Source organism: Arthrobacter ulcerisalmonis, assembly GCF_900609065.1.
Taxonomy (GTDB): Bacteria; Actinomycetota; Actinomycetes; order Actinomycetales; family Micrococcaceae; genus Arthrobacter; species Arthrobacter ulcerisalmonis.
Window position 1 is genome coordinate 1 of sequence record NZ_UXAU01000017.1, and the last position, 57671, is coordinate 57671.

The following is a 57671-nucleotide window of genomic DNA, read 5'->3' on the forward strand; positions in this document are numbered from 1 at the left end:
CCACGCGCCCCTCGTCCCATGCCGCTGGCGACCATAATCATGCACAAACTCACGGATCTGCTCCCGCGTATACCCCGGCGTCCCAGTCATCACCAGGCCCCCTCACTAATCAGCGAATGACTCACAACCAGCCTGGCAAAGAGGGTTAGCGCTACCTGGATGTGCGGGTGCCTAGGTGAGTCGGATCTGCCGGTTCATGTCCTTGTACAGCAGGTACCGGAACTCGCCCGGTCCACCGGCGTAGCAGGCCTGCGGGCAGAACGCGCGCAGCCACATGAAGTCGCCGGCTTCCACTTCAACCCAGTCGTTGTTGAGCAGGTACATGGCCTTGCCCTCGAGCACGTAGAGGCCGTGCTCCATGACATGGGTTTCCGGGAAGGGGATCACACCGCCAGGCTGGAACGTGACGATGTTGACCTGCATATCGTGGGCCAGATCGCTGGAATCCGTGAAGCGGGTGGTCTTCCAGACGTCATCGGTATCCGGCATGGACGTTGGTGCAACGTCCTTTTCGTTGGTGACGAAGGACGTGGCCTCATAGCCCTCGAGGCGTTCGTAGGCCTTGCGGATCCAGTGGAAGGACACGATGTCGTCGGAGACGTTCGCCAGGCCCCAGGTGGAGCCGGCGGCCAGGTAGGCGTAGCCGCCTTCTTCCATGTGGTGCACCTCGCCTTCGAGGGTGAGGTCCACCTTGCCCTTGGTCACGAAGATGACGCCTTCGACGCCGGCTTCGAATTCGGCCTTGGGTGCGCCGCCGCCGGCCGCAATCTCAACGATGAGCTGCGAGAACGTGGTGGCGAAGCCGGAGATGGGGCGGGCCAGGATCCAGGAGCGGGTCTTGTTGAAACCCGGCAGGGTGCTGGTCACAATGTCGGTCATGACGCCCTTGGGGATGACCGTGTAGGCCTCCTTGACGATGGCCCGTTCGGTGGTGAGGTGCGTCTGCGGCGGCAGTCCGCCCTGTGGGTAGTAATAGTTGCCCATGAGGGATCCTTACTTCGAAGTGGACTGCGCCAGCCGCGGGTGTGCGAGGGCAGTCAGGTCAGGGAGTTCGACGCCGGTCAGGGCCAGCACTTCATCGGCACCAACGGCGCCACACTGGACGCCGCGCAACACGAACGCTGCCAGCGCGCGGGCGGTGGCGGGCTCGTCCATGACGGCACCTTCGGTGCGGGCGATGTAGTTCCGCAGCCGGATGGCGGCGGCCGGCAGGCCTTCGCGGTAGAAGGCGTAGGTGGCGGCGTAGCGGCTGGGCAGTTGCGCGGCGTGCAGGTCCCAGCCCTGGTAGTAGCCACGTTCCAACGAGCGGCGGACCAGGCGGCCGTGCAACTGCCAGGCCGCTTCCACGCCATCGCCCACCGGGATGATGTTGGTGGACCCATCGGAAAGCCGAATGCCGGTACCGGCCACGGCGAGCTGCATGACTTCCTTGGCGTAGTCAGCGACCGGGTGCTCCATGGACTGGTATTCCGCGGAGATCTGCAGTGATGCGGAGTAGTCGTAGGTCCCGTAGTGCAGGGCGCTGATCCGGCCCGGTACGACGTGCGGGAGCTGGGCGACGGGGGAGGTGCCCTCGGGTCCAAGGATGAGCTGCGGTGTTTCCACCTGCACCTCGAACCGCAGGCGTCCGGCCGGGAGGGAGTGGATCTCTTCCAAACGTGAAACCGCGAAGTCCATGGCCTGCACCTGGGCCACCGTGGTGACCTTGGGCAGGGTCAGGATCAAACCTTCGGGCAGCTCGCCCGTGGACGCCAGTGTGGAGACGAACAGGTCAAGGGTTTTCAGGCCGCGTGCCCTGGTGGGGGCTTCAAAGCACTTGAACCGGATACCGATGAACGGCGGGGCGGACCCTGCCGAGACGGCTTCGCTGACCGCCTGGGCCGCGGCAACAGCTGCCACGTCCTCGGCAGCGTCGCCACGATCTCCGAAGCCGTCCTCGAAGTCCAGGCGCAGGTCCTCGATGGGTTCGGTCCGCAGCTTGGCCGCGACGCGGGGTGCCACGCTGGCCGCAAGCTCGGGGTCCTGGCCCAGGAGCGCGCCCAGCTTTTCAAGACCGCCGTGCGCTTCTACTGCCGCGAGGGCGCGAGCGCCAAAGTCGGCCGCGAGCGACGGCGTGAACTGGTCCGCCGGCACATACAGGGTGTGGATGGGCTGGCGAGTGCCGTCGTCGCCCGGGTAGTTCCGTTCCAGGAGCTGATCCGTGGCGGCGAGCTGGGACTCGATGGCTGCCAGGTCCGCAGAGTTCAGGGAGTGAGCAGTCATATTTACACCAACTCGTATGCGGGCGTGGTGAGGAAGTCCGTGTAGTCCTCCGACAAGCAGATGTCGGCGATCAGGCGGCTGGCCGGCTCGTAGAACTTGGTGAACGCCTCAGCGTCGACTTCGCTGCGGAGCCGTTCGGTTTCCTCGGCCAGGATCTGGGTTACCAGTTCGCGGGTCACGGTGTTGCCGGTGTCGGCCAGGATGGACTTGTTGCGGATCTGCTGCCATACCTGGGAGCGGGAGATTTCGGCGGTGGCGGCATCTTCCATCAGGTTGTGAATGGCAACGGCGCCGCTGCCCGAAATCCATACGGCCGTGTACGCCACAGCCACGTAGAGGTTCAGGTGCATGCCCGCTTCGGTGACGGTGCCGCCAGCCGACGCGATATCCAGCAACTGGTCAGCGGTCACCGAGACCTCTGGACGCTGCTTGTCGAGCTGGTTCGGCCTGTCGCCCAAGACGGCGTCGAACACCTCAACGCAGGTGGAGACCAGGTCCGGGTGCGCTACCCAGGAGCCGTCGAATCCGTCGTTGGCTTCGCGGGTCTTGTCGGCGCGGACCTTCTCGAACGCCTGGGCGGTGACCTCGGGTTCGCGACGGTTCGGGATGACGGCTGCCATGCCGCCCATGGCGAAGGCGCCGCGCTTGTGGCAGGTCTTGACCAACAGTTCGGTGTAGGCGCGCATGAACGGTGAGGTCATGGAGACGGTGGCGCGGTCCGGCAGAATGAAGGACTCGCCGGCGTCGCGGAAGTACTTCACGATGCTGAACAGGTAGTCCCAGCGGCCAGCGTTCAGGCCGGCGGCGTGATCGCGCAGCTCGTAGAGGATCTCGTCCATCTCGAACGCTGCCGGGATGGTCTCGATCAACATGGTGGCGCGGACGGAGCCCTGCGCAACCCCGAGGCGGTCCTGGGCGAACACGAAAACGTCGTTCCAGAGGCGCGCCTCGAGGTGGCTTTCCATCTTGGGCAGGTAGTAGTACGGACCGTGCCCGTTTTCAAGGAGTTGCTTGGCGGTGTGGAAGAAGTGCAGGCCAAAGTCCACCAGCGCACCCACTGCGGGTTCGCCGTCGAGCAGGACGTTCCGCTCGCTCATGTGCCAGCCACGGGGACGGGCGACGACGACGGCCAACGGCGCGTCGGTCCGCAGCCTGTACTCCTTGCCCTCCGGAGAGGTGAAGGCCAGGGTGCCACGCGCAGCGTCGCGCAGGTTCAGGATCGCGTCGACGACGTTGGCCCAGGTGGGGGTGCTGGCGTCCTCGAGGTCTGCGAGCCATACCTTGGCGCCGGAGTTCAAGGCGTTGATGGCCATCTTGGCCGGCGACGCCGGGCCGGTCATTTCAACGCGACGGTCCTGCAAAGCTGCAGGCGCGGGCGCGACTTTCCAGTCGCCGTCGCGCACGTCCTGCGTCTCCGGTAGGAAGTCGAGGCGGCCCGTGCGAGCCACCTGCTCGCGCTTGGCAACCCGCGCAGCAAGCAGGTCGCTGCGCGTACCGGCGAAACGTTCGTGCAGCTCAGCGACGAAAGCCAACGCCTCAGGCGTCAGGATTTCCTCGGCACGTTCGATCGGCTTGGGGTCAGTGACTGTGATGGCCATGAGAGGTCCTTTCCTAGAGAGCGCTGGTGGCTTTGGCTGCCGCAGCGGCATGCGCGGCGTTGGCAACAGCCGTTGCAACGTCGGCGGCAACGTGGGGGTCGAAGACGCTGGGGATGATGTAGCTGGCATTGAGCTCAGCATCGGCTACCCGGTTGGCGATCGCGTCGGCGGCGGCCACCAGCATTTCCGGCGTGATGTCCGATGCGCCGGCATCCAACAGGCCGCGGAAGAAACCGGGGAACGCCAGCACGTTGTTGATCTGGTTGGGGAAGTCGCTGCGGCCGGTGGCCACCACGGCTGCGTGCTTGGACGCCACCAGGGGATCGATTTCCGGGGTGGGGTTGGCCATGGCGAAAACGATTGCCTTGTCCGCCATTGCCGCAACCTGCTCTTCACCGATGACGTGCGGTGCACTGACGCCGATGAAGACGTCGGCGCCCGTCATGGCCTCGTGCAGTGAACCAGCGAAACCTTCTTCGTTGGTGTTGGCCGCGATCCAGGAGCGGTGCTCGTCGTCGTACTTCTGGCCTGAGTGGATGGCACCTGAGCGGCCCGCGGCGACAATGTGCTGCGCACCCTGGGCCTTGAGGAGCTGGATGATCGCGGAGCCGGCGGCGCCGACGCCCGAGACGACGATCTTGACCTCGGAGAGCTTCTTGTCCACCACGCGCAGGGCGTTGTGGAGGGCGGCCAGGGTGACGATGGCGGTGCCGTGCTGGTCATCGTGGAAGACGGGGATATCGAGTTCTTCGCGGAGGCGGTTCTCGATTTCGAAGCAGCGGGGTGCTGCGATGTCTTCGAGGTTGATGCCGCCGTAGACGGGAGCCATGGCCTTGGCGATCATGATGATCTCCTCGGTGTCCTGGGTATCCAGGCAGACCGGCCAGGCATCAACGTTGGCAAACTGCTTGAAGAGGGCGGCCTTGCCTTCCATGACGGGCAGCGCAGCGGCGGGGCCGATGTTGCCCAGGCCGAGCACTGCCGAGCCGTCGGTGAGGACGGCGATGGTGTTGCGCTTGACCGTCAGGTTGCGGGCAGCGGCGGGGTCCTCGGCGATGGCCATGCAGACGCGGGCGACGCCGGGGGTGTAGGCGCGGGACAGGTCGTCACGGTTGCGCAGGGCTACCTTGGGGACCACCTCGAGCTTGCCGCCGAGGTGCATCAGGAAGGTGCGGTCCGAGACGTGCTGGACCGTGACGCCGTCGAGCGCGTTCAGGGCTGCCTTAATGCGGTCTGCGTGCTCTTCGTCGGTGGTGTTGCAGGTGACGTCGACGACGATCGTGTCGTGGTGGGATTCCGTCACGTCCAGTGCTGTCACTGCTGCGCCGGCAGCACTGACTGCTGCAGCCAGTTCGCTGGTGGCGGTGAAGCTGGACGGTGCTTCTACGCGAAGGGTGATCGAGTTACCGGGACTGGGGTTCGCCATTGAATTTCCTCCTGTTGGGCCTGACCTGGATCGCGAACATCCGCGATTTTTTTCGTATTATGGATATTATTATCTACTTTGTGGAAATACAAGCTCAGGCGTGGTTGGGATCACCACGGACCCGAAGTGCGGTATCTTGGGATCGAGTAGGACTCATCTTTCCGCTATGTGGATAAGGTTTGTCGGAATCCGATCCACGGGAGCTGGTCATATGGCTGAGAAAGCCACCGGAGGCGTTCAATCTGTTGAGCGCGTGTTCGAGTTGCTGGAACTGATCACTGATGCTGGCGGCGACGTTACCCTCAGTGAGCTGTCCTCGTCTACGGACCTGCCGCTCCCCACCATCCACCGGCTTCTCCGCACGCTGGTGGCCCTGGGCTACATCCGCCAGCTGCCCAACCGGCGGTACGCCCTGGGCCCGCGGTTGATTCGCCTGGGCGAAGGCGCCAACAAGCAGCTGGGTGCTGTGGCCCGCCCCGAACTCAAGGGGCTGGTAGACCGGCTGGGGGAGACGTCCAACATGGCCGTGCTGGACTCCGACATGGTCATCTACGTGGCGCAGGTACCGTCCCTGCACTCCATGCGGATGTTCACCGAGGTTGGCCGCCGCGCCCATACCCACGCCACCGGTGTTGGCAAGGCCATCCTGGCGCAGCTCGACGACGACGTTGTGCGCGGCATCGTGACGCGCTCGGGCATGCCCACGCCCACCGTCAAGAGCATTGGCGATATTGACGAACTGCTGGCCGACCTGGCCCGCATCCGCGACCGCGGCTACTCCATTGACGAGGAAGAGCAGGAAATGGGCGTGCGCTGCTTCGCCATGGCCGTCCCCAATGCGCCAACTCCCACCGCCATCTCCGTCTCCGGGCCAATCTCCCGGGTAGATTTTGCTTTCGGTGACAGGGCTGTGCCCATGCTCCGCGCCGCCGCACAGGCCATCGCGGACGAACTCAACCGCAACTAGGGGAGTTCCGCCGCAGGCACGGTCCGCGCCGGAACCTTTCCGCAAACAAAACGCCGCGGCGGCAGTTGAATTCAACTGCCGCCGCGGCGTTTTGGTGTGGGTGTAGGTCGGGGTTGTCTGGTTAGTGCTCGTCCGCCTTGTTGCTGGACTTGACCGGGACTTCCTTGCCATCGCTGTCGATCAGCTTGCCGCCTTCGTAGCGGTCGCCGTCGGCCAGGCATTTCAGGTCATCCTCGGTGACGATCCGCTCCGTGCCGGCAACAAACACCGACTGGTTCTCCGTGTTGCCGGCGCGCAGGTGGTTGAAGAGCAGGTTCAGCAGGATGGCCATCACGGCGGCGGAGCTGATGCCGGAGTGGAAGATGGTGCCGAACCAGGATGGGAACTGGTCGTAGAAGGACGGTGCGGCGATCGGGATCATGCCGAAGCCGATCGAGGCTGCCACGATGATCAGGTTCATGTTGTTCTTGTATTCGACCTTGGCGAGGGTGCGGATGCCGCTGGCTGCCACGGTTCCGAACAGTACGACGCCGGCTCCGCCGAGGACGGGTGTGGGTACCGCTGCGACCACTCGGCCAAGGATGGGCAGCAGACCGAGCACCACCAGGATCAGGCCGCCGGCGCTCACCACGAACCGGCTCTTGACGCCGGTGATGGCAACCAGCCCGACGTTCTGGGCGAACGCGCTCTGGGTGAACGAGTTGAAGAGCGGGGAGATGGCGCTGGAGAGCATGTCGGCGCGCAGTCCGTCGCCGATCCGACGCGAATCCACCTTGGTGTCGACGATCTCGCCCACGGCAATGATGTCCGCGGAGGTTTCAGTCAGGGTCACCAGGATGACGATGAGCATGGAGATGATGGCTGCTACTTCGAAGACGGGTGGGCCGAAAGCGAACGGGGTGGGGAACGCGACGATCTCGCCCTGGCCCACCTTGGAGAAGTCGGCCATGCCGAAGATCACGGCGATGACGGTGCCCAGCACCATGGCCAACAGGATGGACAGCCGCGAGATGGCGGCGCTGCCCACCTTGCTGAGGAGCAGGACAATGGCCATGGTGGCTGCCGCAAGGCCGATGTTGGCCACGCTGCCGTAGTTGGGGGCCTTGTTATTGCCGCCCATGGCCCAGTTGGCTGCGACCGGCATCAGGGTGAGGCCAATGGTGGTGATCACTGTGCCGGTGACCACCGGCGGGAAGAACCTGATGATTTTGGAGAACAGGGGAGTGATCAGAAGGCCAATGACGGACGCAACAATCACCGATCCGAAGACCGCCTGGATGCCGCCGCCGCCGTGCACGATTGCCACCATGGTGGAGACGCCGGCAAAGGAAACGCCCTGCACCAGCGGGAGTTGCGATCCAAAGAACGGGATGCCAACGGTCTGCAGAATCGTGGCAAGGCCGCCAACAAAGAGGCAGGCCGCGATCAGCAGGCCGATGTCCTGGGAGTTCATTCCTGCGGCGGCGCCAATGATCAGAGGCGGCGCGATGATTCCGCCGTACATGGTGAGGACGTGCTGGAAGCCGTAGGCGAAGGTGCTTCCAATGGACAGCCGGGTATCTTCCGGCCGGTTGGATGAAGTGCGTTTGGCGGTGGTGGCCGCAGATTTCTTCTTGAGGTTCATGGCAGACTTTCTTGGTTCATGGCAGACGGCATTGTCTGGCTAACGTTGTCTGGCTGACGTCGAGCTGAGCGACGATTTTGTGGGTCGCTGGAGGCGACTGGCGCTGTGTCGAGTGGGCGGAGGTCCCGCCGCCCCAGCTGTGGGCGGTTGCGACGGGACTTCCGTAAAGTGCGGAGCCTGGACTCAGCAGAATCCGGAGATGCCGGACCATGCGCCCGGTGCCTGGGTGGCGTCGTCGCGCAGTACCGTTGCTTCGATCAAGCCGTAGGGGCGGTCGGCGGCGAAGAAAACCTCGTTGGGGTTGTCGAGGCCGAACGGCGACAGGTCCACCAAGAAGTGGTGCTTGTTGGGCATCGAGAACTTGATCTCATCGATCTCGCTGTGGGCTTCGAGGACTTTGGTGCCCATGTCGAACAGGGTCTGCTGGAGAGCGTTGGAGTATTTTTCCGTAAAGCCTTCGAGTAGGAGGCCCTTGACGTCCTCGTAGCCCTTGTTGAAGTCGATCGAGGTGAAGTCCGTGCCGGTCTTGTAGCGCCAGCGGGCGGAAACGTCCGTGGCCAGGATGCGGTCGGTGGTTTCCGGCAGGGTGGTGTAGCGGTCCCGCGGGTAGCCGGTGAATCCGGACTGGGTGGACTTCAGGACGGTCAGGTCCTTGAGGCCGGAGATCAGGTGATTGGTGTTGCCGTCCCGGACCAAGACGGCGGTGCGGACTTCCTGGCCGTTGCGGACGAACGAGTGATCGTGTTCGGCGCCGTGGGCCTGGATGCGGTCCCAGCTGTAGGACTCGGCTTCCCAGCGTCCGCCGGTGACCCAGTCGAAGCTGGAAGTGAAGTGCTCGCCGAGCCGCAGGATGAAGGCTTCGGGTGAGCCGACGCCGTCGCGGGCCAAGGCGTAGATGGTGTTTTTCTGGGTGTCGGTGGCCACCACGTGGGCGTTGTCGCCTTCGAGGTGAGCCGCAGCGAAATCGCCGCGCAGCTGCGAGGTGACGTTGAGGTCTTCGATTTCGTGGCGGTCGGTGTCGCGGGTGATCTTCACGACCCGGACCTCTGCTTTGCCGTACTGGTTGTCGCCGAGGACGATCTTGCTGCTCATGGTCTGTTCCCAACTTCCGGTGGTGGAACAAGGTTCCACCACTGAAATTAAGCGCGCATTTCGAGCGCGTTTCCGGAGGTGCCGACCCCACAAAAAAGAGCCGGCATCTATTGACGCCAGCTCATTACGACCCTGCCTGCTGCTCCCAGGTTACATGACCTGAGCCACGAATTGAGATAGAGCGTACCCCTCAATGGCGGTGGTGTAAATCACATCGGGAAAAACTCTTCTGTGACCGACCGGCGAGTGGGTGTGGCCTGCGAGGCATTGACGCCCCGCAGGCCATCTCGTATGATTTTCATCAAGCAATAAATAAATTCCACATTGCGAAAATAAATCAAGCAAGTATCGAGGAGGATCAGATGTACCAGCAGGAAACGACGCCGGTGGCACCGAAGCCAGCCAACGCCCAGTCCACCCAGGAGTTCTACCTCCCCCGTGGCGAAGGCATCGACCCCGACTTTTACGTGCCCCTGGACCGCGAGCACACCCCAGGGCGGATTTCCCGATGGGTTTCAGCGCTCGGGTTCCGCCGTAACTAAACAGCGTCCAGCGGGGTTCAGCTAGCCTGCGATGAGGCGGCGGGCGGCCGCCGAGTGTTCCGCGATCAGCCCTGAGATGTCCAGGCCGGGGATCTGCCCGTCCACCACCCGCCATTGCCCACCGACCATCACGCGGTCGGCGCGGTCTGCGGCGCACAGCAGCAGTGCGGCAATCGGATCATGGCTGCCGGAAAAGCGCAGGTCATCGAGCCGGAAGAGTGCCAGGTCTGCCTGCATTCCGGGCGCCAACTGGCCCAGTTCCGGCCTGCCCAGGACTGCTGCCGAGCCGCGGGTTGCCCAGCCGAGCGCCCGCTCCACCGGCACGTCTGCACCGTAGCGGAGCCGCTGGAGGTACAGGGCCTGGCGTGCCTCCAGGATCATGTTCGAGGCATCGTTCGACGCCGATCCATCCACGCCCAGCCCCACCGGAACCCCCGCGGCCTCCAACTCCAGGACCCGCGCGGTTCCGGACGCGAGCCGCATGTTGGAGGTAGGGCAGTGCGCCACCGCCGTTCCGGCAGCGCCCAGTCGGCGGATTTCGTCGTCGCTGAAGTGGATTCCGTGGCCCAGCCAGGTGCGGTCCGTCAGCCAACCCACACTGTCCAGGTAGTCGACGGTGCGCAGGCCAAACCGTTCCCGGCAGAAGTCCTCCTCATCCAGGGTCTCGGCCAGGTGGGTGTGCAGCCGGACATCGAGCCGTTCGGCCAAGAGGGCACTCTCGGTCATGATTTCCTTGGTCACGGAGAACGGCGAGCAGGGTGCGAACGCGATCTGGATCTCCGCGTCAGCACCGGGTTGGTGGTACTGGCGCACCAGCCGTTCGCTGTCTGCCAGCACCATCTCCGGCGCCTGGACCGTTGACTGCGGCGGGAGGCCGCCGTCGTCCGTTCCGAGCGTCATGGAACCGCGGGTCAACGTGGCGCGCATGCCGAGGGCGCGAACGGCGGCCACCTCAATGTCGATGGCGTCCTCGAGTCCGCCGGGGAAGAGGTAGTGATGGTCCGCAGCGGTGGTGCAGCCGGAGAGCAGCAGCTCGGCGAGGGCCACCGTGGCGGCGAGTTCAAGGTCGCGCGGGGTCAGCCGGGCCCAGACCGGGTAGAGGTTCTGCAGCCACGGGAAGAGTGGCGCATTGGCCACCGGCCCCCAGGCCCGGGTGAGGGTCTGGTAGAAGTGGTGGTGGGTGTTGATCAGGCCCGGCATTAGCACGTGGTTGCTGGCATCGAACGTTGCCTGGCATGGTGCAGCGGGCTGCTGACCTGCGGCAAGAACCTCGGCGATCACTCCATCGGCCACGACGATGCCGCCGGATGCGTCGAGCTGGTTGGCGGTGAAGGCGGCCTGCGGATTCTTGATCCAGAGGCGCTGGCTGGTGGCAGGTGTCATGGGACTGTTCCTTGTCTGAGGTGGGTACATCCAGCTCAGTGAGTCCCTGTCTGCTGATCCAGGTATCCGGCGGCGCGATTGCCTGCGGGTGGAAATAGAGTATGCGGCACCGTGACGGCCGTCAATGCGAGGGGATGTGACTGCGGGAGGGGCAAACCTGCGTCCCACTGACGTGAGCTTCTCGAAACAAGAATTTCACAGAGTGAAATCAATCTTCCAAAAACTATGGCGCTCATCACAACTTCGGTGCTACGCTCATTCCTGTCAAAGGCGGGCACCCGGATCTCGGGAAGCTATCTACCAGGCGCAACTTAACCTTCACAGCACATGCTGAAGCCTGGTAACCGTCGCACTGGCTCCCTTTGGATCCGTCACGGGCAACCGGCTTCCCAGCAAAGGGAGTCGCATCATGAGTATCACCGTCACGGCCGAGCAATTTTTGGCCAGATCCATCCGGCTGGCAACAGCCAACGTCCTCAACAGCGGCGGCCCGTTCGGCGCCATGATCGTCACCGCGGACGGAAAAACGTTCGACGGCGTCAATCGCGTCACCGCGGACAACGACCCCACGGCACACGCCGAGGTCACCGCCATCCGCACCGCCTGCCGCGAACTGGGCACCTTCGACCTCAGCGGCTCGGTCCTCTACACCAGCTGCGAGCCGTGCCCCATGTGCCTGGCCTCGGCCTTGTGGGCACGTGTTGACCGGGTCGTTTTTGCCGCTGGCCGGCACGACGCCGCAGCCGTAGGCTTCGATGACGCAGTCTTCTACGAGTTCTTCGAGAACCAGGACCGGGACGCGCTTTTGCCGGTGTCCCAGCTGGTGCTCGAGGACCCGTCGGCCCCCGCGCCGCTGGAGCCCTTCACCACCTGGAACACGCTCGAATCCCGGATCGATTACTAGGCCAGGCGGCTGACATGACCATCCTGGACAACTCCCACGAGGAGCATTCGGCTCCGCAGTCCCGCGCCACCGCCCAGGCTTCAGGCCAGGCCACGACCGCCAGCAAGTCCACCGCCGGCAAAGGTTCCACCCCGCCGTCGGCACCGGAGAACTTCTTGGACCGCTTCTTTCAGATCACCAAACGAGGTTCCACGCTGGCCCGCGAATTCCGCGGCGGCCTGGTCACCTTCTTCACCATGGCGTACATCGTCATCCTGAACCCGCTGATCCTCGGCGGTTTCAGCGCCGACAACGCCCCCACCGACGTGGCCGGCGGCTGGCTCTCCGCCGCGCAGGTAGGCGCCGTCACCGGACTCACCGCCGGCGTCATGACCATCCTGTTCGGCTTGATCGCCAACCTGCCCTTCGGCCTGGCCGCGGGACTCGGGATCAACTCCTTCCTGGCAGTCTCCGTCATCCAGGAAGTCACCTGGCCCGAGGCCATGGGCCTGGTGGTCATCAACGGCATCCTGATCGTGCTGTTTGGCGCCACCGGGGCCCGGACCGCGATTTTCCGGGCAGTTCCCAAGGAACTCAAGGCCGCCATCACGGTGGGCATCGGCCTGTTCATCGCCTTTATCGGTTTCGTCGACTCGGGCTTCGTGCGCCCCACAGCCGGCGGTCCGCCCGTTCAACTGGGAGACGGCGGATCCATCACCTCCATCCCCACGCTCGTCTTCATCGTGGGCCTGCTTGCCATGGGGATCCTCGTGGCACGGAAGGTCCAGGGCGGCCTGCTGATCGGCATCGTCGCCACCACGGCACTGGCCGCGGTTGTCGAAGCCGTCTTCAAGATCGGCCCGTCCAGCGCCACCAACCCCGGCGGCTGGCACCTCAACACCCCCGTCCTGTCAGGCCAACTGGTGGCCGCGCCGGACCTGAGCCTGGTGGGTCAGTTCGACCTGTTCGGCGCCTTCGGCCGGATTGGCGGCCTCGCAGCCACCATGCTGGTCTTCACCCTGGTGTTCACCAACTTCTTTGACGCCATGGGCACCATGACCGGCCTAGCCAAGAGCGCCGGCGTCGCCCACAAGGACGGCACGTTCCCGCGCCTCAAGTCAGCCTTCATCGTGGAAGGCTTCGGCGCTGTTGCCGGCGGCGCAACGTCCGGCTCATCCAACACCGTGTACATCGACTCGGCAGCAGGAATTGGCGAAGGCGCCCGTACCGGCCTGGCCTCGGTGGTCACCGGGCTGCTGTTCCTGGGCTCCATGTTCCTCACCCCGCTCACCAGTGTGGTCCCGCTCGAGGTGGCAGCCGCAGCACTGGTAGTGGTGGGCGCCATGATGATGGCCCAGATCCGCGAGATCAAGTTCACCAAGTTCTCTGTGGCGCTGCCGGCCTTCCTCACCATCGTGACCATGCCACTGAGCTACTCGATCGCCAACGGCATCGGCGTGGGCTTCATCAGCTGGGCCATCATCGGCGCGGCATCGGGCAAGGCCAAGAAGGTCCATCCGCTGATGTGGGTTGTCAGCGTGGGCTTCCTGATCTACTTCGCCCGGGGTCCCATCAACACCCTCCTGGGCGCCTGATCGCGCCCTGACCAGCGCCGCCGCTTCCCCTCCACCGTTCCAGGGTCCAGAATATGGACCACCGCCCCACGGCAGAAGGAGCACCCCCATGCTTGATCTGATTCCGTCGCTCAGCAGTTGGGCAGGCACACTTGCCAGCGAACAGTTCGCGGTGGCCACCATCGTGGCGGCCACCGGATCTGTCCCGCGGCCAGTGGGCACCGCCATGCTCGTGTCCGGCACCGGCGCCATCCTGGGCAGCCTCTCTGGTGGCTGCGTGGAAGGGGCAGTGGTGGCGCTGGCAGAGGACGCCATTGCCGACGGCGGCTCACGGCAAGCGCGGTTCGGCTTCAGTTCCACCGACGCGTTCGCCGCCGGACTCACCTGTGGCGGAGAACTCGAGATCCACGTTGAGCCCATCCTCGGCCAGGATCACCCGCTGCGCGGCGTGCTCATGGCATTGGCTACGGTAGACCCGGACCAGCCTGTTGGGTTGGTCCGGGTTCTCCCGGCGGGCAATGCTTCGGGCACGGCGGCTTCCAGCGCGGCATTATCCGGCACGGACGCCCCCGGCAGAGCAGAGGGGATGGCGGCACTGGTGCAGGTAGCCGACCTCGGCGCAGCAAGTCGGGCACTTTCGGCGATTCTTCCGCAGCATTCCCTGGCCTCGGTCGCAGCACTGCTGCGCGCCGGCGGCACGGGCGTGCTGCCGCTGACGGTGTCGCCGGTGAGCGGGCAGCCACCCACCCAGGCCGGCACCTGCCCTGCTGACCTGCAGACCTCGCTGCCAGCGTCGGACGTTCCGCTGATCCTGGTGGAGAGCCGTGTGCCGCCGCCGCGACTGCTGGTGTTTGGTGCCAACGATTTCGGCGCAGCGCTCCTGCCCGTGGGGAAGCTGCTGGGCTACCATGTCACCCTGGTGGACGCCCGGCCCGCCTTCGCCGCCCAACCGCGATTCGGTATGGCGGACGAGGTGGTGACGCAGTGGCCGCACCATTACCTGGCCGCGGAGGCAGCAGCGAGCAGGCTGGACAGCAGGAGTGTGGTGGCGGTGCTATCGCACGATCCAAAGTTCGACATCCCGCTGCTCGAGGCGGCACTGGCCCTGGACCTCGCCTATGTGGGGGCCATGGGCTCGCGGCGAAGCCACCTGCAGCGGGTGGATGACCTGCTCAACACCGGAATTGCGCCAGAACGGATCGCCCGGCTGCATTCGCCCATCGGCCTGGACCTCGGCGCCGAAACCCCCGCGGAAGTGGCCGTTTCCATCACGGCAGAGCTCATCGCCGCCCGTAGCGCAGCATCCACGGGCATGCCCTTGCGTGAGGCATCCGGTCCCATCCATCACGCGCCACCCACCCCATTTTTATCGGCTGTACCCGAACCGCTGACGCAGCAGGAGATCGCATGGACATGAACACCATTGAGGCAGTGGTCCCCACCACCGACCCCGCACAGTGGCGCGACGGCGATGCCTGGCTGGCCGGCGGCACTGTCCTTTTTTCCTACGGCAGCTACGCGTTCGGCCCACAACCGCTGACCCGGCTGCTGGACCTGGGCAGCGCCGGCTGGACCCCCATCACCGTCACGGATGACGGGATCGACCTGGCTGCCACCTGCACCATCGCCGACCTCTACCAACTGCCGGCTCTCCCGGCAGTCACCGACCGGTCCTGGCCCGGGCTGGAGCTCATCCGGCCGTGCTGCGATTCGTTCGTTGCCTCCTTCAAGGTCTGGAACATGTCCACCGTGGGCGGCAACATCTGCACCGGCCTGCCGGCAGGTCCCGTCACCTCGCTCTGTGCAGGACTGGACGGCATCGCCACGATCTGGGGTCCCGGGGGGACCAGCCGCACGCTGCCGGTGACCGACCTGGTCACCGGGGACGGGCGCAATTCCCTGGCACCCGGCGAGCTGCTGCGCAGTATCCACCTGCCGGCGTCGGCCCTCAGCTCCCGGGCAGCCTTCCGGCGCCTGTCGCTGAGCAACCTGGGCAGGTCCGGGGTGCTCCTGGTGGGAAGGCTCGACGGCGGCACGGCCTTGTTGCTGACCGTCACGGCTGCGACCAAACGGCCCGTCCAGCTCCGGTTCGACACCGTTCCCACCACGCCCGAGCTGGCTGCGGCGTTGGACGATGAGATCAGCGCCGAGCTTTACCACGACGATATCCACGGCCTTCCGGCCTGGCGGCGGGACATGACGTACCTGCTGGCCGAGGAAATCCGCACCGAACTTGCTGACGCGGGCGGGACCCCGGCCACCGTCTCGGGCGACTTCTGGCCACCCACGCCCCGCACCGCACCACCCGAATCGTCCGCCAGCAGCAACCCTGGCCACACCCGTCACGAAAGGTCCTGACCATGGGCATCGACATCAACGGCGCGGCTGCCACCGCCGCTCCCCGCCCCGGCCAATGCCTGCGCACCTTCCTCCGCGAACAAGGCAACCTGGGCGTGAAAAAGGGTTGCGACGGCGGCGACTGCGGTGCGTGCACGGTGCACGTGGACGGCACACCGGTCCACAGCTGCATCTACCCGGCTGTCCGCGCCGAAGGCCACGCCGTCACCACCATCGAGGGCCTCGCCGCGACAGCCGCCGAGCCTGCGGATGGACTCCTGCACCCGGTGCAGCAGCAGTTCATGGAACGGCAGGGCTTCCAGTGCGGCTTCTGCACCGCGGGCATGCTGATGACGGCCGCCACGTTCGACGACGACCAGAAAGCCAACCTGCCCCGCAGCCTCAAGGGCAACCTATGCCGCTGCACCGGATACCGGGCCATCGGTGATGCCATCTGCGGTCACGCGGGCCACCCGGCCCCCGAAGGTCCTGGTTCCGGGATTGCGGGGGCCGGCCAGCCAGCTCCCACACCCGGGCAGCTCGGCGACGACGTTCCTGCGCCTGCCAGCCGCGCGGTGGTCACCGGCACAGCACGCTACACCTTGGACCTCCCGCCGGCCGAGCAGGCCACGCTGCTGCACATGAAAGTCCTGCGCTCGCCGCATGCCTCGGCCCGGGTCCGCACCATCGACGCCACCGTGGCCTTGGCCATTCCCGGTGTGGTGAGCGTCTTGACCTCGGACGATGCACCCACGCAGTTGTTTTCCAGCGCCCAGCACGAGTTGTTCACTGACGACCCGGACGACACCCGCGTACTCGACGACATGGTGCGGTTCATCGGCCAGCGCGTTGCCGCCGTCGTGGCAGACACCGTTGCCGCCGCCGAGGCCGGCGTGCGTGCCCTGGTGGTGGACTACGACATCCTGCCCGCCGTGTTCTCACCGCAGGCTGCCCTGGCACCGGGAGCACACCAGGTCCACGGCGACAAGGACGGCAACATTTCCCGGATCGCCAGTCCAGAACGCAATGTGGTGGCGGAACTGCACTCCGAGCTGGGCAGCGTCACGGACGGCTTCGCGGCATCTGCTTTTGTCCACGAACAGACCTACCGCACGCAACGAGTGCAGCACGTGGCGTTGGAAACCCACGCGGCCATTGCGTCCCTGGATGCCGACGGCCGGTTGCAGGTCCGCACCTCCAGCCAGGTCCCCTTCCTGGTCCGCCGCACCCTCTGCCGGGTGTTCGCGTTGCCGGAAGACCAGGTCCACGTGGTGGCTGGCCGGGTAGGCGGCGGGTTTGGCGGCAAGCAGGAGGTGCTGACCGAGGACCTGGTGGCGCTCGCTGCCCTGAAACTGGGGCGCCCGGTCCAGCTGGAGCTGACCCGGACGGAGCAGTTCACTGCGACCACCACCCGGCACCCCTTCACCATCGCGGTGAAGGCTGGCGCTGCGGCGGATGGCAGGCTGACGGCGTTGCAGTTGGACGTGGTGACAAATACGGGCGCCTACGGAAACCATGCCCCGGGCGTCATGTTCCACGGTTGCGGTGAGTCCTTGAGCGTCTACAAGTGCGCCAACAAGAAAGTGGATGCACGAGCGGTCTACACCAACACGGTTCCAGCAGGGGCGTTCCGAGGCTATGGACTGAGCCAGATGATCTTTGCCATCGAGTCTGCCGTGGACGAACTGGCCATCGGCATTGGGATGGATCCGCAGGAGTTCCGTCGCCGCAACATGGTCCGTGAAGGCGATCCGATGCTGTCCACCCACTCCGAGCCTGAAGAGGATGTGCACTACGGCAGCTACGGTTTGGACCAGTGCCTGAACCTGGTGCGGGACGCCTTGGTCCGCGGTAAGCAGCGCTACCGGGCTGCCGGCCTGGCCGATCTGGGCCCGGATTGGTTGGTGGGCGAGGGTTCCGCTTTGTCCATGATCGACACGGTGCCGCCGCGGGGCCATTTCGCCCATTCGCACCTGCGCTTGCTGGCCGACGGGACCTACCAGGCCGACGTCGGGACGGCAGAATTTGGCAACGGCACCACCACCGTGCACGCCCAGCTGGCCGCTACCGCACTGTCCACGGAGGCCGTGCGGGTGGCGGTGCGGCAAGCGGACACGGACCTGATCGAGCATGACACCGGCGCGTTTGGTTCAGCCGGCACCGTGGTGGCCGGAAAGGCGACGTTGGCGGCTGCCGAGGAGTTGGCCGTCCGGATCCGTGCCTTCGCCGCGGGCATTCATGGCACCCAGGTGGCCGGCTGCGTCCTGGCCGGGGACACCGTGGTGTGCGACGGGACGGCCGTGCCGCTCGCTGAACTGGCCCGCGCAGCAGCGGCAGCCGGCGTCGAACTCGCTGCCGAAGGGCGTTGGGGCGGCACTCCGAGGTCTGTGGCGTTCAACGTCCACGGCTTCCGGGTGGCGGTGAACCGCTGCACTGGCGAACTGCGGATCCTGCAGAGCGTGCAGGCCGCTGATGCTGGTGTGGTGGTTAATCCGCGGCAATGCCGTGGCCAGATCGAGGGCGGAATCGCCCAAGCCATCGGCGCCACGCTGTACGAGGAAGTGGTGGTGGACGACGCCGGCCGGGTCACCACGGACATCCTGCGGCAGTACCACATCCCCACCTTCGCCGACGTGCCCCGGAGCGAGGTCTACTTCGCCGAAACCAACGACTCCACCGGGCCAATGGGCGCCAAATCCATGAGCGAGAGCCCATTCAACCCCGTGGCACCAGCGCTGGCCAATGCCATCCGGAACGCCACAGGCCTGCGGTTCGCCCAGCTGCCCATCGCCAGGGACAAGATCTACCTGGGGCTGCGGGACGCCGGGCTGGTCCCGACGACGACAGCTGGCTCGCTCCCGGCATGAAGAACGGCGGGTTGCGCTGCGAGGCAGTCAATCGAGGAGCGCTACGCCGAACTCAGCGACGACGGCCCGCAATTCCCTGAGGTAGTGCCGCGCTTGGTCGGTAAGCGGAATCGCTGCGTGGCCGATCCAGCCGATCTCGATGCGTTCGTCAATGTCGAGAGGGATGGCGACGATCTCTGGGTCGAGCTGCCCGCTGATGATGCCCGTCGAGATCGTGTAGCCGTGGAGTCCGATCATGAGGTTGAAGATCGTCGCACGGTCAGAGACCCGGATCTCCTGCTTGCTGGACAACGTGGAGAGAATTTCCTCGGCGAAGTAGAAAGAGTTGTTCGCACCTTGATCGAAGGTCAGCCGCGGCATGCCAGCGAGATCGGCGAGGGTGGCACGCTCTCTTGCTGCGAGCGGGTTGTTCCGTGAAATGAATATGTGGGGATCGGCGAGGAAAAGCGGGGTGAACGCGAGCCCGGATTCCCGGAGTAGCTTGTCGATGACCTTTCGGTTGAAATCGTTCCGGTAGAGGATGCCGATCTCGCTGCGGAGCGTCCGGACATCCTCGATGATGTCCCAGGTGCGGGACTCCCGCAGCGAGAACTCGTATTCGGCCACCTCAGTGGCCTTGACCATCCGGACGAAGGCATCTACCGCGAACGAGTAGTGCTGCGTTGACACTCCGAGCAGACGTCGCGTCGGTGGCCTGCCAAGGTAGCGCTGCTCGAGGAGAGCGAACTGCTCGACGACCTGCCTTGCATAGCCGAGGAACTCTGCCCCGTCGGCGGTGAGGGTGACCCCGCGGGCGGAGCGAACCAAGAGCGCACGGCCTACCCGGGCCTCGAGGTCCTTCATTGCTGCGGACATTGTCGGCTGCGCTACGTACAGAAGCTCGGCAGCGGCGGAGATTGACCCTTCAGCTGCAACGTCTATGAAGTAGCGGAGCTGTTGCAGGGTCAGTCCGCTCGCAAGCTGTGGCATAGGAAAAGTCTATATGAATGCATAGTAGCCACTAGTTACTTGATACCCCCGGGAAAATTGCACTATGGATGCACCCCTTCTGAAAGGCCGTCTCCGGCCCATCATCAACGGATTGGCAAGACATGGCAGACGACTTTACGTTCAGCATCAGCACCACCCCCTTCAACGAGGAATACTCCCCCGCCGAAGGCTCCCGGATCACGACGAACTTCGCCAACCTGGCACGGGGCGAGCACCGCCAGGAGAACCTCGGCAACGCCCTGACCATGATTCGGCGCCGCTTCAACGATCTCGCAAGCTGGGACAACCCGGACCGGGACCGTTACACGCTCGAGCTTGAGATCGTTTCCGTGCAGATCGAGTTCACCGCGGAAGGTACGGATCAGCGGTTCCCCCTGTTCGAGGTTCTCGACATCCAGATCGTCGACCAGCTGAGCGGGGTCCGGCATCAAGGGATCGTAGGGAACAACTTCTCCTCCTACGTCCGGGACTTCGACTTCAGCGTCGTACTGCCAGCAGCAGGAGCGGAGTCAGGCAAGCCCACCGTCCCCGAGGACTTTGGCGATCTGCACGGCAAACTCTTCCAGCAGTTCCTCGATTCCCCGGCATGCCAGGAACGCTTCGGGCAGCCGCCAGTGGTGTGCATCAGCGTCTCCACGACCAAGACATACCGGCGAACGGAGAACCGTCACCCGGTCCTGGGCGTCGAATACCAACAGGACGAGTTCTCACTGACGGACGCGTACTTCGGAAAGATGGGGCTGCAGGTCCGCTACTTCATGCCACGCGGCAGCGTTGCGCCGCTCGCCTTCTATTTCCGCGGCGACCTGCTCAACGACTACTCCAACCTGCAGCTCATCGGGACGATCAGCACCATGGAGACGTTCCAGAAGATCTACCGCCCGGAGGTTTATAACGCGAACTCCGCCGCCGCCGCTGTCTACCAGCCGAGCCTGGGCGAGCAGGATTACTCGCGGACCCAGATCGCGTACGACCGCGTCGAACGTAGTCAGCTCGCGATCACGCAGGCGAAGTACACGGAGGAACACTTCATCACGCCCCACAAAGATCTACTGGACCAGTGGACCGCCAAATACCCCGCTCTCGTCAGCTGACCCACGGAGAATCGTCAAACATGAACACACTCTTGCCCACCACCGTTGTCGGAAGCCTGCCGAAACCATCGTGGCTCGCACTGCCGGAAACTCTTTGGTCCCCTTGGAAGCTGGACGGAGATGCGCTGCTCGAGGGGAAGCAGGATGCGCTACTTATTGCCCTCCATGAGCAGAGCCGGCGCGGTATTGACATCGTCAGCGACGGCGAGCAAACCCGCCAGCACTTCGTCACGACTTTCATTGAGCATCTCAGCGGGGTCGACTTTGAACAGCGCAAGACCGTTCGCATCCGCGATCGCTACGACGCCAGCGTGCCCACCGTCGTCGGAGCTGTGCGCCGCGAGCGGCCGGTATTCGTCGACGACGCGAAGTTCCTCCGCGCAGCCACCGACCGGCCGATCAAATGGACTCTTCCCGGTCCAATGACCATGGTGGACACGCTCTACGATGACCACTACAAGAGCCGCGAAAAGCTGGCCTGGGAGTTCGCCACGATCCTCAACCAAGAGGCGAAAGAACTGGCGGCGGCCGGGGTGGACATCATCCAGTTCGACGAGCCCGCGTTCAATGTCTTCCTCGATGAGGTCAAGGACTGGGGCGTGGCTGCGCTTGAGAGAGCGGCAGAAGGGCTGCGTGCGGAGACCGCCGTGCACATCTGCTACGGCTACGGGATCAAGGCGAATACTGACTGGAAGGCCACGCTCGGCTCACAGTGGCGGCAATACGAGGAGACGTTCCCGCTGCTGCAGAGCTCCAGCATCGACATCATTTCGCTGGAATCCCAGAACTCGCATGTGCCCATGGACCTCATCGAACTCCTCCGTGGAAAGAAAGTCATGCTCGGGGCAATCGACGTCGCAAGCGAGACCATCGAGACTCCTGAGGAGGTCGCCGACACCCTCCGCAAGGCCCTGCAGTTCGTCGATGCGGACAAGCTCATCCCCAGCTCCAACTGCGGCATGGCACCGTTCCCCCGGGACATTTCACTGGCCAAGCTGAGTGCTCTCAGCGCAGGGACAAACATCGTTCGCGAGGAACTCGCCCGCTCCGCCCCCAAGGTGGCATAACGATGTTCCACGCCTGCCGCGCCCACAGTTGGTTATAAGTTTCGAAGCAAAGCTGACCTCTTCTGGCCAGTCCTACCGTGAGGTGGTGCTCGCTGATCTCCGGTAATCTGTGGCCATGACGGGGGAGAGCGCCGCGGCCGCAGACAGCCCGGGCATCGAAGCGGCAAGCGAGGGTCCGGGCGGCGCGGCAGCCGAGTCGATGGTGGACCGTGTCTTCTTCACGTTCAGTGGCCTGAGCTCCATCTGGTTTGCCGTGGTGCTGTTCCAGGCGAGTTTCGGCTGGCGGCACGTGTGGTTCTTCCTTATCTTCTGGGCGGCGCTCGCCTACCTGGTCCTGCCGAGGTTGCACCGCATCCTGACCCGGATCTACCTGCCCGACTACTTCATTGGCCGATCCCGCACCAGCGATGGCCTGCTGGGCGACCCCGTGAACGTGGCCTTCCGGGGGAGTGGGCCGCAGCTGCATGCGGCCATGGACCGGGCCAACTGGACCCTGGCCGATCCCGTCACGTTGAACTCGAGCTGGCGCATCGTGGTGTCCACACTGACCCGGCGCAGCTACGACGAAGCGCCGGTCAGCCCGCTCTTCCTCTTTGGCAGGCAGCAGGACTTCGCCTACCAGCAGGAGGTGGATGGCAACCCGGGCAAGCGCCACCACATCAGGTTCTGGCAGACGCCCCAGGATTGGCTCCTGCCCGGCGGGATCCCCGTCGATTGGCTCGCCGCCGGCACCTACGACAAGGCAGTGGGACTGTCCCTCTTCACCCTGCAGATCACCCACAAAATCGAAGCAGACATCGACGTCGAACGCGACTACGTGGTCGCCTCGGTGACGGATTCCGCACCCGAGTCCACGGTGTCCTTCATCCGGGACTTCTCCACCGGATACCACTCACGCAACGGCGGTGGCGACAGTATCAGCACGGACGGGGACCTGCCGATCGTGGATGTCACGGCCCACCCGGACAGCGACACCGCGGACCTGCCCATCGCGGATCTTGCCCGGAAGCGCCCGTTGCCAACGCTCTTCGGCGCCGTTTTGGTACTGGGCCGAGGCGTCACCTCTGCGGTCCTCGCCCTGACGTTCCTCAACGCCGCGACCGACGAATCGGCGCTGACACTGCTTTTTGGGGACCCAGCCGACGACCTGGATTTGCAGAGCATCGTGGTACCCGGGTCGATCGCCCTGGCACTCTTTGCCTTGGCAGAGTTCGTCCTGGCGTGGTTCATTTTTCGTGGCGGAAACCGGGCCCGCGTGATCGCCATGACCTTCGGCGCGCTCTCCATCATCGTGCAGTTCGTGGGCACCATAACCGGCGGCGAGCCCATCTCGCTCGCCACCACCCTGGTGAGTTTCTCCCTCGACATCCTGCTGATTCTGGCACTCTCGAGCGAGCGCTCCAGGGACTTTGCCCGGCGTCGTTCCGGCAGCCTGAGAAATCCCGTACCCCGGGCGGCGCGGCTCAGTCGTTGAGCAGGTAGAGCTTGTCCGGCGTGTCCACGTCCTCACCGTCGGAAAGGTCACTGCAGTCCACCTGGTCCACGAGCTCCGGGTGGGCCTTCAGGAATACCCGGGCGCCGGCGTCGCCCTTCACGGAACGGACGACGGCGGCCCGTAAGGTCGCGTCGATCAGCAGCGGGTGCCCACGCCGCAGGTCCGGACCACTTCCGTAGGCGGCGGCGGTGATGCGGCCGGGACGGTGCGCGGAAAGTAGCCGCTGGACCGCTGCTGCGGTAAGGCCAGGCTGGTCCACCAGGGCAACCAGTAGATGGTGAGCCGGGTCCGCGGCAGCATTGCCCAGTAGCAACGAGCCGCCCATCCCGGTCTGCCACTCGTGATTGACCACCGTGCGAAATCGGCCCAGGTCAGCGTCGGACAACACGTCCACGGCACCGGCGCCCAGGACCACCACAACGTCCCGGCAGCCGCCTGCGTGCAGCGCCTCGGCCACCGATTCAACCAGCGGACTGCCGCGGAAGGGTAGCAGCGCCTTCGGCCCCCGGCCCAACCTGGTCCCAGCGCCAGCGGCGAGCAACACCGCAGTGCTGCTCGCCGCTGTTGGGACCTGGCTCATTTGCCTAGCCTAGCTCTGGAATCAGGCGTCGCCGCCTGCGCCGCCGGTGGTGCCGGCGTTGACATCGTGAAGGTTGTACTTTTCGATGGCCTGGGCTGGTGCCTGGGCATCGATTTTTCCTTCCTTGGCGAGTAGTTGCAGGGTTTTGACGACGATGGAGTGGGTGTCGTTTTTGAAGTAGCGGCGGGCTGCTTGGCGGGTGTCGGAGAAGCCGAAGCCGTCCGCGCCGAGGGTGGCGAACTCGTTCGGGAGGAACTGGCGGATTTGGTCCGGGATGGCCTTCATGTAGTCGGTGACGGCGACGATGGGTCCTTCGGCGTTGGCGAGTTGTTGGGTGACGAAGGGGACCCGTGTTGGTTCGTTGGGGTTCAGGAACGCGTGTTCTTCGGCGGCGAGGCCGTCGCGGCGGAGTTCGTTCCAGGAGGTCACGGACCAGACGTCGGCGGAGACGTTCCAGTCTTCGGCGAGGAGGCTCTGGGCTTCGAGGGCCCAGGGCACGGAGACGCCGGAGGCGAGGACGTTGGTCCGGGGACCGTCGTTCTTGGCCGGAGCCAGCAGGTAAATGCCCTTGAGGACACCTTCAACGTCGAGGTTGTCGGGTTCTTTGGGTTGGGTGATGGGTTCGTTGTAGACGGTGATGTAGTACATCAGGTTCCGGTCGCCGGTGCCGGGTCCGTACATCCGTTCGATGCCGTCGCGGATGATGTGGCCCATTTCGTAGCCGTAGGCGGGGTCGTAGGTGATGACGGCGGGGTTGGTCGCGGCGAGGAGGGGGGAGTGGCCGTCGGCGTGTTGGAGTCCTTCGCCGGTGAGCGTGGTGCGTCCTGCGGTGGCGCCGATGATGAAGCCTCGGGTCATTTGGTCTGCTGCTGCCCAGAAGGCGTCGCCGGTGCGTTGGAAGCCGAACATGGAGTAGAAGACGTAGACCGGGATGAGGGGGACGCCGTGGGTGGCGTAGGCGGTGCCGGCGGCGGTGAAGGCTGCGACGGCGCCGGCTTCGTTGATGCCGGGGTGGATGAGTTGGCCTTGGGCGGATTCTTTGTAGGCCAGGACGAGGTCGCGGTCTACGGAGAGGTAGTTCTGGCCTTTGGGGTTGTAGATTTTCGCGGTGGGGAAGAACGCGTCCATGCCGAAGGTCCGGGATTCGTCGGGGACGATCGGGACGATCCGGTGGCCGAAGTTCTTATCGCGGATGAGGTCTTTCAGGAGCCGGACGAACGCCATGGTCGTCGCGGCCTGCTGCTTCCCCGACCCGCGCGCTGCGGTTTCATAGGACTTGGCAGCCGGAAGCTCGACGGCGGTATGCGAACTGCGCCGCTCCGGTACTGAACCGCCCAACGCAGCACGTCGTTCCATCATGTATTTGATCTCGGGCGCCTCGAAGCCCGGGTGGAAGTAGGGCGGCTGATAGGGATCAGCATCCAACTGCTCATCAGAAATGGGAATCCGGAGATAGTCCCGGAACTCCTTGAGATCGCTGATGGTGAGTTTTTTCATTTGGTGGGTGGCGTTGCGGCCTTCGAAGTGGGGTCCGAGTCCGTAGCCTTTGACGGTTTTGGCGAGGATGACGGTGGGTTTGCCCTTGAATTCGGTGGCTGCTTTGTACGCGGCGTAGACCTTGCGGTAGTCATGGCCGCCGCGTTTGAGGTTCCAGATCTGGTCATCGGTGAGGTCAGCGACGAGTTCCTTGGTCGCGGGGTCTTTCCCGAAGAAGTGTTCGCGGACGAACCCGCCGGATTCGGCTTTGTAGGTTTGGTAGTCACCGTCGGGGGTTTCGTTCATGATGTTCACGAGCGAGCCGTTGGTGTCTTGGGTGAGGAGGTCGTCCCATTCCCTGCCCCAGACGACTTTGATGACGTTCCAGCCCGCGCCGCGGAAGAACGCTTCGAGTTCCTGCATGATTTTGCCGTTGCCACGGACGGGACCGTCGAGGCGTTGGAGGTTGCAGTTGACCACGAAGTTGAGGTTGTCGAGGTTCTCGTTCGCGGCCAGTTGCAGCAGGCCCCGGGATTCGGGTTCGTCCATTTCGCCGTCGCCGAGGAACGCCCAGACCTGCTGGTCGGTGGTGTCTTTCAGGCCCCGGTTGGTGAGGTACCGGTTGGATTGGGCCTGGTAGATCGCGTTCATCGGGCCAATACCCATGGACACGGTGGGGAATTCCCAGAAGTTCGGCATCAACCGCGGGTGCGGGTAGGAGGACAGGGCGTGGCCCTCGCGGGACTTTTCCTGCCGGAACCCGTCGAGGTCTTCCTCGGAGAGGCGGCCTTCCATGAACGCCCTCGCGTACATGCCCGGGGAGGCGTGGCCTTGGAAGAAGACCTGGTCCCCGCCGCCGGGGTGGTCTTTACCGCGGAAGAAGTGGTTGAACCCGACCTCGTACAGGGTCGCGGCCCCGGCGTAGGTCGAGATGTGCCCGCCGACACCAATCGCGGGCCGCTGGGCCCGGTGGACCATGACCGCGGCGTTCCACCGCATGTACGCCCGGTAGCGGCGTTCGTAGTCCTCGTTCCCCGGGAACGGGGCTTCCTGATCCACCGGGATGGTGTTCACATAGTCAGTGGTGGTGACCATCGGGACACCCACGGACTGCGCACCAGCACGCTGCAGCAAACTCCGCATGATGTATTGGGCACGCTCGGTGCCTTGTTCCCTGATCAACGAATCCAGGGACTCAACCCACTCGGCGGTCTCTTCCGGATCACGATCAGGCAGCTGGTTAGTCAACCCGCTGAGGATATGGGAGCCATCTTCTCCTGCAGACACGGAGCCTCGTTTCGTCGTTGAAATAAGTAGGGAGTTTCATGATGTGAGAAAACAATCTTGTCATATGAGAATAGCTGGCGCCAAAACTTGCGGTCAACAAGCCCTTGCGTGGCTGGAGGGTGACGCGCACCATGAAGTACCCATCGGTGGATTGTGACCGGCAGTCACTGCGGAGGGTCTTGACCAAAAGGTGATTCAGGTCATAATGTTTCACTATTCAATATCTTCATTCCGCGATGTGGAATAACAGCGAGGATCGCCCCCCGATCCGGCCTCACCACCGCGGAGCTCACCCAGAACTGGAGACCCCATGCAGACCAATGATTCGGTCGGCGTCGACAAAGATCTGAACCTGACAGCGCCGTCAGCAGCAACCAGCCCCCAATCCGATGGTGGCCAAGCCCTCTGCGAATCCGCCAGCGCGGCATCAGGCATCAGTATCAGCCCCACCCTCTACAACACTGACCTAGCCCCCACCAAGAAGAATGGCCGCAGCTGGTCCGGCTACAGCATCTTTACCCTCTGGGCCAATGACGTCCACAGCCTGGGTAACTACGCCTTCGCCATCGGCCTCTTCGCCCTGGGCCTGGGCGGCTGGCAGATCCTCCTGGCACTCGGCATCGGCGCCGTACTGCTTTTCCTCCTGTTGAACCTCTCCGGCTTCATGGGCGTCAAGACCGGCGTCCCTTTCCCGGTCATGAGCCGCATCAGCTTCGGTATCCGGGGCGCTCAAATCGCCAGCCTCCTCCGCGGCGCCGTTGCCGTGGCCTGGTTCGGCATTCAGACCTACCTCGCCTCAGTGGTCTTCCGGGTGATGGTCGTAGCCATGTTCCCGGCCCTCGCTGAAATGGACAAGAACTCCATCCTGGGCCTTTCGACCCTTGGCTGGATCGCGTTCATCATCCTCTGGATCGTGCAGTTGGTCATTGTCAGCTTCGGCATGGAAATGATCCGCAAGTACGAAGCGTTCGCTGGCCCCATCATCCTGATCACCATGGCAGCACTCGCCATTTGGGTCTTCAACGAAGCTGGCGGCGCCATCGCTTGGTCTTCGAATAACGCACTCGAAGGCCCCGAAATGTGGCTCACCATCTTCGCCGGCGGTTCGCTCTGGGTTTCCATCTACGGCACCTTCGTCCTGAACTTCTGCGACTTCACCCGCTCGGCGAAGTCCAAGAAGGCAGTGGTCCGGGGCAACTTCTGGGGCATCCCCATCAACATGCTTGTCTTCGGCGCAATCGTTGTAGTCCTGGCCGGTGGCCAGTTCCGGATCAACGGCACCATCATCCAGAGCCCCTCCGACATCGTCCAGACCATCCCCAACACCTTGTTCCTGGTCCTGGCTTGCCTGGCTCTGCTCATTCTGACCATCGCCGTGAACCTGATGGCCAACTTCGTTGCTCCTACCTACGCCCTGACCAACCTGTTCCCCAAGAAGCTCAATTTCCGCCGGGCAGCCGCTGTCAGTGCCGTCATCGGCCTGGTCATCCTGCCCTGGAACCTTTACAACAACCCGCTCGTCATCCTCTACTTCCTGGGTGGTCTGGGTGCCTTGCTCGGCCCACTGTTTGGTGTGGTCATGGCTGACTACTGGCTCATCCGCCGCGGCAAGGTCAACGTACCGGAGCTTTACACCGCATCACCGCAGGGTACGTACTTCTACAAGAACGGCGTCAACCCCAAGGCGATCATCGCTCTGATCCCCGCCGCTGCCATTGCCCTGCTGATCGCGTTCGTCCCGGCTCTCGCCGCTGCGGCCCCGTTCGCCTGGTTCTTCGCAGCCGGTATTGCCGCCGTCGTGTACTACTTCATCGCTGACCGTCACCAGGTGCTGCAGGATCAAGATGGCGAAGCCATCGCGATCGCAAGCACCCACTGACCGTCGCCAGGACAAGCCAAGGACCCCCATGCGCATTCTTGTTGCCAACGTGAACACCACAGCCTCCATGACTGATTCCATCGCCGCCTCGGCCCGCAGCATCGCGGCACCCGGCACGGAAATCGTGGGAATCACCCCCCGCTTTGGCGCTGATTCCTGCGAGGGAAACTTCGAAAGCTACCTCGCCGCCATTGCGGTCATGGACGCCATCACCTCGTATCCGGAACCGTTCGACGCCGTTATTCAGGCGGGGTACGGCGAGCACGGCAGGGAGGGGCTGCAGGAGCTCCTCGACGTTCCGGTGGTTGACATCACCGAAGCGGCGGCCAGCACGGCGATGTTCCTGGGTCACAAGTACTCGGTGGTCACCACCTTGGACCGGACCGTTCCCCTGATTGAAGATCGGCTCAAGTTGGCTGGCCTGGATGCTCGCTGCGCATCCGTACGGGCCAGCGGCATGGCTGTGCTGGAGCTCGAGGAAGAGCCGGAACGCGCCGTGGAAGCCATCATTGACCAGGCGCTCCGGGCTGTGTCGGAGGACAAGGCAGAAGTGATTGTCCTCGGCTGTGGCGGCATGGCTGGACTGGACGAAGAGATCCGCAAGCGCGCCGGGGTGCCCGTCGTGGATGGAGTGGCGTCAGCTGTCACCATCGCCGAATCGCTGGTGCGCATGCAGTTGTCCACGTCCAAGGTCCGGACGTACGCAACTCCGCGGCCCAAGACTGTGATTGGCTGGCCGCTGAACAGGGCTTCGGTGTGACTGCTCCACACCAGCGGGTAGCAGTGGTCACCGGGGCAGGGTCCGGCATCGGCCGGGAAGTGGCCCGGCAGATGTTGGCCGCGGGCTATCGCGTGGCACTCGTGGGCCGCCGCGTCGAACAGCTCAACGAAACAGCCGACGGTCACGCCCAGGCACTCGCGGTGCCGTGCGACGTGACCAGGCCCGACGCCGTCGAACGCCTTTTCGCTGAGGTGACAGCAAAGTGGGGGCGCGTGGATGTCCTGTTCAACAATGCGGGCGTCTTTGGTCCGGCGGCGAGCGTGGACGAACTGGATCTCGCGGACTGGGACGCCACCCTGGCCGTAAACCTGACCGGTTCCATGCTGTGCGCTGCCGCTGCGGTCCGCACCATGAAGCAGCAGGAACCGCAGGGTGGCCGGATCATCAACAACGGCTCCATCTCGGCGCACTCACCGCGGCCCCGAAGCGTTGCTTACACCGTGACCAAGCACGCCATGACCGGGCTGACCAAAAGCATCGAACTGGATGGCAGGGGCTTCGGCATCACCTGCGGACAGATCGACATTGGCAACACCATCACCGGGATCATGGACACCATCGGGGTGGGCTCAGGTGCTGTTCAGGCCGATGGCAGCCGCAAAGTCGAGCCCATGTTTCCGGTGGTGGACGCTGCAAAGGCGGTGCTGTTGATGGCGGACATGCCAGCCTCCGCCAGTGTGGGCTCGATTGTGGTGACGGCTGCGGGGATGCCGTTTGTTGGGCGTGGCTGATTTCTTCTGATGAATATTCGGCCACGATTGGTCGTTTTGCCTGATGGGTGGCCTAGGATCAGCCCATGACAGCAAATCGGGGACTTGCCCTATTCCGGCTTTGGTTTGCGGTGCTGGGTTTTGCCGCAGTGCTCTTCCAACTCCTGCACCTCATGGGTCAGCCCGTCTTTTCGGCCGGCAATTACTTCAGTTACTTCACCATCGAATCTAATATCATTGCGTTCATCACGTTGGGGGTTGCGGCCTGGTTTGCGTGGCAAGGAGCGAGCCCCCGCTGGCTCGAAATCCTGCGTGGTGCGGCCACGGTCTACATGACCATCACCGGGATCACCTATTCGTTGCTGCTCAGCGATATCGACGTCAACACCCCGCTGCCATGGGTCAATGTGGTGTTGCACTACACGATTCCCACCATCATGGTGATCGACTGGCTGGTGGACTTGCCGAAGACCAGGATTTCCCTCCGCACGTCACTGATCTGGCTGATTTTCCCGCTGCTTTATCTGGTGTACAGCCTCATCCGCGGGCCGATCGTTGACTGGTACCCCTACCCCTTTATCGACCCGCGAGTCGGCGGGTACGGCACGGTCATCATCATGTCGCTGGCCATCGCCGTCGGTGCCTTCGCCTTCGCTGCCGTGGCCGCACTGTCCACGCGGTTGCAGAACCTCGTACCCAAGCCGGCCACCGCTACCAAGACGCAACATTCCGCCTAGCCGTCTTTGGCCCGCGGCCCCACCGTCATGGTGGCGCGCAGGACTACAGTGGCAGCAACGCCGAGAGGTCCGCACGTAGGCCGGAGGCGTCCACTTTCCCGGCCGACACTGCGTCCGCCCAGATTTCCCTGCCGGACACGAGCGCAAGCCAGGTACCGGCGTCGCACTCAATAACGTTGGGCGGCGTACCGCGGGTGTGCCGCGGCCCGGCGACGCACTGGGTGACGCCGAAGGGCGGCACCCGGACCTCCACGGAGTTGCCGGGGGCGCGGGCGGTGACTTCCTCCAGCGAATACCTGACGGCGGTGGCCAGGACGGCGCGGGGGACAGGGATTTCTTCCGCGCGCTGCCAGGCGGCGAGCGCGGCGGCGCCTTCTTCAACATCAATACGACGGCGGGCCACAGCCATGGTCGCGGCCTCCTTTCGTGGCATTCGGGGTCCAGTCCTGCGTGCGGTCAGTCCAGCAGGGCGGAGACGGCCGGGCCCAGCCGGATTTGGCCAACGGGCCGTCCACCGCCCAGGACGGGCTCAACGATCTTGGGGAGGACCTCGGCTACCTTCTCAGCATCCACGGCACCCGCAGCCGCCAGCAACGTCAGCGCAACCAGCGAGGTGGCGCGGAGGCTGCCGTCCAGGACCTTGACGGCTACCGAAACACCCTGTGGCGTGGCCATGGCGACAACTCCCTCGGCGCCGATTTTCGCAATGACGCCCAGGTCCTCCATCACCACCGAGTTCGCCTCGCCGGTGCCCTGCACGGCCCACGGGTAGTCCAGCATGGACGTGGCGATGGTGGCGGCGCGGGCGTTGAAGCTGTGATCCCCCGGCGCCTTGGCCAGGTGCGAGTAGCCGCGCGCCAGCCCGGTCAGGGAGATGGCAGCGACGGGAGCGCCGCAGCCATCAATGCCGAGGTGGGCGATGCGTTCGTCAGCGTACTCTTCGATGACGCCGCGGACGCCCTGCTGGAGCGGGTGGTTGGGCTCCAGATAGCTGCTGGTATCCCAGCCGTTTTCGGTGCAGGCCCAAAGGAAGGCGGCGTGCTTGCCAGAGCAGTTGAAGGCGAGCTTTGACCTGCCGCGATCCGAGCGGACCAGCCAGTTCCTGGCTGTCTCGTCCTGCGGCCACGCAGCCGGGCACAGCAGTTGATCCTCGCGCACCCCTGCAGCTCGCAGCATGCCCGAGACCACGTCCATGTGGTCGAGCGAACCAACATGGCTGCCGCACGCCAACGCCACCTGGGCGCCGCGCAACGGGACGCCCGCCTGCATGGCGGCCAAGGCCTGGAACGGCTTCAACGCTGAACGGGCATAGACGGGGGTGGTGACATCGCCAAGCGCTGTCACCACCGTCCCGTCTGCTGCCAGCAACACCGCCGAACCCAAGTGCCGGGACTCCACGAATCCGCTGCGTTCAAGGACGGCAAGTTCGACGGCGGAGTCCACGGTGAAGGTGGCGTGCGGGTTGTGGGGCATGCAATCAGTCTATGGTCCGGCGGCTGCGGTGCTGCTACTGAACGGTGACCATCACCGATTGCCAGCCGGAGGCACCGTCGGGGACCGGATCGGCCCTCTGGTCGGTCTGCAGGTCACCGGTGCCGTCTGTTGCCCGGACCTTGAGGTAGTGCGGGCCGGGGGTGGCATCCCATTCGAAGGACCACTGGCGCCACGTGTCTACTGAGGCTTCGGTGGACAGCTCAACGGGAGCCCAGTCCTGGTCGTCGACCTGGATCTCCACCTTTGTGATGCCGCGGGTCTGCGCCCAGGCGGTACCGCCCACGGCGACCTTGCCGGCCGGGACCTTCGCGAAGGAGGCAGGAACATCGATCCGGGACATGGTCTTGATGGGTCCGCGCTCTGACCAGCCACGATCCGTCCAGTACGCCTTGCTGTCCGCGAAGCGGGTCACCTCAAGGTCAACCACCCATTTGGTGGCCGAGACGAAACCGAACAGGCCGGGCACCACCATGCGCACGGGGTAGCCGTGTTCCAGGGGGAGCGGCTCGCCGTTCATGCCGATGGCCAAGATGGCGTCGCGGTCGTCCTGCAGTACTTCGATGGGGGTGGAGGCGCTGAACCCGTCGATCGAGGTGGAGAGGACCATGTCCGCGCCGTCCTTGGGACCGGCTCGCTTGAGGAGTTCCCGGATGGGGTAGCCCAACCACTTCGCGTTGCCGGCCAGATTGCCGCCCACCGGGTTGGAGACGCAGGTCAGGGATACATGGGATTCGATCAGGTCGGCGTCGAGCAGGTCCGCGAACGTCATGGTGATCTCCTGATCCACCAAACCGTGGACCCGAAGTTCCCAGTCGTTGGCGTTGATTTCGGGGACGCTGAGGGCCGTGTCAATCCGGTAGAAGTCTTTGTTGGGGGTCAACCACGGCGGCATGCCCGCAACAGTTGACTGCACGCCGTCGGGAATTGCAGCGGCCGGCGTGACGGGGGTGGGCAGTTGGAGGGCGTTCCTGGCCTGGGCGATATTGCTGCGTGCCGCGCTCAGGAGCCTGCCACCGGTGGCAGCGACACCGGCTGCGACGGCGGTGATCCCCGCCGTCGCGAAGAATTTGCGTCGACTCGTGGCGGGCGTGCCCTTGCTGGCCGCCCGGTCCGCTGGCGCTTCCGGCCAGGTCTTCAGGCCCCAGAGCGGCGCGATCAGCAGCCGCAGAGCCACCAGTCCGGCCACCGTGCCCAGAATGCTGGGGATGGCATCCATGGGATGGACGCCGGAGCGGGTCACCACTGCGCCCACAATCACCGCACCCATAAACAGGACGCCCAAGACGCCCAGTACCCACTTCCGGTACGCCACCACGCCCAGGACGCAGGCCAATAAGGCGATGGTGACGCCCATGCCCACGAAGAGGGCGGCCTTGTCGTTGGTGCCGAACGTGGCGATGGCGAAGTCCTTCATCCACGGTGGCGTGAAGTCAATGAACGTGGAGCCGAGGGCGAAAATTGGTGTGGCGCGTGCCGTAAAGAACGCGCCCACCAACTCGGCAACGGCCAGTACGACGGCGGCCGCCACCAGGCCTGCCAGTGCAGCCATAGTGGTGGGTCCCTTGAGCCAATTCCCGAGCTTCTTCATGGCAGCTATTCGGAGCGGCGGGGTACAGAGATTGGCCGCCGCCGTCGCGGAGGTGGCGACACAGCTTAGGACCGGGCCGGGTCCACAAAGTACCCTTGTGGACTGTGAAGGTACTTGTCATTGGCCCAGGAGGCCGCGAACACGCCATTATCCGCTCCCTGCTCGCTGACCCCGTTGTTACCGAGGTTCACGCAGCACCCGGCAACGCTGGCATCGGCGAGCTGGTCCCGACGCACGCCATCAACGGAAACGATCCTGCTGCTGTGGCAGCCTTGGCCACTGAACTGGCCGTCGACCTGGTGGTCGTAGGGCCCGAGGCGCCACTGGCCGCCGGCGTAGCTGACGCTGTTCGTGCCGCCGGAATCCCGGTCTTCGGTCCGGACAAGGCCGCCGCCCAACTTGAAGCGTCCAAGGCTTTCGCCAAGGAAATTATGGCCGAAGCGCAGGTTCCCACGGCCATGGCCCTGGTAGCCACCAACGCTGACGAAGCCGCGTCCGCCCTGGACACCTTTGGTGCGCCGTACGTGGTGAAGGACGACGGCCTGGCCGCTGGCAAGGGAGTTGTGGTCACCAAGGACCGCGACGAGGCCCTGGCCCACGCCCAGACCTGCTTCGACGCCGGCGGAACGGTAGTCATCGAGGAATTCCTTGACGGCCCCGAGGTCTCCCTCTTTGTCCTCTGCGACGGCCAAACCACCGTGGCGCTGTCCCCCGCCCAAGACTTCAAACGCATCTTCGATAACGACGAAGGCCCCAACACCGGCGGCATGGGTGCCTACACGCCGCTCGAATGGGCGCCACCCGGACTGGTCCAGGAAGTCATTGACCGGGTAGCCCAGCCCACCGTCAACGAGATGGCCCGCCGCGGCACCCCGTTCGTGGGAGTCCTGTTCGTTGGGTTGGCCTTGACCACCCGCGGCACCCGCGTCATCGAGTTCAACGTCAGGTTCGGGGACCCCGAAACTCAAGCTGTCCTGGCTCGTCTCAAAACTCCCCTCGGTTCCCTGCTCCTGGCAGCCGCCAAGGGCGAACTGGACCAGATCGAGGAGCTGCGCTGGTCGAAGGAGACGGCAGTCGCCGTCGTCGTCGCCGCCGAAAACTACCCGGACGCACCCCGCACCGGTGACCGGATCCGCGGGCTGAAGAAGGTTGATGCGCTGGACGGCGTGCATGTCATCCACGCCGGCACGGCGCTGGACGCCGACGGCAAGGTGATCTCCGCAGGTGGGCGCGTGCTCGCCGTCGTCGCGGTGGGCAACGATTTGGTGGCGGCCCGCGAAAAGGCGTACGACGGCGTTGAACTGGTTCAGTTGCCCGGCTCGCAGTTCCGCAGCGATATTGGCCGCAAGGCTGCGCGCAATGAAATCAAGGTGTCCGCAGCTGCCACGGGCGCCCTGCCGATCACGAAAGCGAAGGGCCTGGTATGAGCGAATCCGCCGCCCCGCGCGGGCTGGACACCGAAACCCTCGACCTGCCTGGCTGGACCCACATCTACTCGGGTAAGGTCCGGGACCTCTACGAACCGGCCGATCCCAGCATTGTGGAGCGCGTTGGCCAAGATTGCGTGCTGGTGGTTGCCAGCGACAGGATCAGCGCCTTTGACCATGTCCTGGCCAGCGAAATCCCAGACAAGGGCCGCATCCTCACCCAGCTGAGCCTGTGGTGGTTCGACCAGCTGAAGGTGGAGCACCATGTCCTGGCGTCCACGGTGGCAGATGGTGTTCCGGCCGCCGTCGAGGGCCGGGCCATGATCTGCAAGAAGTTGGATATGTTCCCGGTCGAATGCATCGCCCGCGGGTACCTGACGGGCTCCGGGCTGCAGGAATACCGGACCGACGGCACTGTCTGCAGCATCCCGCTCCCCGCCGGACTGGTGGACGGCTCACGCCTGGACCAGGCCATCTTCACCCCATCAGCCAAGGCGGAGGTGGGCGAGCACGACGAAAACATTACCTACGACGCCGTGGTGGGCATGGTGGGGGACGACGTGGCCGCCCGGCTCAGCGAACTGACCCTGAAGATCTATACGACGGCGGAAGCGATCGCCCGGGAGCGCGGCATTGTCCTCGCTGACACCAAGGTGGAATTCGGCTACGACGCCGTTTCGGGCGCCATCACCCTGGGTGATGAAGTGCTGACCCCGGACTCGTCCCGGTTCTGGGACCTAGCGACGTACCAGCCGGGCCAGGCACAGCCCTCCTACGACAAGCAGTACGTCCGTGATTGGCTCACGTCAGCCGAGTCCGGCTGGGACCGCGGCTCTGATACGCCGCCCCCTGCACTGCCCGCCGACGTAGTCGAACGGACGCGCAGCCGCTACGTCGAGGCGTACGAGAAGATCACCGGGCAGGCTTTCGCCTAGCCTCTCCTTGAGCGTCCTGCGGCCGTTGCTAGCTTGCCCTGGCAGCGGCCGCAGCCCGTTGCTGGGCGAGCTTGATTTCCAGGACGGCGTCGAGGGCCTGCTGGACCCGGTCTGCCGCACCTGCAGCGCTGAAGGACTTCTGCGCTTCCTGCAGGTAGTCGAGGGCCTCGTCCGTTTCGCCGGCGGCCTTGAGGGACTTGCCCAGGAGGAACGCCACTTCGCCTGACGTGTGCTTGGCCAGCGCCGCGCTTTCGTTGTGGATGGCCCGCAACTTGGCGACTGCCGCGTCGATGTCCCCGGTCAGGTACAGCCAGCGGGCGCGGATGAACGCGACCTCCAGCTCATCGCTCTTGGTGCCACCCACAATCGAGAACGCCAGTTCGGCCCGCTCGATCGAGGCCAGGGTTTCAGGTTCCACAATGCCGGAGGACAAACGGACCGCTGCAGACGCCTTGTTGAAGCGCGCCCAGAGTTCAATGTCGTTGGCGGGGGAGAGGAGCTTGGCGGCACGCTCGTGGTGGGCCACGCCTTCCACATAGTCATGGCGCATAAAGGCGACGTTGCCGATTACCCACGCCACCTCACCGGCAAGCTGGGACATGGAATGCTCATCCACCTGCTCATAGAGGGCCAGGCAGAACTTCCAGGCTTCATCCAGCCGGCCGCTCTCGGCCAAGGCGCCAATCAAGATACGGTGCGCGCCAATCAGGACGGTGGAGTTTCGGGGCAGGCTGACGGAGAGCTTCACTGCGTCCAAGGCGTGGTCGACAGCCAGCGACAGCTGGCCCTGGCCGTGGCACACCGCGGCAAGCATCTGCCGGGCCCTGACCCCGAGCCCGATCGACTCCGTGGCCATGGGGTGTTCGATCAGGCGCTCCACGATGTTGCGGCACTCCTGCAGCTGGCCTTGCTTCATGAGGCATTCAGCCTCCATATAGGTCATGTTCCACCAGGCGCTGGTGTTCTTGCCTTCCAGGGCGATCCGGGCGGCAGTGGAAGCGTGGCTGGCGGCCAACTGGTAATCGCGCAAGTCCCAGGCCTGACGGGCATACAGTCCGGCCAGGACGTATTCCGCGTCGCTGACGGAGATAGGTTGGCTCCAGGCCTCCAAGGCCTTGGGCGCCAACTCCAGCCGGCGGGCCAGTTCCTCGATGACTTCCGCCGTCGGCTCACGACGCCCGGTCTCCAGAAGGGAGATGTAGCTCGGGGAATACAAGTCTTTGCCCAACTCTGCCTGAGTCAGTCCGCGGTCCAGGCGCTCTGCCCGGAGCTTCTCGCCAAATCCGTTGCCCACAGGATTTCCTCCAATTCCGGGACCGTCTTTGGTGCAAAAGCTTGACAGTCCCTGTGGAAAACATTTTACAATGTATGTCAACAAGGACAGTGCTGGCTTTGTAACGAATCCGACTCGTATTGAGGAAACCCAACATGTTCAAAAAGATCGCATCAGCGGCCGTCCTGGCCGCTGCGCTGGCATTCTCCGCTGCGGCGCCGGCTGTCCTGTCCGCAGGCTCCGTCGTAGACAACTCGGCTACCAGCGTCGCAATCGGCAACTGGCCGGATCCCGCGTCCAAGACCACCAAGAACACCACCAAGACCACCAAGGTCACCGAGCCGACCAACACTGTCAGCCGGATCGGCAACTGGCCGGACCCCGCATAAACCGTCCTCACCTGATGGAGGCAAGGAGTGGCCCCCGAACTTCGGTTCCGGGGCCACTCCCGTTTTAAGCTGTCTTTCCTTGCGGCTCGGGGCCCCCGTCGGCTTCCGGCCGGCCGATCCTAAGCTTGTTCGCAGGTCAGAGCCTTCAAGCTTAGGTTCTGCGAACTAGCCTAGGTTTCGCGGGATCCGGGGAACAAAAAAGAGGGCCTCCGTATGGAGACCCTCTTTTTGTTTGGTCGGGATGACAGGATTTGAACCTGCGACCTCGTCGTCCCGAACGACGCGCGCTACCAAGCTGCGCCACATCCCGATCCGCTGCAAAAGCAACTTTTCAAGGATAGCGGATGGCCGTCTTGATGCGAAATCGGCTCAGACGAGGGAGTCTTTCCAGGCGCCATGCAGGTCGGCGAATCGGCCGCCGCCACTGATGAGGTCTGCGGGGCTGCCGTCCTCCACGATCCGGCCGTCATGGACCACCAGCACCCTGTCAGCGGTCTCCACCGTGGAGAGCCGGTGCGCGATGATCAAGGCGGTCCTGCTGGCCGCATCGGTGCCAGCAAGCAACTTGGCCAACCCCGCTTGCACCAGCCGCTCGGACGGAACATCCAGGGATGACGTGGCCTCATCAAGGATCAGCACCGCGGGCCGGGCCAGGAAAGCGCGGGCAAAGCTGATGAGCTGCCGCTGCCCCGATGACACCCTGCCGCCACGCTTGTTGACATCCGTGTCATATCCATCGGGCAATGCCGTGATGAAATCATGCGCTCCCACAGCCTTGGCGGCATCTTCGATTTCCGCCCGGGAGGCCTCCGGCCGGCCCAACGCGATGTTGTCCGCCACCGAGCCGCTGAAGAGGAATGCCTCCTGGGTGACCATCACAATGTTGCGGCGCAGATCGGTGCTGGTCAGGTCGCGCAGGTCCACCCCGTCCAGGGTCAGCGAGCCGTCGGACACGTCGTAGAAGCGGGCTATCAGCTTAGCCAGCGTGGACTTGCCAGCTCCGGTCTGACCTACCAACGCAACGGTTTGCCCGGCCGGGATGCTGAGGTTGAGCGTTGGCACGATCACAGGCCCATCGCCGTACCGGAATTCGACGTCGGTGAAGTCGACGCTGCCACGGGCGTCAGCCAACGCCACGGGGTGCTTGGGCGGCCTGACCGTGGGCACTTCCTCCAGGAGCCCGGACACCTTCTCCAAGGCTGCCTGCGCGCTCTGGAACGAGTTGTAGAACATGGCCATCTGGTCCACGGGCTGGAAGAACCGCTTCGTGGAGAGGATCAGCGCCAGCAGCACGCCAACGGCCAACTCGCCGCTGAGCACTCGGAATCCCCCGGTCAAGAGCACCACCGCCACGCAGACGTTGCCAATGAGTACCAGGCCTGGCTGGAAGATCCCGTTGAGGTTGATGGAACGGACGGTAACCAGCCGGTAGTCCTCGGCCAGTTCACCGAATCGCGTGGCGTTCTCCTTCTCCTTGCGGAAGGCCTTCACCGCGCGGATGCCGGTCATGGTCTCCACGAAGTGCACAATCAGCCGGGCCGAGACCACCCGGGACTCGCGGAACGCGATCTGCGAATGCTTCTGGTACCAACGGGACAGGAAGTACATGGGCACGCCGGCCGCAAGGACCAGCAGTCCACTCCGCCAATCCAAGACAAATATCGTGATAGCCGTAAACACCATGAACAGCAGGCCCGACGCCAAAGAGCTCACGCCTGAATCCAGGAGCTCACGCAGCGCCTCAAGATCGGACGTCTGCCGGGCGATGATCCTTCCGGAGGTGTACTTCTCGTGAAATTCCAGGCTCAGCCGCTGCGTGTGCCGGAAGACCCGCAGCCGCAGATCCAGCAACATCGACTGACTCAGCCGTGCGGTGGAGGTGACGTAAAGAGCGGTGAGCCCCGCCGTCGCGATCGCCGCCGAAAGATAGGCGACGCCGGTCAGCACCAACGGGACATTGTCGCCCGCCTGCAGGGCAGGCAGTGCGTTGTCGATGCCGAACGCGATCAGCGCTGGCCCTGCCACGCGCGCGGCCTGCGACAGCACCACCATGGCGATAGTCAGCCAGAACCGCAGCCGGACAGGCCGGATCAGGGACCCCAGCAAGGTGAGCGACCGCCGTCGGACAGCCTGACTTGCGCTCTTGCTGAGATGTGAATCGTCCTCATTGGCGGTGCCGAACGTGGTGCTCATCGGGAGGCCTCCTCTGCCTGGTCCTCAAGTTCGGAGAGCTCCGAGTCCAAGTCCCTGGGCTCCGGGTCCAGGCTGGCAATGACGTAGCGGTAGTGGGCGTTGGTGGCGAGCAGTTCAGCGTGCGTCCCGACGGCAGCGATCCTGCCCTCCTGCAACAGCGCCACCCGGTCCGCCAAGGAAACCGTGGATGGTCGGTGGGCCACGATGAGGGTGGTGGTGTCCTTGAGTACCTCGCGGAGTCGCGCCTCGACGAGTTCCTCGGTGTGGACGTCAAGGGCAGACAGCGGATCGTCCAGGACCAGGACCTGCGGGCGTGCGGCAATGGCGCGTGCCAGGGCGATCCGCTGGCGTTGGCCACCGGACAGGCTCAGGCCCTCCTCGCCGATCAGGGTGTCCAGGCCCTGCGGAAGTGAGTAGGAAAAGTGCGCCTGGGCAACGTCCAAGGCTTCCTCGAGGACCGCATCGGTCCGTTCCGACGCGCCCAGAAGCACGTTGTCCCGCACCGAATTAGAGAACAGGGTGGTGTCTTCGAAGGCCACGCCCACCACCTTGCGGAGCTCTTCGACGTCAAAGTCCCGCAGGTCCACGCCATCAATGCTGATGTCACCGGCAGTGACGTCGTACAGCCGCGGCACCAGCTGGAGCAGGGCACTCTTGCCGCTCCCCGTGATGCCCACTAGTGCCATGGTTTCGCCGGGCCGCACCGCCAGGGTGATGTCACGCAGAATCGGATTGTCCGGGGCATCGGCAAACGCAAAACTCGCGTTGTTGAAGGTCAGCGCGCCGCGCAGGTGATCGGGACGCTGGGGTGCTGGGGGAGAGGTGATGGTGTTGGGCGTGTCCATCACCTCGTAGTGACGGTCGACGGCGGTCTTGGCGGTCAGTGCCATGGCGAGCAGCATGCCGGAAAATTCTACGGGGGACGCGATCACTGCTGCCGTGGCGAAGAACGCCACCAACGCACCGATGCTGAGTTGGCCGCTGGCGCACAGCATGATGCCCACCACCAGCCCGGCGCCCAGCGCAAGTTCCGGGAGGAGCGTGACCACCAGGGTGAAGGATGCCTGGTGCCGCGCCTTTTCTATCTCCGTCTGGCGTAGCTCTTCTGCCTGCTCGTTGAAGTTCTCCAGCGCCTCTCGGCTTCGGCCGAACGCCTTGAGCACGCGGATGCCGTGGACTGACTCTTCCACGGTGGTGGCGAGGTCACCGGCTTGGTCCTGGCTGCGCCGGGCTACCTTGCTGAAGCGCGTGCGGAACCGGAAGCTGTACGCCATGATGGGCACGGCGGCGAACAGGAAGATGAGGGCCAACTGCCAGCTCATGGTGAACATGACGGCGATGCCGATCACCACGCTCAACGTGGTCACCACCAACATGATGGCGCCGAATGCCATCCAGCGGCGCAGGAAGTTCAAGTCCGTCATGGACCGGGACAGCAGCTGTCCGGAACCCCACCGGTCGTGGAAGGACACGGTCAGGTCCTGAAGTTGGCCGTACAGCGTGACGCGCATTCGCGTCTCAACAGTGGTGGCCGGGTTGATCACAAACTGTCGGCGCAGCGCCACCAGGACGGCCTCGGCAATACCGAGCACCAGGATGATGCCAGCGGAGATCCAGACCGCATCACCTGCCCCGCCGGGCCGCAGCGAGTCATTGATGAGTACCCGCAACACCTGCGGAATGGCCAGCGCCACCACACTGGCGAGGAGCGCGCAGACCAATCCCATGATGAGTCGCGGCATGATGGGCCGGACATGTGGGTAGAGGCGGCCGATAGATTGGAAAAATGATGTCTGCTTCGCCATACCTGCTTTTCGACCCCAACCAAAAGTAATTACCCGTAGCAACTACCCTATGCCATGGCGTGAGGCTGTTCACAGGGAGTCGGGTAGGGGTTGGCTTTGCTGGTGGGGCGTGCTGTCAGGCTGCGCCAGTTTCCTCACGGGCTGTCAGCGTGAGGAGGACCGCCTCGGGGCGGCACGCGATGCGGACCGGTGCGTAGCGTGAGGTGCCGATCCCGCCGGAGACGTTGACCGGCGTCGTGCGTCCGTTGCTTTCCCAGTTGTTGAGGCCCTTGGCCCGCCAGGTGGGGAGATCGCAGTTGGCCACCAGGGCGCCGTAGCCAGGGATGCAGATTTGGCCACCGTGGGTGTGGCCGGCGAGCAGGAGGTCGGCGCGATCGTTGGTGAAGTGGTCCAGGACGCGTTGGTAGGGCGCGTGGATCACGGCCACCCGCAGGTGGTCTTTGGCGTCCTGGTTGACGGTGCCACGTGGCCAGCCGGCGTACTTCTCGCGGTTCAGGTGGGGATCGTCCACACCGGAGAAGTCAAAGCGCAGGCCGTTCAACACCAAGGACTGGGTCCTGTTGGTTAAGTCCACCCAGCCGGCCATCCCGAAACCAGACCTGAGCTTCGGCCAGTCGAGTTCCACCGGCTTGGGCCGCTTGATGGAAGGACCGAACAGGTAGGAGGCGGGGTTCTTGAAGCTGGGCGCAAAGTAGTCATTCGAACCGGGCACAAAGACGCCCGGAACTTCGAGCAGCGGGCGGAGCGCCTCCAGCAGGGGATCGATGGCGTGCTGGTGGCTGAGGTTGTCGCCGGTGTTGACCACCAGGTCAGGCTTCAGGTCCGCGAGGGACTGGAGCCACGCGGCCTTGGTGTCCTGGCCGGGGACAAAGTGAATGTCGCTCAGGTGCAGGACGCGGAACGGAGCGTGTCCTGCAGGGAGGATGGCCAGCGATTCGTGGCGGACGCCAAACTGGTTCTTCTCCCAGAGCCCATAACCGGTGGCGGCGATCCCCGCTGCCAACCCGGCACCTGCTGTGACGGCAAAGCCGCGTCCGATCGAACGGACGCGGCTCGCCAGTGCGGCATTGATCTTCACGCGGGTCAGCCGTTGCCGCCAGCAGACGGTGCCGGCGCGGGCTGAGTAGCCTGTGCCGACGGCTGAGCCGGAGTAGCGGGGTTGGTGCGGGTAGGTGTGCCGTTCACCATGTTGCTGGGCGGCGCCGGGAAAGCATCGGTGCCGTAGTTCGGGGCGATCCGGGTCATGAAGTTGGAGAACATGGGACCGGCGATCATGTAACCGTCAATGCCTGGGTAGAACTTGCCGTTGATGGTGATGTTCTGTCCGGACCGTCCCTGGTCGCCCAGCGGGTCGCCAAACCAGGCTGCGGTGGCCAAGCCCGTGGTGTGGCCAACCACCCAGGTGGAGCCGTTGTTGTTGGAGGTACCGGTCTTGGCGCCAATCGGGAAGTTGGTGCGGGTGGAGAGCCTGGGCTGGATCAACGAGCCGGAACCGATGTTCATGACCTGCTGAAGCGCGTAGTTGACGCCGCGCGCCACCTCCGGCTTGAGCGCATCCCGGCAACTGGTGGACTGGGCGGGAAGATCCGCACCGGCCTGGTCCTTGACCCCGGTGATGGCGATCGCCTCGCAGTAGCGGCCGTCGTTGGCGAACGTCGCGAAGGCGCTGGCCATGGTCAGCGGCGAGGTCTGGGTGGAGCCCAGCAGGTTGCCCAGGGTGGACATGTCGATCTTGGGATTGGGGTCATCTGCTGTAGGCAGTCCGCTGTGGAGCCCAACAGCATCCACCACTTTCTGGATGCCGCAGAAGTCCAGCTGGGCTGCCGAGGCAAAGGTTACCGTGTTGATCGAGTTGTAGAGGCCTTCGAGGACCGTCAGCGGTCGGTACCACTGGGGTTCGGCGTTCTGCAGGTCATCCGCGGTTCCGAGCAACTGATTCTTCTGCGCCGTGCTGTAACCACCCGTGACGGTGCCGCAACTGTTGCGCCAGTTGAACCCCAGCGGGTAGACCCGCTGGGCACCGTTGACCACGGTGTTCATGGTCTTTCCCTCGTTGAGCCATTCGGCAAACGTGAAGGGCTTCATGGTGGAGCCGGGTTGCGCGCCGCCCATGCCGTTGAGGTCGTTGCCGTCCTTGTCCAGCTTGTCCACCCCGAAGTTCACCTGCGAGTCGAAGGCGCCCTCGGCAGGAAGGAAGCTGGTGTTCTGCGCCATGGTCACGATTTTGCCGGAGCCGGGCTGGACGGACACCATGGCGGCGCCCCACTTGTCCGGGTTGGCGCCGGCGGCGGCGTTGGACTGCTCCTGGGCAACAGCCTGCGCCGCCGGATCCAGGGTGGTGGTGATGGTCAGTCCGCCGCCGTAGATGACGCGCTGGCGTTCGGCTTTGGTGGCACCATAGGCAGGATTGTTTTCCAGCAGGTGCAGAACATAGTCGCAGAAGTACGGCGCCGTTGCGGCATAGGCGCAGCCCTGCTTGGGCTGCGTCACCTTGGTTTCCACCGGGGTGGCAACCGCTGCGTCATGATCGGCCTGGGTGATCTTGCCCTGGTTCAGCATGAGACCAAGGACCAAGTCGCGGCGTGCTTTGGCGTTGTCCGGGTTGGTGATGGGATCAAAGGCTGAGGGGCTGTTCACCACGCCCGCCAGCAGTGCTGCCTGGGGCAGGGTCAGGTCTTTGGCGCTGGTGCTGAAGAAAAACCGTGAGGCGGCTTCGATGCCGTAAGCGTTGACGTTGAAGAAGACGATGTTGAGGTACCCCTCAAGGATCTGGTCCTTGCTGAATTCCTTCTCCAAGGCAATGGCGAGCTTCATCTCACGGAGCTTGTCGCCAACACCCTTGTTGACGCCGTTGAGCTTGATGTCCTCGTCTTTGCCCTCGGCTGCGAGGTTGGCGTTCAAGACGTTGTTGACATACTGCTGGGTGATGGTCGAAGCACCCTGTTTGTTGCCGCGGGCGGTGGCCACCAAAGCCCGGAGAATACCTGTGGTGTCCACACCGCCGTGCTCATAGAACCGGCTGTCTTCCACCGCAATGACGGCTTCTTTCATGAACGGCGAGATGTTGTCCAGCGAAACCTTGGTGCGGTTCTCCTTGTAGAGACTGGCGATCTCGCTGCCGTCTGCGGCGAGGATCCTGGTGGTCTGGTTGGGCGGATCCACCTTCAACTCGGCGGGCAGCGTATCGAAGAACTCGATGGAACCGCTGGCAGCACTGCCCGAAACGGCAGCGGCCGGAACCAACAAGCCCGCCACCAAGACACCGCAAATAGCACTCACGCCAAGGAAAACAAGGATCTTTCCAAGGGTGGTTGCCGTGTTAAAGAGAGGGTTTTTGCGGTTCGCCATGTTTTCCACTTTACCGGCAAGGACTAGTCTTGTGCTCATGACCAAATGGGAGTACGCGACAATTCCGCTCATTATTCACGCAACAAAACAGATCCTGGACCAGTGGGGCGAGGACGGCTGGGAGCTCGTCCAGGTTGTCCCGGGCCCTGACGGCAACGGTCTGGTGGCCTACCTGAAGCGGGAGAAGCAGTAACATGACGAACCCCGCAGAGGGCACTGTTGGCGCGGAATCCGCGCCAACATCCGCCGTCGAAAAGCGACTTGCCGAGCTGGGAATCACCCTCCCCGCAGTGGCCGCTCCGGTGGCCGCCTACGTGCCTGCCGTGATCTCCGGCAACCACGTCTACACCGCCGGCCAGCTGCCCTTTATTAACGGCAAACTCGAAGCTACGGGCAAGGTTTCCACCGGCAACGAGGGCACCCTCGATGAGCCTGCCATCTCGCCGGAGGACGCTCACAAGTACGCCGCGATTTGCGCCGTGAACGCCTTGGCAGCCATCAAGAGCGTCATCGGCGATCTTGACCGGGTCACCCGAATTGTCAAAGTTGTTGGTTTCGTCTCCTCGGACCCTAGCTTCACCGGACAGCCCGCCGTCATCAACGGTGCGTCCGAACTGTTGGGCCGCGTCTTTGGTGAGGCAGGACAGCACGCCCGTTCCGCCGTCGGCGTTTCCGTCCTGCCATTGGATTCACCGGTGGAAGTCGAATTGATCGCGGAATTCAGCTAGGTCCGGTCGTTTCCTTTGCCTCAGTTAGCTCGTCGCCTGTTTGCCCTCCCCGCCGATCTGGAGGGCGCAGCGCAAGGGTGGCTTGAACACGGCGAGCGGTCCCCCCGGACCGCCCGCCTGGCCTCTTCTGTTGTACTTTTGCGCGATTCGCCCACGGGGTTGGAAACGTGGCTGGCTTACCGGCCCGGCTCCTCGCCGTTGGGTGTTTTGGCGTTTCCGGGTGGCTCGTTGGACGCGTCCGACGACGATCCCATCGGTTGGTTGGGCCCCTCACCGCAGCAGTGGGCCGAGCAGATGGGAACGGACGACGTCGGGCTGGCTCGCCGGCACGTTGTGGGGGCCATCCGCGAACTGTTTGAAGAGACGGGACTGCTCCTTGCCGGCCCTGACATGTCCAGCACCGTGGAGGGTACCTTCTCGCACGAGTGGATGCGGGCCCGGTTGGCCGTAGCCGAACAGGAAGACACGTTGGGCCGGATCCTGGCCAAGCGCGGCCTGCTGTTGCGCACTGACCTGCTGAAATCCCTGGTCAACTGGCGTAGCCCCGACTTCGCGCACCGCCGGTTCGATACCCGCTACTTCGCCGCCACCATTCCTTTGGGCCAGCAGCCCAGCCTGCTGGAGGGGCGTGGCATGTGGGGGCGCTGGGTGAATGCCAGTTCCGTCATCGGGGCCCGTGACACCGCCGAGTTGGGCGACGAGGTTGGCCAGGAAAACACTGTTGGCCGGACGCTTGGCACGCTGCTGGTACCCGGCTCGGAGATCATGTTGGAGAAGATGGCGGCCTCGAACGGGTGCATCGCCTACCTCAGCTACAAACGGAAGTCGCACGTCTACCAGCCCACGCTCGTGGACGACGCCGGTACCCTCAAACTCGAGGTCGAAGCCGCCAAGACGGTGGCCGGCGAACCTCAGCGCGAACGCTAACCCTCCCGGAGCTGTTGCGCTGTTTTGGCGAACGCCCCCGGACATCTGGCGGGGCCGTCGTCGAGCCTTCGGTGCGCTACGGAACCCTCCCGGAGCTCTTACGTGCTTTTGCTAAACGCTCCCGGACATCTGGTGACGAACGACGGCGGTTGTAGCCCCGGCAGCAACGCCCAACTTCCTCGCAAATACGGATGTCCGGGAGGGTTGGTAAATCCGTCGTAAGTGCTCCGGGAGGGTTGATGGTTCGGGCGTAAGTGCTCCGGGAGGGTTAACTGATGAAGGCCGCCCCCAAGGGAGCGGCCTTCACCAGTTACCGCTAGCGGCGGAACTGGAAACTAACGGGAGCGCTGGCGCAGGCGCTGCATGTCCAGGATGACCACGGCGCGTGCTTCGAGCCGCAGCCACCCGCGCTGGACGAACTCGGCCAAGGCCTTGTTGACCGTTTCACGCGAAGCCCCCACCAACTGCGCGAGCTCTTCCTGGGTGAGCTCGTGGGCTACCAGCACACCATCGGTAGCGGGGCGGCCGAAGCGGTCTGCGAGATCGAGCAGCGCCTTGGCCACACGGCCGGGAACGTCGGAGAAGACCAGGTCAGACAGCGAGTCGTTGGTGCGGCGCAGCCTGCGGGCAAGTGCCTGGAGCAGCTGCGCGGAAACCTCGGGCCGCGTCCGGAGTAGGCCGTTGAGGCTCTCATTCTTGAGCCCGGCAAGTCGCGTCTCAGACACGGCGGTGGCCGTGGCGGTGCGGGGGCTCGGGTCAAAGAGGGCCATCTCGCCAAAGAGTTCGCCCGGGCCAAGGATGGCAAGGAGCGACTCGCGGCCGTCCGGGGACGTCCTGCCCAGTTTCACCTTGCCGGAGACGATGAAGTAGAGCTGATCGCCCTGGTCGCCTTCGCGGAACACGGATGCGCCGCGGGACAGGTCCACCTCGGTCAGCTCATCCGTCAGCAGACGGAATGCTTCGTCGTCGAGCGTGGCGAAAAGGGGTGCTCGGCGCAGTACCTCGATGTCCATTAAATTCTCCTGAGTAAAAAGTGGGGGCGATGGCTCTTTTGCCATTGTTTCAGAACTTTCATCGTTCTGTGACGAACTTGGCACCGGAAGCGCCTGAATGACGTGCGCACACAGTCATAATGCGGCTGGCTGGGCTGGTTGGCGCGCCGCGAGGGCTACCCCGCCAGCATCTAGGCGCTCCCGCCTTCGCGCACCCAGAGGTTTGTCAGACACCGCCCTTAGAATGGACTTTCACTTGTTGATAAGGAGCCTTAGTGGTCGGCTTGACGATCTTGGACCTCGTGCTCATCCTCGCGCTGGTGTCCTACTTGGTGTACGGCCTTCGCAATGGCTTCCTGGTCACCGTGGGCGGCATCGTTGGGTTCGCCGCTGGCGCAATAGCTGCATTCTTCGCGGTTCCACTGGTCAGCGGCTACGTCCCAGACCCGGCGTGGCGGCTGACCGCCACCATCGCCGCCGCCATCGTCCTGGTCCTCCTGGGTCACGGCCTGGGCACCATGGTGGGGCGGCAGATCCGCGGCGTCATGCGGATTCAGCCCCTCCGAGCCATAGACCGGCTGATTGGCGGGGTAGTCAACGTGGCCGTCTCGGCACTGGTGATGTCCATGCTCGCCTTCAGCGTCAGTTCCTTGGGCGTGCCCGTGATCTCGCAACAACTGGCAGAATCCAAGGTCATCCGCTTCATCGACGGACTCACCCCCACTCCGGTGAAAGCAACCATGGCTCAGCTGCGGTCAACGGTTATTGGCACCGGAATTCCTGTCCTTCTTGAGGGCCTGGATCAGGCGCCCACCGTGGCCGCGCCAAACGCTGCCACTGACACGCCCGCGCTCAATCGGGCGGCGGAGTCCGTCCTGCGGATCGCTGGCACCGCCTACCAGTGCGGCCAGAACCAGACGGGCACCGGTTTCGTTGTAGCCACGGACAGGGTGGTCACCAACGCCCATGTCGTTGCGGGCGTGTCGCAGCCCGTGGTGGAACTCCCGGGCGGCGATGCGCTGCAGGGCCGCGTTGTCTACTTCGACCCTCGCCACGACTTGGCCGTCCTGGCCGTTGACGGTTTGCCCGCCTCGCCGCTGCCGTTCAGCGCTGATCTGTCCAGCGGCAGTGCCGCAGCGTTCGCCGGCTATCCGCACGGTGGGCCGTTCCAATCGAAGCCCGCCACCGTGCAGGACATTGCAACGGTGCTGGTTCCGGACATTTACGGCAACAACCCTGCGCCGGAGGATATCTACCGGCTGGCGGGCGACGTCCAACCAGGCAACTCCGGCGGGCCGCTGCTCACCACCGACGGCCAGGTAGCAGGTGTCATTTTCGCGAAAGCCACCTCCGGATCGGAAACAGGCTTCGCGATCACCATGGACGATCTGAACCCCGTGGCAGCTCAGGCAGCGGCACTGTCCAGCCCGGTGTCGTCCGGGCAGTGCATCCAAAAGTAGCTAGAGCACCTCGGCCAGGTACTCGACGGCCAGCCGGTAGCCGGTTACGCCCGCGCCCACGATGACCGCCGCGCACACCCCCGAAAGGTAGGAGTGGTGCCGGAATTCTTCGCGCTGGTGGACGTTGGTGATGTGAACCTCGACGGCGGGAAGCTGGACAGCAGCCAGGGCGTCACGGAGCGCCACTGACGTATGCGTGAACGCGCCGGCGTTGATGACGATTCCGACGGCGGTCTCCCGGGCAGCATGGATAGCATCCAGCAGGACACCTTCGTGATTGGACTGGACGCACTGCACCGCGAAACCGTGTGCCGCTGCTGCGTCTGCCGCCAGCTGCTCCACGTCTGCGAGGGTGGACGTGCCGTACTTTTCGGGCTCGCGGGTGCCCAGAAGGTTCAAGTTGGGGCCGTTGATCACCAGGATGGTGCCACGGCCGGCAGAGGGGGCTGAGGTCATACAGGCCAATCTATCTCGTCAGCGGGGTGCCGGACGTCCTCGAACCGTCGCCGCCCCTTGTCCCGCCATCTCGCACAGGGCGGGCAGGGGCGACGCCGGAGGTTAGACCGCCGTGACCTTCAACAGGACTGCGTGCTCCGGGTACAGGGCCGGCATGGGCAGGCCCACCTCGGCCAGGAACTTCCCGGAGGCAACGGCGCCACCAGCGAGCCAGCCCGGTGGCTGGACGTGCGCGAACGTATGCTCGTGATCGGCGTCGTCAGGGGTGGGGAAGATAGCTTCGACGCGGTAGCTGCGTGCGTCCTCGAGCCCCGGAATCCCCAGCCGGCCGGGCTGTTCCGCCGCCTGGCTGCGGGTACTGACCAGCGCAAACAGGGCCGCCGTCGTGCCTTCCGCAACGGTGCCCGTGGCGGTGACGCCGTGCAGGATCAGGGCGTCGTCGGCGAGGTCGGCGGTGACCCGGGTGCCGCTGTGGATGAGGGCGCGGTGTTCCTTGTACAGTCCCACAAACCGGCGCAGTTCATCGCGTGCTGCGCCCTGGACCGAGCGGACGTCCCACTCCATGCCGAAGTGGCCGAACAGGGCCGTGATGGCGCGGAACGAGAGGTCGTGCGTCCGGGCCGTGGTGTGCGAGGTGGTGGGACCAATGTGGCTGCCCACGAGTTCCGGGGGCACCACGGCTCCGGTCCAGCGCTGGATGGTCTGCCGCTCCAGCGCGTCATTGCAATCCGACGCCCAGATCCGGTCCGTGTGGTCCAGGATGCCCAGGTCCACGCGTGCGCCGCCTGAGGAGCAGCTTTCAATTTCGACGCCGGGGTGTGCTGCCCGCAGCGCATCGAACAGTCGGTAGGCGGCGAGGGTCTGTTCGTGGACGGATGGGCGGCCGGCGTGGCCGTGCTCAGTCTGGTCCCGGTTCTGGTCCCATTTGAGGTAACTGATGTTGTTTTCGCTGAGCAGGGCATCGATGCGGGTAAAGATGTACTGCCACGCTTCCGGGTTCACCAGGTCGATGACGTGCTGGTTGCGCCATTCCAGCGGCAACCGGCCACCGTCCTTGGATGAGCGGGCAGACGGGCCCACGATCCACTCCGGGTGTGCGCGGGCCACGTCCGAGTCCAGGTTGATCATTTCGGGTTCCACCCACAGACCAAATTCCATCCCGCGGCTGGTGACGGCGTCGATCAGCGGGGTGAGGCCAGCCGGCCACACCGTCTCGTCGACGAACCAGTCGCCCAGACCAGCGTGATCGTCGCGACGGCCGCGGAACCAGCCGTCGTCGAGCACGAAGCGCTCTACGCCCAGGTCAGCCGCGGAGTCGGCGAGCTCAACCAGCGTCTCAAGGTTGTGGTCGAAGTAAACGGCTTCCCAGGTGTTGAGCACCACGGGGCGCGGCTTCTTGGCGGCAGCGCCGGCAGGCAAGCCGGACAGGTCGGTGCCGGCTGCAGGAGCTACGTGGTGCGGGCGGGCCCGGAACCAGCTGTAGAACGCGGCAGTGATCCCGTCGATGCCGGTGTTGGAGTACGCAGCAAACAGTGCGGGTGCGCTGTAGCTGGCCCCGGGCGCCAGGACCACCTCAGCGGAACCCAGCAGCTCGGAGGCGCCGATGACTGTCCGGCCGTCACCCAGGGTGTCGGTGAAGTGCTCATGGTTGCCGCTCCAGGCGAGGTGCGTGGCCCAGACCTGGCCGCTTCGGTTGCTGAAGCCGGGTGTTCCCGCGGCGAACAGGAGTGAGGAGTCGTGGCCGGTCCTGCCGTGGCGGCCGGACCGGACCCACGTGCCCTGCTGGATGGAGCGGCGTTGCGGGTGGCGTTCCCGGCACCAGCGGCCGGTGAGGTCGAGCAGTTCGGTGGCTGCCGGCGAGACGGGCAGGACTGTGGCAAGCTCATCGACCTGGAAGTTGGTGCTGCCGTCATTGGTGAGGGTGTGCCGCACTTCCAGCAGGCCGCCGTCGTGCAGCGTGAGGCTGGAGGCGATGCTGATACCGGCGGCAGCGTCCGCCTGAACGATCAGCGCCGAGCGGTCTGTCCCCGTGGCCGAGACGACCCGGAGGCGGGCGGCGAAGTCGAGGCCACCCACGCCGTCGATGATCCGGTGGCCGCGGAGTGCGGGCCGGCCGCGCCATGCGGACGAGGCCTGGGGGAGCAGCCCGGCCGGAACCCGGGCATCGATGGCGGAGTTGGTGATGGGCTCAACCAGGATGCCAAGGTCCGGGAGCTCAGCACCCAGATCGGCGCCCCAATGGATCACCTCTGCCTCTCCAGTGGCGAAGCTGATCAGCAGGCTGGTGCCGGCGGAACGGAGGTGCAGGGGATCCATGGAGTTCACTTTCGGGTGTGGGATCTACAGGGTCAGAAGGCAAGGGGTGACGGCGGATCCGGTTTGGGCGGACGCCGCAGCCAAGGATGAGGTGAGGGGTGTGGTTGAGGCCCAGCGAGCAGGATCAGCCTGCAATCCGCAGCCGCCCCACCTTTTCCTGCAGCACCCGGCGGGCTTCGGCGCCGAGTCCGGGGTCGCTGATGATCTCGTCCGCCTCGTCCAGCGCGGCGATGGTACTCATTCCCTGGGTGCCCCATTTGGTGTGGTCGGCCAGAATCACCAATTTGCGGGAGGCAGCCACGAAGGCTCTGTCGGTTTCGGCCTCCAGCAGGTTGGGGGTGGTGAAGCCGGCATCAGGATCCATGCCGTGGACGCCCAGGAACAGGACATCCAGGTGCAGTTGCTTGAGCGCCGCGGTGGCGATGGGTCCTACCAGGGCGTCCGACGGCGTCCGTTCGCCACCGATCAGGATCACCGTTGAGGCGTAACGGGCCGAGCCCGCTGCCGCGGAATGGTGGAACAGGTCGGCGGTGCGGACCGAGTTGGTGACCACGGTGATGCGGGGGCCGTTGGCCAATTCCTTGGCCAACGCCCACGTGGTGGTCCCGGCACTGAGCCCCACCGCCATGCCCTCATGCACCATGGTGGCCGCCTCAACGGCGATAGCCCGTTTTTCTCCGGGCAGTTGCGTCGATTTGAGTTCGAATCCGGGCTCGTGGGTGCTGGCGTCCCCGGGCAGCTTGGCGCCGCCGTGGATCCGTTCCAGCTTGCCGCCATCTTCGAGCACTTCTATGTCCCGGCGGACCGTCATCAGGGAAACTCCCAGCTGTTGGGCCAGGTCAGAGACGCGTACCACCCGTTCGCGCTGGACGGCGTCCACGATTGCCTGGTGGCGTGCTGCGGGGAGCATGGTGTTCCTTTCGTGCTGTGAAGGGGGAAAAGTTCTCCCTCTCAGGGACCATCTTGGTCTACCCCTTGGACGAACCGAGAGTCAGACCCGCCACAAAGTGCCGCTGGAGCAAGAGGTAGATCACCAGGGTGGGGATCACGGTGATGATGGCGCCGGCCGCCAGCAGGTTGTAGTTGTTCAGGAACTGGCCCTGGAGGTTGTTGATGGCGGTGGTGATGGGGAGCCGGTTCCCGCTCTGGATGAACAGCAGCGGCCAGAAGTAGTCGTTGTAGATGAAGATGACCTGCAGCGTCCCCAAAGCGGCAAACGCGGGCCGGCACAACGGCATGATGATGTCCTTGTACTGGCGCCAGATCCCGGCGCCGTCCACCAGGGCAGCCTCTGTCAGGTCAGCGGAGAGTGCCTTCATGTAGTTGGACAGCACGAAGGTGCAGAAGCCCATCTGGAATGCCGTGTTGACCGCGATGACGATGATGTAGGTATTGAGCATGTTGCCCGAGTCGCTGATCGAGTACGGCACTTCGAAGTGCTTCGCCATTTCAAAGAGCGGCGCGGCCAGCACCTGCGGTGGGAGCAGGTTTCCGGCGGTGAACATGATCAGCAGGGTGACGTTGAACTTCCAGCTGACCCGGCTGACGGCAAACGCCATCATCGAGGCAAAGAAGAGGGTGAGCAGCACGGCCGGGACGGTGATGATGATCGAGTTCAGGAAGTACGTGGAGAACCCGCCCTGGTTCCAGGCCTGGATGAAGTTGTCGAAGTTGAACGCGCCGGCCAGGCTGAAATAGCCGTGTTCGTTGGTGGATGCCACGGGTCGCATGGCCGTGAACAGGGACCAGCCCAGCGGCACCAGCCACATGATGGCCATGATGGTGAGGAAGATGTGCGTTCCGTAGTGGCGCTTGGGCTTACTGCCGGTGCGCATTGCCTGGGCCGGGTGGGCCTTCGCCGCGCGGGTGGTGGTACTCATTCTTTGCTCTCCTTGCCAAAGGTGCGGCTGAGGTAGAAGACGATCGGGACCAGGGAAATCACCAGCAGCACTACTGCCAGCGCCGAGCCCACGCCAATCACCTGCCCTTCACCCACGAGGTTCTGGATCACCAGGGCGCTGAGCATTTCCAGGCCGTTGGTGCCGCGGTTGATCACGTAGACCACGTCGAAGGCGCGCAGTGATTCGATGATGGTGATGACCACAATGACGATGTTGATGGGCCGCATGGCGGGAAAGACCACGCGGAAGAAGGTTTGGGTGGCGTTGGCGCCGTCAATCGAGGCAGCTTCCTTGAGGCTGGGATCAACGCCTTTGAGGCCAGCTAAGTACAGGAGCATGACGTAGCCGGCATGCCGCCAGGTCGCGGCGATCATGGCGGCCCAGATGTTGACGGAGGAGTCGCCGAACCAGTCCACTGCCTGCGGCGTCCCGGCGGTTCCCAGCAGGAAGTTCAGCAGGCCGTTGTCCCGCTGGTAGAACAGCTGCCAGATGATGCCGATGAGCGCCAGTGACAGCATGACGGGGGCAAAGAAGATGCTCTGGTAGATCTTGCTGCCACGGATGTTGCGATCCAGCAGGACGGCGAGCAGCAGTCCCAGCGGGGTGGCGATCAAGGCCAGGAAGCAAAGCCACAGCAGGTTGTGCTGCACTGCGGGCCAGAAGGGCGGGTAGTCCTGGGTGATGAACTGGTAGTTGTCGAAACCGGCAGGGCGGATGCCGTTCAGGTCCAAGCCGTTCCAGCGGGTGAAGCTGAGGCCCACGGACATGAGCATGGGCGCCCAGACCAGGACCAGTTCGATGAGGGTGGGGATGCCCACCATGAGGGACAGGACAATTTTGTCCCGCTTGGACAGGCGGCGGACGCGCCTGTTCTTTTTGGTACGGCCGGGGGCGGGGACTGGCTCCCGGGATTCCGGCGGAATCAGGTCTCGGGTGATGCTGCTCATGGAGGACTTCCTCAAAAGGTTCGGTCAGGAAAAGTACGACGACGGCGGACGCGGGTTCCGCCGTCGTCGAACCATGTGTTCCGGGTACCGGAGTGCTGGCTGGCTTTTCGGAATTACTGGGCGGCGTAGAGCGCCTTGGCCTGGGCCTCGAGGTTCTTGACGTCCATGGTGCCGTCCTTGATGAAGTTCTGCAGTGCAGGGATCATCACGTTGTTGGCCATGGCAGGCAGCGCGTCGCGGTCGAAGAACTGGCTGATGTACTTCGCGTTGGAGATGACATCGGCGCAGCTCTTGTTCAGGGCGGTGAACTTGGACGTGTCGGTGCCCTTGGCCGTGGCGATGTTGGAAGAGTCCACCTTGGCGTAGGCATCCTGGCCCTCGGCGGTACCCAGGAACGCCATGAAGTCGCGGGCTGTCTGGTTGTCGCCGCCCTTCTTGGAGAGCAGGAGTCCGTCGATGGGGGCTTCGACGGCGTCGCGGCCTTCCATGGCGATCTCCGGGAACGGGAAGAACTCGATGTCGGCCAGGACGGCGGGATCGGTGAACTGCTGGGTCACGAACGAGCCCAGCAGGTACATGCCGGTCTTCTTGGCTTCGAGCGCCTTGGCTGCGTCCTGCCAGGTCTGGCCCAGGGCTGCCGGGTCCTGGAACGGGAGCAGCTCGGACCAGGTGGAGAACACGGAGCTGACCTTGGGCTGGTCCCAAGATTCCTTGTGGGCGCACAGGTCCACGTGGAACTGGTAGCCGTTCAGGCGCATGTTGATGTAGTCGAACGTGCCCATGGCCGGCCAGCCGTCCTTGTCGGCGAAGCCGATGGGGATGATGCCGTCTGATTTCATTTTGGCGGCCAGGGTCTTGAGGGCGTCGAAGGTTTCGGGAACCTCGTAGCCCTTCTCCGTCCAGAGGCTCTTCCGGTAGAAGAAGCCCCAGGGGTAGTTGTAGTTCGGGATGAAGTAGAGCTTGCCGTCCGGGCCGGTGGAAGCCTTCTTCAGGGCGTCGGAGTAGTTGGCGCCGACCGACTCCCAGACGTCGTCAACGGGCGCCAGTAGGCCTTTTTCGGCGTAGTACTGCATGCGGTAGCCGGCGAACCAGGTGAAGGTGTCATCAGGCGAGCCCTGCAGGTAGGAGTTGATTTTGTTCTGGAAATCGTTGTGCGGCACCGTGTTGATGGTGACCTGCTTGTTGTCCTTGGCCGTGAACGCGTCGGCAACAGCCTGATAGGCCCGCTTGGGAACGTCATCCGATGAGCCGGACCCGAAGGTCAGGCCCGAGGAGCCGGATGCGCCAGCGGAGGGCCCGCTGCTGCCTGTGCATGCCGACAACAACGGAATGCTGGCGATCCCGGCAGCGCCAACCCCGACGGTCTTGAGGATGCTCCGCCTGCTCGGAAAAGCAACTGCGGACGCATCGAACTGTGAAGCCATGTTCTCTCCCTTGAAAAAAATAGCGTTGTGAGACTCCTCACATAAAAAGACTATAACCTCTCAAAAGCGAACATGGAAGGACGGGAACGATCATTTTTGCTCGCGGGGCGGTTTGCCGTGCCAAAGCATGCAAAAAGCCCCGTGAATGCCGATTTCTCGGCAACTCACGGGGCTCCTTCGCAGCCTTTTCAGGCCGTAACGATTTGTTACTTTTTGAGCGACGCGGCGATCTGCTGCATCACAGTGTTATCGGCCAAGGTGCTGGCGTCGCCGGGATCGCGGCCTTCGGCGACATCTTTGAGGAGGCGGCGCATGATCTTGCCGGAACGGGTTTTGGGCAGTTCCGGGACAACCAGGATGTTCTTGGGTTTGGCGATGGGCCCAATTTCTTTGCCCACGTGGTTCCGCAGTTCCTGGACAATCTCATCCCCGGAATCCACAGCGTCACCGCGGAGGATCACGAATGCCACCACCGACTGCCCAGTGGTTTCGTCGGTGGCACCCACGACGGCGGCCTCCGCCACGGCGGGGTGGCTCACCAGGGCTGATTCAATCTCGGTGGTGGAGAGTCGGTGGCCGGAGACGTTCATGACGTCGTCCACCCGACCGAGGAGCCAGATGTCGCCGTCGTCGTCCTTCTTGGCGCCATCGCCGGCGAAGTACATGCCCTCGAAGCGGGACCAGTACGTTTCCTTGAACCGTTCAGGGTCACCCCAGATGCCGCGCAGCATGGCCGGCCACGGTTCCCGGATCACCAGGAAGCCGCCATGACCGTTGGGGACGGATTCGCCCATTTCATCGACCACGTCAATGGCGATACCAGGCAGGGGGACCTGCGCGGAGCCGGGCTTGGTGGCCGTCACGCCGGGCAGGGGCGAAATCATCTGCGCGCCGGTTTCGGTCTGCCACCAGGTGTCAACAATCGGGGTGCGGTCCGCGCCGACGACCTTCCGGTACCACATCCATGCCTCGGGGTTGATGGATTCACCCACGGACCCCAGCAGCCGCAGCGAGCTTAGATCGTATTTGTCGGGGATCTCCCGGCCCCACTTCATGAACGTCCGGATCGCGGTGGGGGCGGTGTAGAGGATGGAGACCTTGTACTTCTCGATGATCTCCCACCAGCGGCCCTGGTGCGGGGAGTCGGGGGTGCCTTCGTAGATGATCTGGGTGGCGCCGTTGATGAGTGGCGCGTACGCGACGTAGGAGTGCCCGGTGACCCAGCCGACGTCGGCTGTGCACCAGAAGACGTCCGTTTCCGGGTGCAGGTCGAACACGGCACGGTGCGTGTAGGCAGCCTGGGTGAGGTAGCCGCCGGTGGTGTGCAGGATGCCCTTCGGCTTGCCGGTGGTGCCGGAGGTATAGAGGATAAAGAGCGGGTGCTCGGAGTCGTGGCCCACTGCGGTGTGCTCGGTGG

47 protein-coding genes and 1 tRNA gene (1 of these 48 running past the window's edge) are annotated in these 57671 nt (G+C 64.3%); 21 read left to right on the forward strand and 27 right to left on the reverse strand.

Features of this window, described 5'->3' with window-relative positions; all coding sequences use genetic code 11:
- Positions 1-171: 171 nt before the first annotated feature.
- Genes PSET11_RS04920 through PSET11_RS04935 form a run of 4 tightly spaced genes read right to left on the reverse strand, consistent with a single transcriptional unit; the run spans position 172 to position 5286 of the window.
- Positions 172-984 (reverse strand): bifunctional allantoicase/(S)-ureidoglycine aminohydrolase, encoded by an 813-nt coding sequence (locus PSET11_RS04920; protein ID WP_124091002.1) that lies wholly within the window; start codon positions 982-984, stop codon positions 172-174.
- 9 nt (positions 985-993) lie between these two features.
- Positions 994-2262, reverse strand: coding sequence for a DUF6986 family protein (locus tag PSET11_RS04925; protein ID WP_124091003.1), 1269 nt, complete (start codon positions 2260-2262; stop codon positions 994-996).
- Positions 2263-2264: 2 nt separating this feature from the next.
- The gene (gene aceB, locus PSET11_RS04930; RefSeq protein ID WP_124091004.1) at positions 2265-3860 is read right to left on the reverse strand and encodes a malate synthase A; all 1596 of its coding nucleotides are present in this window, start codon (positions 3858-3860) and stop codon (positions 2265-2267) included.
- Positions 3861-3873: 13 nt separating this feature from the next.
- Entirely contained in the window at positions 3874-5286 is a 1413-nt protein-coding gene (locus PSET11_RS04935) for an NAD-dependent malic enzyme (RefSeq protein ID WP_124091005.1), read from the reverse strand.
- Between the two features lie 211 nt (positions 5287-5497).
- On the opposite strand from PSET11_RS04935, the gene PSET11_RS04940 reads away from it, so the two are divergent.
- Entirely contained in the window at positions 5498-6253 is a 756-nt protein-coding gene (locus tag PSET11_RS04940; protein WP_124091006.1) for an IclR family transcriptional regulator, read from the forward strand.
- A 121-nt stretch (positions 6254-6374) separates the two neighbouring features.
- Here the strand turns inward: PSET11_RS04940 and PSET11_RS04945 are convergent, their stop codons facing one another.
- Together PSET11_RS04945 and pucL are read right to left on the reverse strand one after the other, a co-directional pair.
- Positions 6375-7877 (reverse strand): nucleobase:cation symporter-2 family protein, encoded by a 1503-nt coding sequence (locus PSET11_RS04945; protein WP_124091007.1) that lies wholly within the window; start codon positions 7875-7877, stop codon positions 6375-6377.
- A gap of 183 nt (positions 7878-8060) precedes the next feature.
- Complete coding sequence (gene pucL, locus PSET11_RS04950; RefSeq protein ID WP_124091008.1) at positions 8061-8969, reverse strand: factor-independent urate hydroxylase; 909 nt, start codon at positions 8967-8969, stop codon at positions 8061-8063.
- A gap of 362 nt (positions 8970-9331) precedes the next feature.
- Between pucL and PSET11_RS04955 the strand changes: the two genes are divergently transcribed.
- The gene (locus PSET11_RS04955) at positions 9332-9511 is read left to right on the forward strand and encodes a hypothetical protein (protein ID WP_124091009.1); all 180 of its coding nucleotides are present in this window, start codon (positions 9332-9334) and stop codon (positions 9509-9511) included.
- 21 nt (positions 9512-9532) lie between these two features.
- On the opposite strand, the gene PSET11_RS04960 is transcribed toward PSET11_RS04955, so the two are convergent.
- Positions 9533-10894 (reverse strand): 8-oxoguanine deaminase, encoded by a 1362-nt coding sequence (locus tag PSET11_RS04960; RefSeq protein WP_124091010.1) that lies wholly within the window; start codon positions 10892-10894, stop codon positions 9533-9535.
- A 409-nt stretch (positions 10895-11303) separates the two neighbouring features.
- On the opposite strand from PSET11_RS04960, the gene PSET11_RS04965 reads away from it, so the two are divergent.
- From PSET11_RS04965 to PSET11_RS04985, 5 genes are all read left to right on the forward strand, one after another.
- On the forward strand, positions 11304-11798 hold the full coding sequence (locus PSET11_RS04965) for a nucleoside deaminase (RefSeq protein WP_124091011.1): 495 nt from the start codon (positions 11304-11306) through the stop codon (positions 11796-11798).
- A 14-nt stretch (positions 11799-11812) separates the two neighbouring features.
- A complete protein-coding gene (locus PSET11_RS04970) occupies positions 11813-13372 on the forward strand; it encodes an NCS2 family permease (RefSeq protein WP_124091012.1) in 1560 nt (519 codons plus the stop codon).
- Between the two features lie 88 nt (positions 13373-13460).
- Positions 13461-14768, forward strand: a complete 1308-nt coding sequence (locus PSET11_RS04975; protein WP_124091013.1) for an XdhC family protein — start codon at positions 13461-13463, stop codon at positions 14766-14768.
- The gene (locus PSET11_RS04980; RefSeq protein WP_124091014.1) at positions 14759-15709 is read left to right on the forward strand and encodes an FAD binding domain-containing protein; all 951 of its coding nucleotides are present in this window, start codon (positions 14759-14761) and stop codon (positions 15707-15709) included. The genes PSET11_RS04975 and PSET11_RS04980 overlap by 10 nt, the downstream gene beginning before the upstream one ends.
- 2 nt (positions 15710-15711) lie before the next feature.
- Positions 15712-18555 (forward strand): molybdopterin-dependent oxidoreductase, encoded by a 2844-nt coding sequence (locus PSET11_RS04985; protein WP_124091015.1) that lies wholly within the window; start codon positions 15712-15714, stop codon positions 18553-18555.
- A 27-nt stretch (positions 18556-18582) separates the two neighbouring features.
- On the opposite strand, the gene PSET11_RS04990 is transcribed toward PSET11_RS04985, so the two are convergent.
- Positions 18583-19524 (reverse strand): LysR family transcriptional regulator, encoded by a 942-nt coding sequence (locus tag PSET11_RS04990; protein WP_124091016.1) that lies wholly within the window; start codon positions 19522-19524, stop codon positions 18583-18585.
- Positions 19525-19646: 122 nt separating this feature from the next.
- Here PSET11_RS04990 and PSET11_RS04995 point away from each other — a divergent pair, with 122 nt between their 5' ends.
- The 3 genes from PSET11_RS04995 (at position 19647) to PSET11_RS05005 (ending at position 23180) form a co-directional block, all read left to right on the forward strand.
- Positions 19647-20639: a DUF1852 domain-containing protein gene (locus PSET11_RS04995; protein ID WP_124091017.1), complete on the forward strand. Its 993-nt coding sequence runs from the start codon at positions 19647-19649 to the stop codon at positions 20637-20639.
- A gap of 20 nt (positions 20640-20659) precedes the next feature.
- Positions 20660-21706, forward strand: coding sequence for a methionine synthase (locus tag PSET11_RS05000; protein ID WP_124091018.1), 1047 nt, complete (start codon positions 20660-20662; stop codon positions 21704-21706).
- A 115-nt stretch (positions 21707-21821) separates the two neighbouring features.
- Complete coding sequence (locus tag PSET11_RS05005; protein ID WP_124091019.1) at positions 21822-23180, forward strand: LssY C-terminal domain-containing protein; 1359 nt, start codon at positions 21822-21824, stop codon at positions 23178-23180.
- Here the strand turns inward: PSET11_RS05005 and nboR are convergent.
- Both nboR and aceE read right to left on the reverse strand, forming a co-directional pair.
- On the reverse strand, positions 23170-23781 hold the full coding sequence (gene nboR / locus PSET11_RS05010) for a nicotine blue oxidoreductase (protein ID WP_124091020.1): 612 nt from the start codon (positions 23779-23781) through the stop codon (positions 23170-23172). The genes PSET11_RS05005 and nboR overlap by 11 nt on opposite strands.
- 21 nt (positions 23782-23802) lie before the next feature.
- Positions 23803-26544 carry a pyruvate dehydrogenase (acetyl-transferring), homodimeric type gene (gene aceE, locus PSET11_RS05015; RefSeq protein WP_124091021.1) on the reverse strand — a complete coding sequence of 914 codons (2742 nt, stop codon included), beginning with the start codon at positions 26542-26544 and terminating at the stop codon, positions 23803-23805.
- A 310-nt stretch (positions 26545-26854) separates the two neighbouring features.
- Here aceE and PSET11_RS05020 point away from each other — a divergent pair, with 310 nt between their 5' ends.
- From PSET11_RS05020 to PSET11_RS05035, 4 genes are all read left to right on the forward strand, one after another.
- Entirely contained in the window at positions 26855-28423 is a 1569-nt protein-coding gene (locus PSET11_RS05020) for an NCS1 family nucleobase:cation symporter-1 (protein ID WP_124091022.1), read from the forward strand.
- A 28-nt stretch (positions 28424-28451) separates the two neighbouring features.
- Positions 28452-29183 carry an aspartate/glutamate racemase family protein gene (locus PSET11_RS05025; RefSeq protein WP_124091023.1) on the forward strand — a complete coding sequence of 244 codons (732 nt, stop codon included), beginning with the start codon at positions 28452-28454 and terminating at the stop codon, positions 29181-29183.
- Positions 29180-29935 (forward strand): SDR family oxidoreductase, encoded by a 756-nt coding sequence (locus PSET11_RS05030; protein WP_124091024.1) that lies wholly within the window; start codon positions 29180-29182, stop codon positions 29933-29935. Before PSET11_RS05025 ends, PSET11_RS05030 begins: the two co-directional genes overlap by 4 nt.
- 65 nt (positions 29936-30000) lie before the next feature.
- Positions 30001-30651: a Pr6Pr family membrane protein gene (locus PSET11_RS05035; RefSeq protein WP_124091025.1), complete on the forward strand. Its 651-nt coding sequence runs from the start codon at positions 30001-30003 to the stop codon at positions 30649-30651.
- Positions 30652-30694: 43 nt separating this feature from the next.
- On the opposite strand, the gene PSET11_RS05040 is transcribed toward PSET11_RS05035, so the two are convergent.
- Genes PSET11_RS05040 through PSET11_RS05050 form a run of 3 tightly spaced genes read right to left on the reverse strand, consistent with a single transcriptional unit; the run spans position 30695 to position 33733 of the window.
- Positions 30695-31060, reverse strand: a complete 366-nt coding sequence (locus PSET11_RS05040; protein ID WP_124091049.1) for a sterol carrier family protein — start codon at positions 31058-31060, stop codon at positions 30695-30697.
- A 47-nt stretch (positions 31061-31107) separates the two neighbouring features.
- Positions 31108-32124: an asparaginase gene (locus tag PSET11_RS05045; RefSeq protein WP_124091026.1), complete on the reverse strand. Its 1017-nt coding sequence runs from the start codon at positions 32122-32124 to the stop codon at positions 31108-31110.
- A gap of 34 nt (positions 32125-32158) precedes the next feature.
- Positions 32159-33733 (reverse strand): molybdopterin-dependent oxidoreductase, encoded by a 1575-nt coding sequence (locus tag PSET11_RS05050; protein WP_124091027.1) that lies wholly within the window; start codon positions 33731-33733, stop codon positions 32159-32161.
- Positions 33734-33837: 104 nt separating this feature from the next.
- Here PSET11_RS05050 and purD point away from each other — a divergent pair, with 104 nt between their 5' ends.
- Together purD and PSET11_RS05060 are read left to right on the forward strand one after the other, a co-directional pair.
- On the forward strand, positions 33838-35160 hold the full coding sequence (gene purD / locus PSET11_RS05055; RefSeq protein WP_124091028.1) for a phosphoribosylamine--glycine ligase: 1323 nt from the start codon (positions 33838-33840) through the stop codon (positions 35158-35160).
- Positions 35157-36095 carry a phosphoribosylaminoimidazolesuccinocarboxamide synthase gene (locus tag PSET11_RS05060; RefSeq protein WP_124091029.1) on the forward strand — a complete coding sequence of 313 codons (939 nt, stop codon included), beginning with the start codon at positions 35157-35159 and terminating at the stop codon, positions 36093-36095. The genes purD and PSET11_RS05060 overlap by 4 nt, the downstream gene beginning before the upstream one ends.
- A gap of 28 nt (positions 36096-36123) precedes the next feature.
- On the opposite strand, the gene PSET11_RS05065 is transcribed toward PSET11_RS05060, so the two are convergent.
- The gene (locus tag PSET11_RS05065; protein WP_124091030.1) at positions 36124-37389 is read right to left on the reverse strand and encodes a helix-turn-helix domain-containing protein; all 1266 of its coding nucleotides are present in this window, start codon (positions 37387-37389) and stop codon (positions 36124-36126) included.
- 134 nt (positions 37390-37523) lie between these two features.
- On the opposite strand from PSET11_RS05065, the gene PSET11_RS05070 reads away from it, so the two are divergent.
- Positions 37524-37757, forward strand: a complete 234-nt coding sequence (locus PSET11_RS05070; RefSeq protein ID WP_124091031.1) for a hypothetical protein — start codon at positions 37524-37526, stop codon at positions 37755-37757.
- A 233-nt stretch (positions 37758-37990) separates the two neighbouring features.
- Here PSET11_RS05070 and PSET11_RS05075 read toward each other — a convergent pair.
- From PSET11_RS05075 to PSET11_RS05095, 5 genes are all read right to left on the reverse strand, one after another.
- Positions 37991-38067 (reverse strand) — tRNA-Pro (locus PSET11_RS05075).
- A gap of 59 nt (positions 38068-38126) precedes the next feature.
- Positions 38127-39950: an ABC transporter ATP-binding protein gene (locus tag PSET11_RS05080; RefSeq protein WP_124091032.1), complete on the reverse strand. Its 1824-nt coding sequence runs from the start codon at positions 39948-39950 to the stop codon at positions 38127-38129.
- Complete coding sequence (locus tag PSET11_RS05085; protein ID WP_124091033.1) at positions 39947-41755, reverse strand: ABC transporter ATP-binding protein; 1809 nt, start codon at positions 41753-41755, stop codon at positions 39947-39949. The genes PSET11_RS05080 and PSET11_RS05085 overlap by 4 nt, the downstream gene beginning before the upstream one ends.
- 115 nt (positions 41756-41870) lie before the next feature.
- Positions 41871-42833, reverse strand: coding sequence for a metallophosphoesterase (locus tag PSET11_RS05090; RefSeq protein ID WP_124091034.1), 963 nt, complete (start codon positions 42831-42833; stop codon positions 41871-41873).
- Between the two features lie 5 nt (positions 42834-42838).
- Positions 42839-45103, reverse strand: coding sequence for a transglycosylase domain-containing protein (locus PSET11_RS05095; RefSeq protein ID WP_124091050.1), 2265 nt, complete (start codon positions 45101-45103; stop codon positions 42839-42841).
- Between the two features lie 37 nt (positions 45104-45140).
- Between PSET11_RS05095 and sp36 the strand changes: the two genes are divergently transcribed.
- Genes sp36 through PSET11_RS05110 form a run of 3 tightly spaced genes read left to right on the forward strand, consistent with a single transcriptional unit; the run spans position 45141 to position 46758 of the window.
- The gene (gene sp36, locus PSET11_RS05100) at positions 45141-45296 is read left to right on the forward strand and encodes a Sp36 family protein (RefSeq protein ID WP_009359196.1); all 156 of its coding nucleotides are present in this window, start codon (positions 45141-45143) and stop codon (positions 45294-45296) included.
- A gap of 1 nt (position 45297) precedes the next feature.
- The gene (locus PSET11_RS05105) at positions 45298-45831 is read left to right on the forward strand and encodes a RidA family protein (RefSeq protein ID WP_124091035.1); all 534 of its coding nucleotides are present in this window, start codon (positions 45298-45300) and stop codon (positions 45829-45831) included.
- 15 nt (positions 45832-45846) lie between these two features.
- The gene (locus tag PSET11_RS05110) at positions 45847-46758 is read left to right on the forward strand and encodes an NUDIX hydrolase (protein ID WP_124091036.1); all 912 of its coding nucleotides are present in this window, start codon (positions 45847-45849) and stop codon (positions 46756-46758) included.
- Positions 46759-47093: 335 nt separating this feature from the next.
- Here the strand turns inward: PSET11_RS05110 and PSET11_RS05115 are convergent, their stop codons facing one another.
- Entirely contained in the window at positions 47094-47771 is a 678-nt protein-coding gene (locus PSET11_RS05115; protein ID WP_123254700.1) for a Crp/Fnr family transcriptional regulator, read from the reverse strand.
- A gap of 254 nt (positions 47772-48025) precedes the next feature.
- On the opposite strand from PSET11_RS05115, the gene PSET11_RS05120 reads away from it, so the two are divergent.
- A complete protein-coding gene (locus PSET11_RS05120) occupies positions 48026-49210 on the forward strand; it encodes a MarP family serine protease (protein ID WP_124091037.1) in 1185 nt (394 codons plus the stop codon).
- On the opposite strand, the gene aroQ is transcribed toward PSET11_RS05120, so the two are convergent.
- The 7 genes from aroQ to acs form a co-directional block, all read right to left on the reverse strand.
- Positions 49211-49666 carry a type II 3-dehydroquinate dehydratase gene (gene aroQ, locus PSET11_RS05125; protein ID WP_124091038.1) on the reverse strand — a complete coding sequence of 152 codons (456 nt, stop codon included), beginning with the start codon at positions 49664-49666 and terminating at the stop codon, positions 49211-49213. It abuts the gene before it with no gap.
- 102 nt (positions 49667-49768) lie between these two features.
- Entirely contained in the window at positions 49769-51982 is a 2214-nt protein-coding gene (locus PSET11_RS05130) for an alpha-galactosidase (RefSeq protein ID WP_124091039.1), read from the reverse strand.
- Positions 51983-52106: 124 nt separating this feature from the next.
- Positions 52107-52892, reverse strand: coding sequence for a DeoR/GlpR family DNA-binding transcription regulator (locus PSET11_RS05135; protein ID WP_124091040.1), 786 nt, complete (start codon positions 52890-52892; stop codon positions 52107-52109).
- 58 nt (positions 52893-52950) lie between these two features.
- Positions 52951-53862, reverse strand: coding sequence for a carbohydrate ABC transporter permease (locus PSET11_RS05140; RefSeq protein ID WP_124091041.1), 912 nt, complete (start codon positions 53860-53862; stop codon positions 52951-52953).
- Complete coding sequence (locus tag PSET11_RS05145; protein ID WP_124091042.1) at positions 53859-54830, reverse strand: carbohydrate ABC transporter permease; 972 nt, start codon at positions 54828-54830, stop codon at positions 53859-53861. Before PSET11_RS05145 ends, PSET11_RS05140 begins: the two co-directional genes overlap by 4 nt.
- Positions 54831-54943: 113 nt before the next feature.
- Entirely contained in the window at positions 54944-56254 is a 1311-nt protein-coding gene (locus PSET11_RS05150; RefSeq protein WP_124091043.1) for an ABC transporter substrate-binding protein, read from the reverse strand.
- Between the two features lie 206 nt (positions 56255-56460).
- On the reverse strand, positions 56461-57671 hold the 3' portion of the coding sequence (gene acs, locus PSET11_RS05155) for an acetate--CoA ligase (protein ID WP_124091051.1). It continues 796 nt past the right edge of the window; 1211 of the gene's 2007 nt are visible here — the last part of the coding sequence; its start codon lies off the right edge, out of view; the stop codon is at positions 56461-56463.

Excerpts from the sequence above, each read along its gene's own strand:
- PSET11_RS04920 (WP_124091002.1), bottom strand. The coding sequence starts at position 984 with ATGGGCAACTATTACTACCCACAGGGCGGACTGCCGCCGCAGACGCAC.
- PSET11_RS04925 (WP_124091003.1), bottom strand. The coding sequence starts at position 2,262 with ATGACTGCTCACTCCCTGAACTCTGCGGACCTGGCAGCCATCGAGTCC.
- aceB (WP_124091004.1), bottom strand. The coding sequence starts at position 3,860 with ATGGCCATCACAGTCACTGACCCCAAGCCGATCGAACGTGCCGAGGAA.
- PSET11_RS04935 (WP_124091005.1), bottom strand. The coding sequence starts at position 5,286 with ATGGCGAACCCCAGTCCCGGTAACTCGATCACCCTTCGCGTAGAAGCA.
- PSET11_RS04940 (WP_124091006.1), top strand. The coding sequence starts at position 5,498 with ATGGCTGAGAAAGCCACCGGAGGCGTTCAATCTGTTGAGCGCGTGTTC.
- PSET11_RS04945 (WP_124091007.1), bottom strand. The coding sequence starts at position 7,877 with ATGAACCTCAAGAAGAAATCTGCGGCCACCACCGCCAAACGCACTTCA.
- pucL (WP_124091008.1), bottom strand. The coding sequence starts at position 8,969 with ATGAGCAGCAAGATCGTCCTCGGCGACAACCAGTACGGCAAAGCAGAG.
- PSET11_RS04955 (WP_124091009.1), top strand. The coding sequence starts at position 9,332 with ATGTACCAGCAGGAAACGACGCCGGTGGCACCGAAGCCAGCCAACGCC.
- PSET11_RS04960 (WP_124091010.1), bottom strand. The coding sequence starts at position 10,894 with ATGACACCTGCCACCAGCCAGCGCCTCTGGATCAAGAATCCGCAGGCC.
- PSET11_RS04965 (WP_124091011.1), top strand. The coding sequence starts at position 11,304 with ATGAGTATCACCGTCACGGCCGAGCAATTTTTGGCCAGATCCATCCGG.
- PSET11_RS04970 (WP_124091012.1), top strand. The coding sequence starts at position 11,813 with ATGACCATCCTGGACAACTCCCACGAGGAGCATTCGGCTCCGCAGTCC.
- PSET11_RS04975 (WP_124091013.1), top strand. The coding sequence starts at position 13,461 with ATGCTTGATCTGATTCCGTCGCTCAGCAGTTGGGCAGGCACACTTGCC.
- PSET11_RS04980 (WP_124091014.1), top strand. The coding sequence starts at position 14,759 with ATGGACATGAACACCATTGAGGCAGTGGTCCCCACCACCGACCCCGCA.
- PSET11_RS04985 (WP_124091015.1), top strand. The coding sequence starts at position 15,712 with ATGGGCATCGACATCAACGGCGCGGCTGCCACCGCCGCTCCCCGCCCC.
- PSET11_RS04990 (WP_124091016.1), bottom strand. The coding sequence starts at position 19,524 with ATGCCACAGCTTGCGAGCGGACTGACCCTGCAACAGCTCCGCTACTTC.
- PSET11_RS04995 (WP_124091017.1), top strand. The coding sequence starts at position 19,647 with ATGGCAGACGACTTTACGTTCAGCATCAGCACCACCCCCTTCAACGAG.
- PSET11_RS05000 (WP_124091018.1), top strand. The coding sequence starts at position 20,660 with ATGAACACACTCTTGCCCACCACCGTTGTCGGAAGCCTGCCGAAACCA.
- PSET11_RS05005 (WP_124091019.1), top strand. The coding sequence starts at position 21,822 with ATGACGGGGGAGAGCGCCGCGGCCGCAGACAGCCCGGGCATCGAAGCG.
- nboR (WP_124091020.1), bottom strand. The coding sequence starts at position 23,781 with ATGAGCCAGGTCCCAACAGCGGCGAGCAGCACTGCGGTGTTGCTCGCC.
- PSET11_RS05020 (WP_124091022.1), top strand. The coding sequence starts at position 26,855 with ATGCAGACCAATGATTCGGTCGGCGTCGACAAAGATCTGAACCTGACA.
- PSET11_RS05025 (WP_124091023.1), top strand. The coding sequence starts at position 28,452 with ATGCGCATTCTTGTTGCCAACGTGAACACCACAGCCTCCATGACTGAT.
- PSET11_RS05035 (WP_124091025.1), top strand. The coding sequence starts at position 30,001 with ATGACAGCAAATCGGGGACTTGCCCTATTCCGGCTTTGGTTTGCGGTG.
- PSET11_RS05040 (WP_124091049.1), bottom strand. The coding sequence starts at position 31,060 with ATGGCTGTGGCCCGCCGTCGTATTGATGTTGAAGAAGGCGCCGCCGCG.
- PSET11_RS05045 (WP_124091026.1), bottom strand. The coding sequence starts at position 32,124 with ATGCCCCACAACCCGCACGCCACCTTCACCGTGGACTCCGCCGTCGAA.
- PSET11_RS05050 (WP_124091027.1), bottom strand. The coding sequence starts at position 33,733 with ATGAAGAAGCTCGGGAATTGGCTCAAGGGACCCACCACTATGGCTGCA.
- PSET11_RS05060 (WP_124091029.1), top strand. The coding sequence starts at position 35,157 with ATGAGCGAATCCGCCGCCCCGCGCGGGCTGGACACCGAAACCCTCGAC.
- PSET11_RS05070 (WP_124091031.1), top strand. The coding sequence starts at position 37,524 with ATGTTCAAAAAGATCGCATCAGCGGCCGTCCTGGCCGCTGCGCTGGCA.
- PSET11_RS05080 (WP_124091032.1), bottom strand. The coding sequence starts at position 39,950 with ATGAGCACCACGTTCGGCACCGCCAATGAGGACGATTCACATCTCAGC.
- PSET11_RS05085 (WP_124091033.1), bottom strand. The coding sequence starts at position 41,755 with ATGGCGAAGCAGACATCATTTTTCCAATCTATCGGCCGCCTCTACCCA.
- PSET11_RS05095 (WP_124091050.1), bottom strand. The coding sequence starts at position 45,103 with ATGGCGAACCGCAAAAACCCTCTCTTTAACACGGCAACCACCCTTGGA.
- sp36 (WP_009359196.1), top strand. The coding sequence starts at position 45,141 with ATGACCAAATGGGAGTACGCGACAATTCCGCTCATTATTCACGCAACA.
- PSET11_RS05105 (WP_124091035.1), top strand. The coding sequence starts at position 45,298 with ATGACGAACCCCGCAGAGGGCACTGTTGGCGCGGAATCCGCGCCAACA.
- PSET11_RS05115 (WP_123254700.1), bottom strand. The coding sequence starts at position 47,771 with ATGGACATCGAGGTACTGCGCCGAGCACCCCTTTTCGCCACGCTCGAC.
- aroQ (WP_124091038.1), bottom strand. The coding sequence starts at position 49,666 with ATGACCTCAGCCCCCTCTGCCGGCCGTGGCACCATCCTGGTGATCAAC.
- PSET11_RS05130 (WP_124091039.1), bottom strand. The coding sequence starts at position 51,982 with ATGGATCCCCTGCACCTCCGTTCCGCCGGCACCAGCCTGCTGATCAGC.
- PSET11_RS05135 (WP_124091040.1), bottom strand. The coding sequence starts at position 52,892 with ATGCTCCCCGCAGCACGCCACCAGGCAATCGTGGACGCCGTCCAGCGC.
- PSET11_RS05140 (WP_124091041.1), bottom strand. The coding sequence starts at position 53,862 with ATGAGTACCACCACCCGCGCGGCGAAGGCCCACCCGGCCCAGGCAATG.
- PSET11_RS05145 (WP_124091042.1), bottom strand. The coding sequence starts at position 54,830 with ATGAGCAGCATCACCCGAGACCTGATTCCGCCGGAATCCCGGGAGCCA.
- PSET11_RS05150 (WP_124091043.1), bottom strand. The coding sequence starts at position 56,254 with ATGGCTTCACAGTTCGATGCGTCCGCAGTTGCTTTTCCGAGCAGGCGG.